Origin of the sequence: Clostridium coskatii (genome assembly GCF_001675205.1) — a bacterium.
In the GTDB taxonomy this organism is placed as follows: Bacteria; Bacillota; Clostridia; order Clostridiales; family Clostridiaceae; genus Clostridium_B; species Clostridium_B ljungdahlii.
In genome coordinates this window covers 1-57,671 of record NZ_LROR01000034.1, presented here as the reverse complement: position 1 = coordinate 57,671, position 57,671 = coordinate 1, and the positions used below count along the sequence as shown (strand labels likewise).

55 protein-coding genes and 1 pseudogene (1 of these 56 running past the window's edge) are annotated in these 57,671 nt (G+C 32.1%); 10 read left to right on the top strand and 46 right to left on the bottom strand.

Annotation, left to right across the window (positions count from 1 at the left end):
* Window positions 1–1,425: the 3' portion of a carbon starvation CstA family protein gene (locus CLCOS_RS04850; protein WP_013240339.1), read on the top strand. The gene continues 366 nt to the left of window position 1, outside the view; 1,425 of the gene's 1,791 nt are visible here — the last part of the coding sequence; its start codon lies beyond the left edge, outside the window; the stop codon is at window positions 1,423–1,425.
* 82 nt (window positions 1,426–1,507) lie between these two features.
* On the opposite strand, the gene CLCOS_RS04845 is transcribed toward CLCOS_RS04850, so the two are convergent.
* The 5 genes from CLCOS_RS04845 to tsaD all read right to left on the bottom strand — a co-directional run bounded on the left by CLCOS_RS04845 (window position 1,508) and on the right by tsaD (window position 11,276).
* Entirely contained in the window at window positions 1,508–4,429 is a 2,922-nt protein-coding gene (locus CLCOS_RS04845; RefSeq protein WP_063600861.1) for an insulinase family protein, read from the bottom strand.
* A 22-nt stretch (window positions 4,430–4,451) separates the two neighbouring features.
* The gene (locus tag CLCOS_RS04840) at window positions 4,452–5,306 is read right to left on the bottom strand and encodes a patatin-like phospholipase family protein (protein ID WP_013240341.1); all 855 of its coding nucleotides are present in this window, start codon (window positions 5,304–5,306) and stop codon (window positions 4,452–4,454) included.
* 27 nt (window positions 5,307–5,333) lie between these two features.
* Entirely contained in the window at window positions 5,334–6,146 is an 813-nt protein-coding gene (proC, locus tag CLCOS_RS04835; RefSeq protein ID WP_063600860.1) for a pyrroline-5-carboxylate reductase, read from the bottom strand.
* 150 nt (window positions 6,147–6,296) lie between these two features.
* Window positions 6,297–9,743, bottom strand: coding sequence for a pyruvate carboxylase (locus CLCOS_RS04830; protein ID WP_192847893.1), 3,447 nt, complete (start codon window positions 9,741–9,743; stop codon window positions 6,297–6,299).
* Window positions 9,744–10,250: 507 nt separating this feature from the next.
* Complete coding sequence (tsaD, locus tag CLCOS_RS04825; RefSeq protein WP_063600859.1) at window positions 10,251–11,276, bottom strand: tRNA (adenosine(37)-N6)-threonylcarbamoyltransferase complex transferase subunit TsaD; 1,026 nt, start codon at window positions 11,274–11,276, stop codon at window positions 10,251–10,253.
* A gap of 184 nt (window positions 11,277–11,460) precedes the next feature.
* Here tsaD and CLCOS_RS04820 point away from each other — a divergent pair, with 184 nt between their 5' ends.
* The 4 genes from CLCOS_RS04820 to CLCOS_RS04805 all read left to right on the top strand — a co-directional run bounded on the left by CLCOS_RS04820 (window position 11,461) and on the right by CLCOS_RS04805 (window position 14,561).
* Window positions 11,461–12,168, top strand: a complete 708-nt coding sequence (locus tag CLCOS_RS04820) for a lantibiotic protection ABC transporter ATP-binding protein (protein ID WP_063600858.1) — start codon at window positions 11,461–11,463, stop codon at window positions 12,166–12,168.
* Window positions 12,137–12,925 (top strand): lantibiotic immunity ABC transporter MutE/EpiE family permease subunit, encoded by a 789-nt coding sequence (locus CLCOS_RS04815; protein WP_242866905.1) that lies wholly within the window; start codon window positions 12,137–12,139, stop codon window positions 12,923–12,925. The genes CLCOS_RS04820 and CLCOS_RS04815 overlap by 32 nt, the downstream gene beginning before the upstream one ends.
* Window positions 12,926–13,687 carry a lantibiotic immunity ABC transporter MutG family permease subunit gene (locus CLCOS_RS04810; protein WP_013240347.1) on the top strand — a complete coding sequence of 254 codons (762 nt, stop codon included), beginning with the start codon at window positions 12,926–12,928 and terminating at the stop codon, window positions 13,685–13,687.
* 244 nt (window positions 13,688–13,931) lie between these two features.
* Window positions 13,932–14,561, top strand: a complete 630-nt coding sequence (locus tag CLCOS_RS04805; RefSeq protein ID WP_192847895.1) for a RusA family crossover junction endodeoxyribonuclease — start codon at window positions 13,932–13,934, stop codon at window positions 14,559–14,561.
* Window positions 14,562–14,752: 191 nt separating this feature from the next.
* Here the strand turns inward: CLCOS_RS04805 and CLCOS_RS04800 are convergent, their stop codons facing one another.
* The 31 genes and pseudogenes from CLCOS_RS04800 to CLCOS_RS04650 form a co-directional block, all read right to left on the bottom strand.
* A complete protein-coding gene (locus CLCOS_RS04800) occupies window positions 14,753–15,337 on the bottom strand; it encodes a DUF1836 domain-containing protein (protein ID WP_063600856.1) in 585 nt (194 codons plus the stop codon).
* Window positions 15,338–15,658: 321 nt separating this feature from the next.
* A complete protein-coding gene (locus CLCOS_RS04795) occupies window positions 15,659–16,033 on the bottom strand; it encodes a DUF1667 domain-containing protein (RefSeq protein WP_013240350.1) in 375 nt (124 codons plus the stop codon).
* 1 nt (window position 16,034) lies between these two features.
* On the bottom strand, window positions 16,035–17,300 hold the full coding sequence (locus tag CLCOS_RS04790) for an NAD(P)/FAD-dependent oxidoreductase (protein WP_063600855.1): 1,266 nt from the start codon (window positions 17,298–17,300) through the stop codon (window positions 16,035–16,037).
* 274 nt (window positions 17,301–17,574) lie between these two features.
* Window positions 17,575–18,999 (bottom strand): annotated as a pseudogene (locus CLCOS_RS04785) (NAD(P)/FAD-dependent oxidoreductase); the annotation flags it as partial.
* A 200-nt stretch (window positions 19,000–19,199) separates the two neighbouring features.
* A complete protein-coding gene (locus tag CLCOS_RS04780; RefSeq protein WP_013240353.1) occupies window positions 19,200–20,042 on the bottom strand; it encodes a formate/nitrite transporter family protein in 843 nt (280 codons plus the stop codon).
* A gap of 23 nt (window positions 20,043–20,065) precedes the next feature.
* Window positions 20,066–20,701: a DUF3786 domain-containing protein gene (locus CLCOS_RS04775; protein ID WP_013240354.1), complete on the bottom strand. Its 636-nt coding sequence runs from the start codon at window positions 20,699–20,701 to the stop codon at window positions 20,066–20,068.
* A 149-nt stretch (window positions 20,702–20,850) separates the two neighbouring features.
* A complete protein-coding gene (locus tag CLCOS_RS04770; protein ID WP_063600854.1) occupies window positions 20,851–21,195 on the bottom strand; it encodes a hypothetical protein in 345 nt (114 codons plus the stop codon).
* A gap of 23 nt (window positions 21,196–21,218) precedes the next feature.
* Window positions 21,219–21,413, bottom strand: coding sequence for a CooT family nickel-binding protein (locus tag CLCOS_RS04765; protein WP_013240356.1), 195 nt, complete (start codon window positions 21,411–21,413; stop codon window positions 21,219–21,221).
* A 168-nt stretch (window positions 21,414–21,581) separates the two neighbouring features.
* Window positions 21,582–23,516: a corrinoid activation/regeneration protein AcsV gene (gene acsV / locus CLCOS_RS04760; protein ID WP_063600853.1), complete on the bottom strand. Its 1,935-nt coding sequence runs from the start codon at window positions 23,514–23,516 to the stop codon at window positions 21,582–21,584.
* A 37-nt stretch (window positions 23,517–23,553) separates the two neighbouring features.
* The gene (gcvH, locus tag CLCOS_RS04755) at window positions 23,554–23,928 is read right to left on the bottom strand and encodes a glycine cleavage system protein GcvH (RefSeq protein WP_063554284.1); all 375 of its coding nucleotides are present in this window, start codon (window positions 23,926–23,928) and stop codon (window positions 23,554–23,556) included.
* Window positions 23,929–24,083: 155 nt separating this feature from the next.
* On the bottom strand, window positions 24,084–26,210 hold the full coding sequence (acsB, locus tag CLCOS_RS04750) for an acetyl-CoA decarbonylase/synthase complex subunit alpha/beta (RefSeq protein ID WP_063600852.1): 2,127 nt from the start codon (window positions 26,208–26,210) through the stop codon (window positions 24,084–24,086).
* A gap of 32 nt (window positions 26,211–26,242) precedes the next feature.
* Window positions 26,243–27,028, bottom strand: a complete 786-nt coding sequence (gene acsE / locus CLCOS_RS04745) for a carbon monoxide dehydrogenase/acetyl-CoA synthase methytransferase subunit (protein WP_013240360.1) — start codon at window positions 27,026–27,028, stop codon at window positions 26,243–26,245.
* 110 nt (window positions 27,029–27,138) lie between these two features.
* The gene (gene acsC, locus CLCOS_RS04740; protein ID WP_063600851.1) at window positions 27,139–28,491 is read right to left on the bottom strand and encodes an acetyl-CoA decarbonylase/synthase complex subunit gamma; all 1,353 of its coding nucleotides are present in this window, start codon (window positions 28,489–28,491) and stop codon (window positions 27,139–27,141) included.
* Between the two features lie 38 nt (window positions 28,492–28,529).
* Window positions 28,530–29,474, bottom strand: coding sequence for an acetyl-CoA decarbonylase/synthase complex subunit delta (gene acsD / locus CLCOS_RS04735; RefSeq protein WP_013240362.1), 945 nt, complete (start codon window positions 29,472–29,474; stop codon window positions 28,530–28,532).
* A gap of 18 nt (window positions 29,475–29,492) precedes the next feature.
* Window positions 29,493–30,266, bottom strand: coding sequence for an AAA family ATPase (locus tag CLCOS_RS04730; RefSeq protein ID WP_023162341.1), 774 nt, complete (start codon window positions 30,264–30,266; stop codon window positions 29,493–29,495).
* 139 nt (window positions 30,267–30,405) lie between these two features.
* Window positions 30,406–31,788: a dihydrolipoyl dehydrogenase gene (gene lpdA, locus CLCOS_RS04725; protein ID WP_063600850.1), complete on the bottom strand. Its 1,383-nt coding sequence runs from the start codon at window positions 31,786–31,788 to the stop codon at window positions 30,406–30,408.
* Window positions 31,789–31,822: 34 nt separating this feature from the next.
* Window positions 31,823–32,704, bottom strand: coding sequence for a methylenetetrahydrofolate reductase (locus CLCOS_RS04720; protein ID WP_023162343.1), 882 nt, complete (start codon window positions 32,702–32,704; stop codon window positions 31,823–31,825).
* 23 nt (window positions 32,705–32,727) lie between these two features.
* A complete protein-coding gene (locus CLCOS_RS04715) occupies window positions 32,728–33,378 on the bottom strand; it encodes a methylenetetrahydrofolate reductase C-terminal domain-containing protein (protein WP_063600849.1) in 651 nt (216 codons plus the stop codon).
* Between the two features lie 27 nt (window positions 33,379–33,405).
* Window positions 33,406–34,260: a bifunctional 5,10-methylenetetrahydrofolate dehydrogenase/5,10-methenyltetrahydrofolate cyclohydrolase gene (locus CLCOS_RS04710; RefSeq protein WP_063600848.1), complete on the bottom strand. Its 855-nt coding sequence runs from the start codon at window positions 34,258–34,260 to the stop codon at window positions 33,406–33,408.
* A gap of 102 nt (window positions 34,261–34,362) precedes the next feature.
* Complete coding sequence (locus CLCOS_RS04705; RefSeq protein WP_063600847.1) at window positions 34,363–34,995, bottom strand: cyclodeaminase/cyclohydrolase family protein; 633 nt, start codon at window positions 34,993–34,995, stop codon at window positions 34,363–34,365.
* A 21-nt stretch (window positions 34,996–35,016) separates the two neighbouring features.
* Window positions 35,017–36,693 carry a formate--tetrahydrofolate ligase gene (locus CLCOS_RS04700; protein WP_063600846.1) on the bottom strand — a complete coding sequence of 559 codons (1,677 nt, stop codon included), beginning with the start codon at window positions 36,691–36,693 and terminating at the stop codon, window positions 35,017–35,019.
* Entirely contained in the window at window positions 36,694–37,470 is a 777-nt protein-coding gene (locus tag CLCOS_RS04695) for an AAA family ATPase (RefSeq protein ID WP_175413145.1), read from the bottom strand.
* Between the two features lie 298 nt (window positions 37,471–37,768).
* Complete coding sequence (gene cooS, locus CLCOS_RS04690; RefSeq protein ID WP_065080044.1) at window positions 37,769–39,664, bottom strand: anaerobic carbon-monoxide dehydrogenase catalytic subunit; 1,896 nt, start codon at window positions 39,662–39,664, stop codon at window positions 37,769–37,771.
* A 544-nt stretch (window positions 39,665–40,208) separates the two neighbouring features.
* On the bottom strand, window positions 40,209–40,619 hold the full coding sequence (locus CLCOS_RS04685) for a universal stress protein (RefSeq protein ID WP_063600843.1): 411 nt from the start codon (window positions 40,617–40,619) through the stop codon (window positions 40,209–40,211).
* A 167-nt stretch (window positions 40,620–40,786) separates the two neighbouring features.
* Window positions 40,787–41,116, bottom strand: a complete 330-nt coding sequence (locus CLCOS_RS04680; protein ID WP_063600842.1) for a FlxA-like family protein — start codon at window positions 41,114–41,116, stop codon at window positions 40,787–40,789.
* A gap of 163 nt (window positions 41,117–41,279) precedes the next feature.
* Window positions 41,280–41,627, bottom strand: coding sequence for a NifB/NifX family molybdenum-iron cluster-binding protein (locus CLCOS_RS04675; RefSeq protein WP_063600841.1), 348 nt, complete (start codon window positions 41,625–41,627; stop codon window positions 41,280–41,282).
* An 87-nt stretch (window positions 41,628–41,714) separates the two neighbouring features.
* A complete protein-coding gene (locus CLCOS_RS04670) occupies window positions 41,715–42,170 on the bottom strand; it encodes a DUF134 domain-containing protein (RefSeq protein ID WP_063600840.1) in 456 nt (151 codons plus the stop codon).
* A 31-nt stretch (window positions 42,171–42,201) separates the two neighbouring features.
* Complete coding sequence (locus CLCOS_RS04665; protein ID WP_242866903.1) at window positions 42,202–42,369, bottom strand: hypothetical protein; 168 nt, start codon at window positions 42,367–42,369, stop codon at window positions 42,202–42,204.
* A 119-nt stretch (window positions 42,370–42,488) separates the two neighbouring features.
* Complete coding sequence (locus tag CLCOS_RS04660) at window positions 42,489–43,319, bottom strand: Mrp/NBP35 family ATP-binding protein (protein WP_063600839.1); 831 nt, start codon at window positions 43,317–43,319, stop codon at window positions 42,489–42,491.
* Between the two features lie 111 nt (window positions 43,320–43,430).
* Entirely contained in the window at window positions 43,431–43,652 is a 222-nt protein-coding gene (locus CLCOS_RS04655) for a hypothetical protein (RefSeq protein WP_063600838.1), read from the bottom strand.
* A gap of 103 nt (window positions 43,653–43,755) precedes the next feature.
* Window positions 43,756–44,628, bottom strand: a complete 873-nt coding sequence (locus tag CLCOS_RS04650; protein WP_063600837.1) for a LysR family transcriptional regulator — start codon at window positions 44,626–44,628, stop codon at window positions 43,756–43,758.
* 107 nt (window positions 44,629–44,735) lie between these two features.
* On the opposite strand from CLCOS_RS04650, the gene CLCOS_RS04645 reads away from it, so the two are divergent.
* Both CLCOS_RS04645 and CLCOS_RS04640 read left to right on the top strand, forming a co-directional pair.
* The gene (locus CLCOS_RS04645) at window positions 44,736–45,731 is read left to right on the top strand and encodes a YeiH family protein (RefSeq protein ID WP_063600836.1); all 996 of its coding nucleotides are present in this window, start codon (window positions 44,736–44,738) and stop codon (window positions 45,729–45,731) included.
* Window positions 45,732–46,027: 296 nt separating this feature from the next.
* On the top strand, window positions 46,028–46,888 hold the full coding sequence (locus CLCOS_RS04640; protein WP_063600835.1) for a 4Fe-4S binding protein: 861 nt from the start codon (window positions 46,028–46,030) through the stop codon (window positions 46,886–46,888).
* A gap of 92 nt (window positions 46,889–46,980) precedes the next feature.
* Here CLCOS_RS04640 and CLCOS_RS04635 read toward each other — a convergent pair whose 3' ends face one another.
* The 7 genes from CLCOS_RS04635 to CLCOS_RS22315 all read right to left on the bottom strand — a co-directional run bounded on the left by CLCOS_RS04635 (window position 46,981) and on the right by CLCOS_RS22315 (window position 53,434).
* Window positions 46,981–47,901 carry a SufB/SufD family protein gene (locus CLCOS_RS04635; RefSeq protein WP_063600834.1) on the bottom strand — a complete coding sequence of 307 codons (921 nt, stop codon included), beginning with the start codon at window positions 47,899–47,901 and terminating at the stop codon, window positions 46,981–46,983.
* Window positions 47,902–48,633 carry an ABC transporter ATP-binding protein gene (locus tag CLCOS_RS04630; RefSeq protein WP_063600833.1) on the bottom strand — a complete coding sequence of 244 codons (732 nt, stop codon included), beginning with the start codon at window positions 48,631–48,633 and terminating at the stop codon, window positions 47,902–47,904.
* A 280-nt stretch (window positions 48,634–48,913) separates the two neighbouring features.
* Entirely contained in the window at window positions 48,914–49,330 is a 417-nt protein-coding gene (locus tag CLCOS_RS04625; protein ID WP_063600832.1) for an MOSC domain-containing protein, read from the bottom strand.
* 245 nt (window positions 49,331–49,575) lie between these two features.
* Window positions 49,576–50,394 (bottom strand): class I SAM-dependent methyltransferase, encoded by an 819-nt coding sequence (locus tag CLCOS_RS04620; RefSeq protein WP_063600831.1) that lies wholly within the window; start codon window positions 50,392–50,394, stop codon window positions 49,576–49,578.
* 5 nt (window positions 50,395–50,399) lie between these two features.
* On the bottom strand, window positions 50,400–51,263 hold the full coding sequence (modD, locus tag CLCOS_RS04615) for a ModD protein (protein WP_063600830.1): 864 nt from the start codon (window positions 51,261–51,263) through the stop codon (window positions 50,400–50,402).
* 361 nt (window positions 51,264–51,624) lie between these two features.
* A complete protein-coding gene (locus CLCOS_RS04610) occupies window positions 51,625–53,079 on the bottom strand; it encodes a hypothetical protein (protein WP_063600829.1) in 1,455 nt (484 codons plus the stop codon).
* 187 nt (window positions 53,080–53,266) lie between these two features.
* Window positions 53,267–53,434 (bottom strand): hypothetical protein, encoded by a 168-nt coding sequence (locus tag CLCOS_RS22315; RefSeq protein WP_192847892.1) that lies wholly within the window; start codon window positions 53,432–53,434, stop codon window positions 53,267–53,269.
* A 161-nt stretch (window positions 53,435–53,595) separates the two neighbouring features.
* On the opposite strand from CLCOS_RS22315, the gene CLCOS_RS22310 reads away from it, so the two are divergent.
* Window positions 53,596–53,742: a hypothetical protein gene (locus tag CLCOS_RS22310; RefSeq protein ID WP_023162362.1), complete on the top strand. Its 147-nt coding sequence runs from the start codon at window positions 53,596–53,598 to the stop codon at window positions 53,740–53,742.
* Window positions 53,739–54,344 (top strand): HDIG domain-containing metalloprotein, encoded by a 606-nt coding sequence (locus CLCOS_RS04605; RefSeq protein WP_063600828.1) that lies wholly within the window; start codon window positions 53,739–53,741, stop codon window positions 54,342–54,344. Before CLCOS_RS22310 ends, CLCOS_RS04605 begins: the two co-directional genes overlap by 4 nt.
* Before the next feature lie 196 nt (window positions 54,345–54,540).
* Here the strand turns inward: CLCOS_RS04605 and CLCOS_RS04600 are convergent, their stop codons facing one another.
* On the bottom strand, window positions 54,541–55,542 hold the full coding sequence (locus tag CLCOS_RS04600) for a hypothetical protein (protein WP_063600827.1): 1,002 nt from the start codon (window positions 55,540–55,542) through the stop codon (window positions 54,541–54,543).
* A 77-nt stretch (window positions 55,543–55,619) separates the two neighbouring features.
* Window positions 55,620–56,171, bottom strand: a complete 552-nt coding sequence (locus CLCOS_RS04595; RefSeq protein WP_063600826.1) for an AAA family ATPase — start codon at window positions 56,169–56,171, stop codon at window positions 55,620–55,622.
* Window positions 56,172–56,201: 30 nt separating this feature from the next.
* Here CLCOS_RS04595 and CLCOS_RS21360 point away from each other — a divergent pair, with 30 nt between their 5' ends.
* Complete coding sequence (locus tag CLCOS_RS21360; RefSeq protein WP_082853524.1) at window positions 56,202–56,444, top strand: tyrosine-type recombinase/integrase; 243 nt, start codon at window positions 56,202–56,204, stop codon at window positions 56,442–56,444.
* Window positions 56,445–57,066: 622 nt separating this feature from the next.
* On the opposite strand, the gene CLCOS_RS04590 is transcribed toward CLCOS_RS21360, so the two are convergent.
* Complete coding sequence (locus CLCOS_RS04590; protein WP_063600825.1) at window positions 57,067–57,441, bottom strand: hypothetical protein; 375 nt, start codon at window positions 57,439–57,441, stop codon at window positions 57,067–57,069.
* Window positions 57,442–57,671: the final 230 nt, after the last annotated feature.

Below are 57,671 nucleotides of genomic sequence, written 5' to 3'. Positions count from 1 at the left end.
AATCTTGGTGAACGAATGGGTTACATTACATCAATTTCAGTTATATTCATACTCATAATAACAATGGCAGGTCTTGGACTTCCTATAGTAAACTCTCTTAACAACAGTCCATGGGGAACGTTTACAGTTGGCTTTACTATCCCAGTGGCACTTTTTATAGGTATTTATCTTAAATTCTTAAGACCAGGTAAAATAGCTGAAGGTACAATTATTGGTATGGTACTTATATTACTTGGAGTTATTTTAGGACCAACTGTTCAGCATTCAGCCTTAGCACCATATCTTACTTTCAATGTAAAACAAATGTCACTTATACTTGCAGCTTATGGTTTTTGTGCAGCTGTACTTCCTGTATGGCTTTTGTTACTGCCAAGAGATTATTTAAGTACTTATATGAAACTTGGAGTTATGCTTGTCCTTGCAATAGGCATTATATTTGTAAGACCAGAACTTCAGATGCCTGCTATCACTAAATTTGTAAATGGCGGAGGTCCTATAGTTTCAGGTAAAGTATTCCCATTTGTATTTATAACCATTGCCTGTGGTGCTCTATCAGGTTTCCATTCATTAATAGGTTCTGGTACTACACCTAAACTTATTTCAAATGAAAGGGATATACTTCCTATAGGTTTCGGTTCTATGCTTCTAGAATCCTTTATAGCTTTAATGGCATTAATTGCTGCAACTTGTCTTCCAACAGCTGATTACTTTGCTATAAATTCAGCACCAGCTGTATTTGCAAAACTAGGTATGATTCCAAAAGAACTTCCTATGCTGCAGCAGCTAGTAGGAGAAAACTTGGCAGGAAGAACTGGTGGATCTGTATCTCTCGCAGTTGGTATGTCCTACGTATTCTATCAGATTCCTGGACTTAAAGGATTGATGTCTTACTGGTATCATTTCTGTATAATGTTTGAAGCATTATTTATACTTACAACTATAGACTCAGGTACTAGAATAGGTAGATACTTACTTCAAGATTTAATCGGTAAGTTCTGCAAGCCTCTTGCAAAAAAAGATTCTTGGTTTAACATAATATTCTTTAGTTTGCTTATGTCTGTATGTTGGGGTTATCTATTGTATACAGGTAATATATCCACTATCTGGCCTCTATTTGGTGTAGCAAACCAAAGCTTAGCAGCTATAGCCTTTGCAATAGGTACTTCAGTACTTATAAGAATGGGCAAAAAGAAATACATGCCAATTACAGTAATACCAATGGCATTTATAAGTGTGGCAACCTTAACAGCTTCAATTGAAAATATGACTGGCAACTACATTCCACATGGTAACACTACACTTACAGTATTATCTCTAATCGTTATGGCCATATTGATAGTCATACTTTACGAAAGTATCAGACACTGGGTTATAGATTTAAAATCAGGAAAGTACAACAATACACCTGAAAATAGCGCAGTTTAATAAAATGCTCTACATAGTTATCCACAATGTGAATAACTATGTAGAGTTTATTTTTCGTTTAGAAACTCTACAATGGATTTAACTATTCAAACAAACTAACCATATTATTAAAGATATCTTTATTTTCTTTTATTTTTTGTTCATTTCCAAGTACACATACATTATTTTTATTCATTACACTGGAAATAAGTTCTGCAAATCCTGCTATGTCCTCAGGCTTAGTGCTTAGTATTTCTTCTCTTTCCTTTTGTAGGTCATCATAACTTATGTGTCTTATATAGTTCTCAGCAGCACGTTCTCCCTTCATAGAAGGTGACAGTGGAAAATCCAAATCTGATATAGTACCTATTATATATTTGGTCATCTGTCTGCTGTCTGCCTTAAAGTTCGCAAAGAACTTACTTGCATTATCATATACCTCAACAGTATGTTTCAAATTCGGATCTCTATAGGATGTAAAAAACATGTTTCCATTTCTCTGAAAAGATGCAAAGCTTCCGTAAGCTCCTCCTTGAACTCTTACCTGATTCCATAAATATTCATAATTAGCTATGGATCTCAATACCTGAAGACTTCCACTATAAGAGTATCCAAGATCTATATAGTTATAAGCTTTAGCTACATATTGAACTTTAGATGACGTCATAAGTCCTTCATTTTTAGGCTTCAAATCAAAATTATACTCTACTTTACATATCTCATTATCTTTTAATTCATGAAATAAATCCTTAGAAGCACTTTTAAAATTACCATAATCTTTCTCACCACAAGTTATATTTACAGTCAAGTTATTTTTATTAAATATATTATTTGAAACTTCCTCTAATTTTTTGCTTATTTCCTCTGACTTACTATCAAAATTCTTTTCTAAATCTGATATAAATTTATAAAACTCTAAACCACTGAGCATATCTTCATATTTACTTATAGGTGAAAAATAAGATGAAACATGATTTGCAGCTACTACATGGCCTCTTTCAAAAATAGCCATCTCTATTCTAGATTTAGTTTCCTGAATTATTTCTCTCAATCTCTTCTTTTCTTCAAATTTTGTATGATTTATTACATCATTCAATATTGAAATTAACTTTGGTAAATTATCCACAAGAACCTTTGATCTTACTACAAACTTAGGATAAAATTTGTGGCTATTTCCATTTTCTCCAAAAGATTGAGCAGAATAACCTATTCCACCTGTATATATATTTATTTCTTTGGCCAATTCTTCATAATAACAATTTTCAGTGCTGACTTTTCCAAGTACCGCACTTAAAAGTGATATATATGGAATAAGTTCTTCCTTTACTGTATTACTATCAAAATAAAGGTTTAAATAATAAATTCCATTGGTAAATGTCGGATAAAATAGTACTTTTACTTTATCCTCTTCCTTTTCTTCAAGTTTCAATCTCTTGGCCTTTGGATCTATATCTGATATGGACAAAAGTGGTATTTTCATCAAATCTTCCTTGCTGTCTCCACTTTCCTGTCTCTTTTTCAATTTTTGAGTATCTTGTATTATCTTTTCTAATTCACTGTCTGAAAGTTTCTTTTTAAAATTACCTAGCTTTTCCTTTAGTGCTTTTTCCTTCTTTTCTTCAAGACCCTTTTCAGGTTTGACTATTACCATAGACTTATGGTTGTTTTTTAAAATATATTTATCTATAAGTTTTTCAAAATAATTGTTGTCTAATTCAGATTTTATCTTATCCAATACTTTCTCATAATTTAGGTGAATCCATGGTTTTTCACCATACAACCAGCTATCCATAGACTTCATTCCATATATTAGTCCCTTAGGATATCCCCTATAATCTGCTTCTCTAAGCTGAAATTCCTTTATATTCAAAGAGGCTTCTACAAGCTTTTTATCGATACCCTTATTAACCATATCCTTTAAAGTAGTTTCAACTACCTGCTTAAATTTATCTTTTTCACTTTCATTAGAATTTTTACATACTATTCCAAGCATAGGCTGAAGCATACTTGGTTCAAATACTCCAAATACATCCTTTCCTATATTGGCATCGATTAGTGCCTTTTTTAAAGGTGAAGATGGAGTTTCTAAAAGTAAATGCTCCAGTATGTCAAAAGCTAGGTACAACTCACTGTCCACAGCTTTTCCCACCGAATAATTCATACTTAAAAATGTTTTATCTTCTTCTCTTTCACTACTTGAAATAGGATATTTAATTGTCATCTGTCTCTCACTACTAAAAGCAGCCTGATTTAATATAGTAGAATCTACATTTTTTCTAGTAAAGTTACTTAAATACTCTTCATGTAAAAATTTCAGTTTTTCCATAATGTCCATGTTACCATACAAATATATATAACTATTTGATGGATGATAATACTTATTATGAAATTCTACAAACTGCTGTTGGGTTAGTTCCGGTATCACATCCGGATCTCCTCCAGATTCTACTCCATATTGAGTATCTGGATAGAGAGATTCCATCATTTTTCTAAGAAGTATGGACTCTGGCGATGAAAAGGCACCTTTCATTTCATTGTATACTACACCTTTATAAGTTAAGTCTTGGTCTTTGCTGTCAAGTTCATAATGCCACCCTTCCTGCATCATGATTTCTGAATACTTGTATATATTAGGATAAAAAACTGCATCCAAATATACGTCCATAAGATTTACAAAATCCTTGTCATTAACACTCGCTACAGGATACATTGTTTTATCTGGAAATGTCATCGCATTTAAAAAAGTATTGAGAGAACCCTTTACTAGTTCTACAAAAGGTTCTTTTACAGGAAATTTTCTTGAACCACACAATACAGAATGTTCAAGTATATGTGGAACACCTCTGCTGTCATCCGGTGGCGTCCTAAAGCTTATTGAGAATACTTTATTGTCATCTTCATTTTTTAGGAAAAATAATCTAGCACCACTTTTTTCATGTTCAAAAAGCATTCCCTCAGAATTTATCTCATCTAATCTTTCCTTCCCTAGTAATTTAAAGCCATTGTATGTTTTTCCTAAATCCATATCAATTCTCCCTTCCTATTATTTACCCCACAATCCATTTCTCTAATTTATCATAACACTGTGAAGCTTCTTTATACCCTTGATTATATAGTTCAGTGAGTTTATTTTTATCTTTTTCTATTCTCCTAACTTTAAGCTGCTCTTTAGGCCTTATCACAAATACCTTTCCTTCTCTTTCAAGTTGTTCTATATAGCTTAAAGTATTGTTGTATTTTTTATGTCTGTCTACCATTGCATTCACTAACCCTTTATAATTATAGTATATTTTGTTCGCTAAAAATTTCATCCTAAAAGGCTTTTTTACATAATCTTTATTTCTAGTTAAGATAATTACATTTTTATTATTCCCATCTTTTATAGATTTTTTTATAGGTATGGGATCTGAGATTCCTCCATCTAATAAATTCATCCCCCTAAATTTTACTATAGAAGCCATAAAGGGTAAGCTGCTAGAAGCTCTTATCACATTAAATATTTCTTCATCTAAACATTGATTTTTATCAAAATATACAGGTTCACCTTTATCGCAGTCTGTAGTTGTTATTATAAATTTTTCATTTGCATTATAGAAAGATTTTTTATCAAATATCTCTAGTTTATTTGGTATTTCATCAAATATAAAATCTACTCCAAAAAGTCCCTTTTTAAATATCAAATTTCTGCAGCTCAAATATCTGGAATCATTCACATAGTTTATGTTTATCTTTTTGTTTCTTCCCTTTTGTCTTGAAATGTATGAACATGCATTACAAGCTCCCATGGATACTCCTATAACATAAGGGAAATACAAATTTTTCTCCATAAAAAAGTCTAATACTCCAGCAGTGTATAATCCTCTCATACCTCCGCCTTCTAAAACTAATCCTATACCTTCCATATGTTCTGCACCTTTCTTACTATAAGATCAAACACGCTTTGACATTTCAATTGATTTTTCTGTACATTTTTTCACAGCTTCAATAACCATTCCCCTAAAGTTATTTTTTTCAAGTGAATAAACTGCATCTATAGTTGTACCTGCTGGAGAACATACATTATCCTTGAGTATTCCCGGATGCTGTCCTGTCTCAAGTACCATCTTTGCTGCACCTAAAACTGACTGTGCTGCAAATTCATAGGCCATTTTTCTTGTCATTCCACTTAAAACTGCACCATCTGCCAGTGCTTCTATAAACATATATACATAGGCACCTGAAGATCCACTTACACCTACAACTGCATCCATAAGTTTTTCATCTACTATTTCCGCTTTTCCTAAGCTTTTAAAAATATCCAGCGTAAAACTTAAATCTTCTTCTTTAACTACATCATTAACACATACTGCAGTCATACTCTCACCTACTTGAGCAGAGGTATTTGGCATGGTTCTTATTATAGGTAATTTCTTTTCGAACCATCCTTCTACAGATTTAATATCTACACCTGCAGCCATAGTAACAATAACTACATCTTTTTTTATTTCATCTTTTATTTCTTCTATAACTTTCTTATATACGTTTGGTTTTACACTCAAAAAAAGCAAATCTGAAAATCTAGCCACTTCATCATTGCTTTTAGCTGTCAAAATTCCGTATTTCTCTTCAGTAGATTTAAGTTTTTCATAAGATCTATTACTTGCCATTATATTTTTACTGTTAATTAATCCTGACTTTACTATTCCGCCAATTATAGCTTGAGCCATGTTTCCACATCCGATAAATCCAATATTTTTGTTCATCTTCATACCTCTTTCCTATAAATTTACACCGCTAAATTGTCATTATTAATATATTCTAACATAACTGGTTAAGTTAGTGAAGTTAAGCTATAGAGTATTAAAAAACAAGGTACTATTAGAAACCCTAATAGTACCTTTAATAATATTTATCTATTTTAATCTAATTAAAAGTTCTCCAGTTTTAACTCTCTGGCCTTCTTTTACAAATACTCCATCAATTACCCCTGCTTCAGCAGCTGAAACATTTGTTTCCATTTTCATAGCCTCTATTACAATTAAGCTCTGGCCCTCTTCTACTTTATCTCCTGGTTTTACAAGTACTTTAACAATGTTTCCAGGTATACTTGATCCTATTTCTTTTTCATCATCTTCATCTGCCATAACACATGAATTTTCTTTTATTCCTGATCCGGAGAAAGCCAAGTTATCTTTTATCCTTATGTCTCTCTTAATACCATTTACCTCAAATACTAAGAATCTATATCCTTCATCATCAACTTTTGTAATCTCTAATAACTGTACAAATAAACTCTTTCCTTCTCCTATTTCAACTTCACAAAGTTCTCCTTCCGCAAGTCCATAGAAAAATGTTTCACTTTCCATTCTGCTAAGATCACCATATTCACTTAAGAATTTGAGATAACCTTCATATACATCAGGATACATAGCATAGCTTATAAGCTCTTTATTATTAAATTCTCTCTTATATTTTTTAGTTAAATACTCTTTTATTTTGGCAAAATCTTCTGGTGGTAAAAGTTCTCCTGGTCTTACCTTAAAAGGTTCTTCTCCCTTTAAAACTACTTTTTGAAGTTCTTCTGGAAATCCTCCCATAGGCTGACCCATCATTCCTTTGAAGAAAGAAATTGTAGAGTCTGGGAAAGCTAAATTTTTTCCTTTTTCATAAATGTTCTTTTCATCTAAATCATTTTGTATCATAAATATAGCCAGGTCTCCTACCATTTTTGAAGAAGGAGTTACTTTAATTATGTTGCCAAGCATTTTATTAACTCGCTTATACATTTCTTTTACATCTTCAAAACGATCTCCCAACCCAAAACTTTCAACCTGAGGTTTTAAGTTTGAATATTGGCCTCCTGGTATCTCATACTTGTATATTTCTGCAGTACTTGACTTAAGTCCCGACTCAAACTGACTATATATAGGTCTTACATCTTCCCAGTAGTTAGATATTTTTTGAAGATTATCTGCATCTAACTTAGTATCTCTATTTGTATTTTTAAGTGCTGCTGCTATTGAATTCAAAGCTGGCTGGCTAGTAAGCCCAGACATACTGTTGAATGCAGTATCAGCTATATCAAGTCCTGCATCGGCAGCCATAAGTACTGTTGCCACACCATTACCTGTAGTGTCATGAGTATGAAGATGTATTGGAATAGAGATTTCATTCTTAAGTGCTTTTACAAGTTTATAAGCAGAATATGGCTTTAATAGGGCAGACATATCCTTTATTCCAAGAATCTGTGCTCCAGTTTTCTCTATTTCTTTAGCTAAGTTTATATAGTACTGAAGGGTATATTTATCCTCTTTGTCATCTAATACATCTCCTGTATAGCACATACATGCTTCAGCTATTTTTCCTTCTTTTAATGTCTGATCTATAGCAACTTCCATTCCTTTGAGCCAGTTTAGAGAGTCAAATATTCTAAATACATCAATACCTGAAGTTGAAGATTGTTTTATAAATTCTCTAATAACGTTATCTGGATAGTTCTTATATCCTACTGCATTAGCTCCTCTTATGAGCATCTGGAATAGTATATTAGGAACCTTTTCTCTAAGTTTTTCAAGTCTTTCCCAAGGAGATTCATTTAAAAATCTATAGGCTACATCAAAAGTTGCTCCTCCCCACATTTCCATGGAGAAAAGATCGTTTGCTAATACCGATTGTGCTTTTGCTATCTTAAGCAAATCTCTAGTTCTCACCCTAGTTGCCATAAGTGACTGATGGGCATCTCTCATAGTAGTATCTGTAATAAGAAGCTTATCTTGTGACTTTATCCAGTCAACTAATCCATCTGCTCCTTTGGTATCAAGTATTTGCTTCGTCCCACTTAATTTAATATCTTCCTCTACTTTTGGTACAATAGGTATATTGAATTTCTTCTTCTTTCCACGAGTCTCATTTACTACTTTATTTCCTATAAATTTAAGTACACTCATCTCTTTATCTAGTTTTGGTTTTATATCAAATAAATCTGGATTATCTTCAATAAAATTAGTATCACATTCACCTTTTATAAACTTTTCATGACTTAATACTTTTATTATAAAGTCTGCATTTGTCTTTACTCCTGATATAACAGTCTCATTTATAGACCTTATTGCCTTTCTTATGGCATCTTCAAAAGTTCTTGACCAAGATACAGTTTTTACTAGCAAACTATCATAATGAGGACTTATTACTGCGCCTGTAAATCCATTTCCTCCATCAAGTCTTATGCCAAATCCAGAACCAGTTCTATACATATCTATTCTTCCTGTATCTGGTGCAAAATTATTTAAAGGATCTTCTGTAGTAATTCTGCATTGTATTGCATATCCTTTTAACTCTATATCATCTTGAGACTTTATTCCTATTTCCTTAGAATCAAGTGAATGTCCTTCTGCAATAAGTATTTGATCTTGAACTATATCTATTCCTGTAACCATTTCAGTTACGGTATGTTCTACCTGAATTCTAGTATTCATCTCTATGAAATAGTGATTTCCGTTTTTATCAACCAAAAACTCCAAGGTACCTGCACTTGTATATCCTACAGTTCTTGCAATTTTTAAAGCATCTTCGCATATTTGTTGTCTTTTCTCTTCTGAAAGGGCTAAAGATGGTGTAAATTCTATAACCTTTTGATGTCTCCTCTGTATTGAACAATCTCTTTCATACAGATGGACAATATTGCCGTACTTATCTCCAAGTACCTGCACCTCTATGTGTTTTGGACTTTCAATATATTTTTCAATATATATTTTTTCTGAACCAAAAGCTTTTCTGGATTCATTTTTAGCACTGTTGTAGGATTCTACGAGATCTTTTTCTTCCCTTACTATTCTCATTCCTCTGCCGCCACCGCCATCAGCTGCTTTAATCATAACAGGATATCCACAGAACTTAGCAAATTTTAAAGCTTCTTCTTCTGTCTTTATAGCCTCTTGAACTCCTGGTATTGTTGGAACTCCAGCCTTTTGTGCAACAATTTTAGACTTTATCTTATCGCCAAGCATCTCCATCATATCTGATGTAGGCCCTATAAATTCAATACCTGCTTCTTTACACTTTTTTGCCAATTCAGGATTTTCTGATAAAAATCCATAACCCGGATGTATTGCATCTACATTTTTCTTCAAAGCTATGTCTATTATTTCATCAATATCTAAATATGCTTCTACAGGTCCCTTATTTTTCCCTATCATATAGGATTCATCAGCTTTAGTTCTGAAAAGAGATCTCTTATCCTCATTTGAATATATTGCTACAGTAGTTATTCCCAATTCTTTACATGCTCTGAATATTCTTATGGCTATTTCTCCTCTATTCGCTACAAGAACCCTCTTAAACCTCTTTAACAAGTAATCCATCCCCTTTTATAAAAATTATATATTTTGTATAAATATTAATATTCATTAATATTTATTAATATTTACTATTAAATATCTGAGTCACATTACTATTATATATAAGTATCAAAATTATTTCAATTGAATTTTTATTTTTTTTGCCTTGCATAACAGTTTATTTTGAAAACCTTCTTGTATAGTGTGTGAATACTGTATGTATACGTTACAATGGAATTTGTTGTCTACAGTTTATAGTTTGGCAATATATATATTAATATGTTATTTGCAATTTTTCTTTATACAGAAAATCAATATCGATACCATTTATTATATATCGTGTAATGCATTTTGTAAATAGTATATTCTATATATTATTTATGCTACTCAATATATTGTGGTAAATTATTCAACATGATAGAGTTTCTAAACGAAAATAAACTTATACTCCGAATATTTTGGTAAGCCGCAAATACGGTTAAATATTCTTACGTATAAGTTTATTTTTAAGTTAGAAACTCTATAACTTATCTATCTTTCTCCTAGTTTTAAGTTTGGAATTGCATTTAAACTTAGAGGACTTCTAGTCCCTTTCATATACTCAAAATATGCAGCACTTCCTATCATAGCTCCGTTGTCCGTGCATAATATAATTTCTGGGAACAAGACTTCTATATTTTTTTCACAGCCTGCATTTTTTAAAGTTTCTCTAAGACAACTATTTGCAGCTACTCCTCCTGCTACAGCTATTTTATCTACATTTTTCAACTTGCATGCCTTCATGGCGTTATCTACTAAAAAGCTTACTACAGCCTTTTGAAACGATGCTGCTACATCAGCTCTATTTATGTCTTCATTTTTCATTTCCTTTTGATTTAAATAGTTTAACACAGCAGATTTTAAACCACTAAATGAAAAATCAAGGGAACTTTCATCGTGAAAATTTGCCCTAGGAAATTTAATTGCATCTGGATTTCCTTCTTTAGCTAACTTATCAATTTTAGGTCCTCCTGGATATCCAAGTCCAATAGCTCTTGCAACTTTATCATAGGCTTCTCCAGCTGCATCATCTCTAGTTTGACCCATAACCTCAAATTTTCCATAGTCCTTCATATAAACCAGATAAGTATGTCCTCCAGATACAACCATACATACAAAAGGCGGTTTTAAATCTTTATATTGTATAAAATTAGCACTTATATGACCTTCTATGTGATTTACTCCTACTAAAGGCTTATTAAGTGCATAAGCCAAGCCCTTTGCATATTGAAGACCTACAAGAAGTGCCCCTACAAGCCCTGGTCCATAAGTAACTCCTACGGCATCTATATCATCAAATGTAATACCAGCCTTTTCAATAGCCTGCTGTGCTACAAGACTTACAACCTCTATATGTTTCCTAGAAGCCACTTCTGGCACTACACCTCCAAATTTTGTATGTATATCTATCTGTGAAGATATTATATTAGACAAAACATTTCTTCCATTCACCACTACAGCTGCAGAAGTTTCATCACAGCTGCTCTCTATAGCAAGTATTTTTATATCTCTTTCCATAATTTCTTACCTTCCTACATTCCATATAAAGTTATTAAACGCATTCGTTTATCTACCATTGAATTATACTACTTATTCTTTTTATAGTATAGTAACATTGGAAAAAATTGCACCCTAGTGGTACATCTTTATAAAATCTTTATAATTATAAATTACTATGTAATCAAACAGGAGGATGATTACAATGAATGATTTAATTTTAGAGACTAAAGATCTCTGTAAAAATTTCAAGGGACAAATGGCAGTGAACAATATATCACTTAAAGTCAAAAAAAATTCTATTTATGGGCTTCTTGGACCAAATGGAGCAGGAAAATCTACAGCACTAAAAATGATCACTGGAATGCTGCGTAAAAGTAGTGGAGAAATCTTTTTTGAAGGCCATAATTGGAGCAGAAATGATTTGAAAAATGTGGGAGCGTTAATTGAAGGTGCACCCCTTTATGGAAATCTTACTGCAAAGGAAAATTTAAAAGTACGTACTACAGTTTTGGGACTACCTGATAAGAGAATTGATGAAGTTCTTGAAATAGTTGATTTGAAAAATACAGGTAAAAAAAGAGCACAGCAATTTTCTATGGGAATGAAGCAAAGGCTTGGAATTGCAATTGCTCTTTTAAACAATCCAAAGCTTTTAATTCTAGACGAACCCACTAATGGATTGGATCCTTTTGGTATACAGGAACTTCGTGAATTGATTCGATCTTTTCCGAAGCAGGGAATTACAGTGATATTGTCGAGTCACATACTAAGTGAAGTTGAACAGGTAGTTCAAGAAATTGGAATTATTTCAGGTGGAATTTTAGGATATCAGGGAGATATGAAAAAGGGAGAAGATCTTGAAAAATTGTTTATAGAAGTTGCTGGAAAATATAGAAGGAACGGTGAATAGTATGGAAGCTTATTTTAAATCAGAATATTTGAAGATAAAGCATACATTTATAGGAAAGCTCATTTTTCTGGCACCAATTTTTACAATACTTTGTACATTGGCACTAGAACCTACATATTTTCAAATAAACATGTATAACTGGTGGTACTCAATGCTGCTTCCAGGAATGGTATCTTTATTATGTACATTAGTTGCTGTCAAAGACAAGAAAATGAAAAACATGGCAGTCCTCTCACTTCCTGTAGATCTTAAAAAAGTATGGATATCCAAGATACTTGTGTGTATGCTTATGATTGTTATTGCTTCTATAATTCATTTATTTGGAGTTGTAGTAATTGGTAATGTTCTTCCTTTTCAAAATCCAGAAGGAAGAATTCCAATAACAAGCTCAGCATTAGGTAGTTTAGTTTTAATCATTACTTTTTTATGGCAGGTACCTCTTTGCTTGTTTCTCGGAAGTAAAGTTGGAATGTTTCCAACAATATTAATTAATATTGTTGCATATGAATTAGGGGCGGTAATATTTTCTCTAAAAAAAGTATTATGGTTAATACCATATGCAATTCCAGCTAGATTAATGTGTCCAATTGTGAAAATACTTCCAAATGGACTTCCAGCTGTTCCTGGAAGTAAAAGATTTGAACCTGAGTTATTATCACACAGTGTTATTTTACCTGGAATTATAATTACATTAGTTTTATTTGTAATACTTACAATTTTAACTGCAAAATGGTATGAAGGACAGGAGGCAAAATAAATGGGTAAGCTTTTTAAACTTATAAGATCAGATTTTCAGAAAATACATCATACTCCAATAATATGGATACACATTATAGTTCCAATACTAATTTCAACGCTATGTGTGGCATATTACACATCATCGCCTGCAACTGTAGACAATGTTTCAAAGGTAGGATTTTATATACAAGTCTTATCAGCAGGATTTCCGCTTATAATTGGAATTGTCTGTGCCATGGTTGTAGAACAGGAAGCTGATGCAGGAAATTTTCAGGAACTTTTGATGGCAAGGCATAAACTGCTTAAGTTTTTCAGCAAATTGTGTATGCTACTTCTTATGGGATTAGGTTCTTTAATTGTGGCTATTGGTATTTTAGGTTTGGGATTAGAATTTTTGGCTCATAAAAATGTATTTAGTGCAGTGTTTTATGGAAAGATGACTTTAATTTTATTGTTTTGTGAAATCTTTTTATACTTATTACATTTGTTGTGTAGTTTTAGGTTTGGAAGTGGAGCGTCTATAGGGCTTGGAATATCAGAAAGTTTAATTACTGCCCTTATGCTTACAGGACTTGGAGATGGAATTTGGAAATGGACTCCTTGCAGCTGGGGAGGTAGAATACCCGATTATTATATTAGTCTAAAAATTGATAATGGTAAGCATTTGTTTTTAATAAATGAATTTCATAATGGGATATATATTTGTTTAATTGCGACTATTTTGTTATTTTTAATAAGCTTTTTATGGTATAACTATTTTGAGGGAAGAAGTGAAAATTAAAAGGACGTAATAGTATTACAAATTTATTTATAAAGCTGCACGGAGGTTCAACGAAACTATCCCATTCTGAAGAACTTGGTGGTGCAAAGGTATTAATAAAAATACCTATAAATCATATTATTTAAAACTTAAGCACTTCATTGTACTTCATAATTATTTCCCGGGACTTAAAACTCATGCGTGTGATATAATATATGTATAATATTCACTGATATAAACTTAAATTACTGGAGAAATAAATATGATCAAACCTTATGCAAAAATTATAGTAAAAGGTTCTCCTATATCTAAGTCAAATTTTAAGCTGTTTAACGTAAATGGAAGAGCCATATTGCCCTATAATTCCGGGAAATATCACGACAGATATGCTCTGTACGAAGAAGAAATAGCTTATGAATGCAGGAGTCAAAATCCTGGACTAGTTATAGAAGAATCCCTTATAGCCCTTTTAAAAGTATACTATAAGAGTAAAAAAAGACACCCTGATACCAACAACATAACTAAAAGTATATTTGATGGTATTGAAAAAAGTGGACTCATAATAAATGATGCCCAGATTAGAAGATTAATCATAGAAGAACATTACGATCAGGATTATCCTAGATTTGAACTGGAGTTATTTGGTGAGAGTACCTATGACATGGACTACAATGTTTTTAAAAAGACTACCATGGATGAACCTATAAACTATTCACCTCCTCCAAATAGGAAAAGAAGTTTTAAAAACACTAAAAAAACATCAAGTTTCCATGAAGATCATGAACATCGCGTATGTGAAATTTGCCAAAAATCAGTAAGTAGTAGTGAACTAATATCTGCAAACAAAGGTACAGTCATGATTTGCAAAGATTGTTTTAATAAGCTATTTAAATAATTTTTTAAGATCTTATTGTACTTGTACATAAACAGAGTTCTTGGCATCAGATGGAGTTTTGACTCCACCTAATGCTTAGAAATCGTTATCCAGGGACATAACTGCTCTTTAACTCCCACTTAGAGAAGTGGAAGTATTAGAGCAGGTAGTCATCGGATAAATTTGCAAGTTTGCAAGTTTATGTACACAATTTATTTTCCAAAGAAATTATCTATTATACTTTCTGCCATTTTCTTTTCTATATTCGCCCTTACAATCAACATAACTACAACTGTTATAAGTTTATTTTCATCCTGTTCTAATTCTTCCCCATTACAATTAAAGGTATCATTCTCAGTAATTTTAGATTTAAAATCTTTTATAAAACTCTCCACTTGAATTTTTTCTATTTTTAAAAAATCCTGATATATCTTATCTAAATCTTTTGTATGATCTTCTCCTTCTTTTATGGATTTAGCTAGAGAGGAAAATAAGCTCTGTATATCACCTATGGATAAAATTTGTTTTAAGTAATATGTCAATATAATAAGTATCATATGCTGCTTAGAATATTTTTTCTTTTTAGGCGGCATTAGTATACCTGCTTTAGTATAATTGTTTATCATAGTTTTAGTAATAGCCGTATCTTCTTTATTTCTCTTTAAATATCCTAACTTTTCTTCAATAAAAGTAGTTACCTGATCCATATATAAATCTATATCTGGTATGCTTTCAAGTTTTAACTGTGTAAAGTTTCCAAGCTGATTTGTCAATTCATCTAATGTAGTTTTATCCATATTATACCTCCTAGCTTTATCCGATGGCTACCATCCGTAATACCCCCATCTTATTTGTATGAAACTCCTTCTCCTATTGTCGAAGGAGTAAGTGATTTGCACAAAATCATAGATTTTGGCTCTCTACTTAACTGGGGAATAACCGCTGCTACGCCCCTGGATAACGATTTCTAAGTTTCAGATGGAGAAAAAACTCCACCTGAAACCAAGAACTCTGTTTATCTCCGGTAAATTCTCAATATTATTATAACATATTCTTCTAAAATAATATTTATTTACTGTTATACTACTGTTTACTTGCTGTAGCAAAAAATAAGAAGGTTAGCTTCTCTTACTTCTTTTTACATTTTTCGTAGCTATAATATTTATTCCTGAATTTACTACATTTTCTACTATTATATCTCCTATTTTAATAGGTGCCTTAACTATTTTCCCCTTGAGCAGCTTTATACAATCAAATACCCTATCTTTAGGGATGTCCCTTTCTGTTTTAACTGGAAGTACATCTATTTCTCCGCCTTCTACATATACAGAAGAAGTAACTATCCTAGTAGGATTAGTACATTCCTTTTCTCCATACTCTTTTCCATTTTTACAGGTGTTTCCAGTAACTTCTACAACTTTATCCTTATTAATCTTAACTAAAAGCTGACATCCTATAGGACATCCTATACAAGTTAATTCTCTTGTACTCATACTACTGCTCCCTTTCCAGCTTTATTGTTATCTCCTTACAATTCGTATATTTATTCAGCAGCTCTTTACTAATCTTAACTGTTTCCATTTTTCCTGGAGTAAGTATCCTCTTTTTTATATACATTTCTCTTGTCTTATCAAAATAAACTGATATAAAACTATCTTCAAATACATCCCCTACTCTAAATCTAACATCTACTGATTTTTCTACATTTTTAGGATTTATATACTTTGGTACTGTATACCTGACACCACTAGCAGCTATAACTTCTATTTTATATCCACTAAATCTTTTCTCACCATTTACATATCTAGCTGCATTCTTACCTGCATTTATACTTTCTAATGCTACATTATCTACTAAATCATGAACATGCAATACATTTCCACAGGCAAATATTCCATCTACATTAGTCTCTAAACTTTCATCGACTATAGGTCCTCCTGTTACATCAGATAAATTTATTTCAGCTTTTCTCGAAAGTTCATTTTCTGGCAAAAGTCCAACAGATAAAAGCAAAGTATCACAAGGTATATATTCTTCAGTACCCTTGACAGGCTTTCTATCTTTACCTACTGCAGCAATAGTCACGCCTTCTACTCTTTCCTTTCCCTTTATGTCTATTACGGTATAGCTTAATTTCAGTGGAATTTCAAAATCATCAAGGCACTGCACTATATTTCTCTTAAGCCCGCTAGAATAAGGTAAAAGTTCCACAACTGCTTTTACCTTTGCCCCCTCAAGCGTCATTCTTCTTGCCATTATGAGACCTATATCACCAGAACCAAGTATTACAACTTCCTTTCCCGGCATATATCCTTCTACATTTACAAATTTTTGAGCTGCTCCTGCTGTATATATCCCAGCACATCTGCTTCCCGGTATATTTATGGCTCCTCTTGGTCTTTCCCTACATCCCATAGATAAAATTATAGATTTAGCCTTTATTTCAATTATACCTTCTTCTTCATTCACAGCCGTTATACACTTATCTTTATTTAAATCAAGCACCATAGTATTTAACTTATATTGTATTTTTAAATCTTCTACCTTATCTATAAATCTCTGAGCATATTCAGGTCCTGTCAATTCTTCTTTAAAAGTATGGAGACCAAATCCATTATGAATACACTGATTTAATATTCCCCCTAGCTCATTTTCTCTCTCTAGTATAAGTATATTATTTATCCCTGCTTCTTTAACTGATATAGCAGCTGCAAGCCCTGCAGGTCCGCCTCCTATTATTACTACATCATATTCTTGCATATTTTAAACCTCCAAATCATCCTAATTTATCCGATGACTACTTGCTCTAATACTCCCACTTCTTCAAGTGGGAATAAAGAGCAACTACGTCTCTGGATAACAATTTCCCCTAAAGGATAACGCCTTCTAAGTGCTGAAGCACTAAGAATCCTGTTAATAATCATCAGGTGGAGTTAAAACTCCATCTGATGCCAAGAACTCTGTTTATCTGATGGCTACCCGCTGCCCATCCATAACTCTCCCATCGCACACAGTGAAAGCGATTCTCTCCTTCTTTATCTTTCCCTACTAATATATTTGAATGATTTCCAAACTTAGTTACTTCTTGTGGTGAGATTTTCAATTCTCTTGCCAAAATCTCAACTACTCTCGGTGAGCAAAATCCTGACTGACATCTTCCCATACCTGACCTAGTTCTCTTTTTCACAGCATCCATTGTTCTTGCACCAAGAGGTCTCCTTATGGCATCTAATATTTCTCCTTCTGTAACAGTTTCGCATCTACATATAATTTTACCATACTTTGGGTTACTGGCAATCATACGTTTTCTCTCTTCATTCGTCATTTCTCTAAATTTAGGTATTCCTTTTCTTATAGGGTTAAACTTATCGTTCTTTTCCGGTTTTAACTTACTAACTACAATATCTCTAACCATTTCTGCTATAGCAGGAGAACTGGTTAAACCAGGTGATTCAATACCTGCTGCATTTATAAAATTCTCCGCATCCTCTGCTTCTCCAATTATAAAGTCTCCTTCTACATTATGTGCCCTAAGCCCAGAAAAAGAAGTTATAATCTGTTTCATTTGTAGCTTATTTACACTTAAAGCTGCCTTAGAAATTACAAAATCTATCCCTCTACTTGTAGTAGTTAAGTCTGTTTTATCTTCTATATCTTCTGCATCAGGCCCTATAAGCAAATTTCCATCTACTGTAGGAGTAACTAAAACTCCTTTTCCCTTCTTAGTAGGTAATTGAAATATAGTCATTGAAACTGTATGTTCTGCTGTCTTATCAAATAAACAATATTCCCCTTTTCTTGGAACTATTTTAATTTTCCTAGCACTTATCATATTATTAATTTCATCTGAAAACAATCCTGCTGCGTTTATTATAAGTTTCGTTTCTATATTTTCTCTATTTGTTTCTATTATATAAAATCCCTTACTCTCTTTTAAAGATATTACTCTTGTATTTAATTTAAATTTCACTCCATTTACAGCTGCATTTTCAGCCAGTGCTATGGTCATTTCATAAGGACAAACTATTCCTCCCGTTGGAGCATATAGTGCAGCAACTACATTTTTTGATATGTTGGGTTCTACTTCTCTTACTTTATCCCCACCTATTATTTCAAGATCAGTAACTCCATTTTCAATTCCCTGCTGTTTTAATTTCTCCAGATTTTTCACCTCAGACTTATTAAAGCAAAGCACTAATGAACCAACCTTTTTAAATGTGAAATCTAATTCTTTAGAGAGGTTATCAAACATACTATTCCCAATCACATTTAGTTTACTTTTTAACGTATTTGGATCTGCATCAAACCCTGCATGAACTATACCACTATTTGCTTTGCTAGTACCATTTCCCACGTCAGAATCTTTTTCTACAACACATATATTAAGTTTATATCTACATAACTCTCTTGCTATAGCATTTCCAACAACTCCAGCTCCTATAATAGTAACATCAAACACCGAATATTCCTCCTTATGTAATAGTAAAAAATAAAAAGAGCCAAACTTAAGGCACCAATTAAATGTCTTAAAATTTTGGCTCTCTTTATTATTCTGTCATAACCATATTTCTTAATATTAGCTTAAGTTTAACATATGATATCACACTATTCAAGAATAAAGAATGATAATTAAATAACAATTGAGGGTATAAAAATGCCTTATTTACATACGCTTTCCTTTGGTTTAGAAGATTTATATTTATAAACAACAAAATATGCTAATCCAACAAATATTGATCCTCCAACTATATTACCTAAAGTTACAGGTATTAAATTATGAACTATTCCAGCTGCAGATACTATTTTATCCTGTGAAATTCCTGATGCTGCTACAAATGAAGGATTGGATTTTGCAAAAAGCCCAGCTGTTAAAAAATACATATTGGCAACACTATGCTCAAATCCACAAGTCACAAAAGTCATTATAGGAAACCATATTATTACAATTTTACTTATTATATCTTTAGCTGCAAAAGCACCCCACACTGCAAGACATACTAAAAAATTACACATTATTCCACTGCAGAAAGCAGTGCCAAAAGAAAGTGATGCTTTAGTTGAAGCTACCTTTATAACCGTTCCACCAAGCTTTCCACTACTCATTCCAAAAGTCCCCGATTCAAATACCAAAAAAGCTACAATAACTGATCCTATAAAATTAAATATGTAAACTACTATCCAATTTTTAATCATAGGCTTAAGGGTTACTTCCTTGCCAACTAATGGTACAACCATAAGACAATTCCCTGTAAAAAGCTCTGCTCCACATATAACCACTAATATAAGTCCTACCGGGAAAACAGCTCCCCCTACAAACTTTGAAACTCCAACATTTGTTATACCATGAGATGCAACGGCAGAAACAACACCACCACATGCAATAAACGCCCCCGCGAGTATTCCAAGTACTGCTTGTTGGTAAGTCTTTAATGCTGCCTTAGAACAACCCGCTCCTACAGCAGCATTACATATTTCATTTGGCTTTAACATATTATTTTCCATTTCGAGACCCCCATCTCTTATTTCTATTTCTTATATGCTAAATTTGTTATAATTCCTATAGATGTGTCTCCTACCACAGCTAAATCTTCAGCCGTAAAATAAAATGGCACATTACTATTGAATAATATCTGGGACGAAGGTGCAAATTCTTCATCACCTTCCCATAATGCAAAAATAACATATATGTTGTTTAAAAATCTAAATTTATAAGCAGCATCCCCCATGCTTACTTCTTGAGCTCCTAGACTTTCAAACACTTCTTTAAATTTGTTTATATTGTTCCCAAAGGTTTTAGATAATCTTAATAGACATCTCCCATAAAAATTATTATAATACACATTTCCGCCATCCACTTCTCTATAGGTTATATATTTATCAGAAGGTGCTAATCCTTTGCCCTGCATCAGATATCTCAAAATTAAAGTTCTAGGAGGATATTTTTCCATTTCAGAACCATCCTCATTAAGAACCTCACCGGAAGGATATTTTACTATTACATTTTTCCCCATCAATTTTACTTCTATTTCTCCTCTGGATTCATTGTATACGCACCCTGTATTTTTTGCCATTTCTTCAGGTTTAAAATTCTTAAATACACTTTTATAGTGATCATAGGGTATTTCATCCTTTGGTTTTTTGTCTATACCATTCTTGTACATCTATTACATCCCTCCAAAACAAATAGCATTATTATTTTTTTAATTTTCTAATAATTATATAATCTCCTCATAGATGGTATATATGGCTAAACAACTTCAATCCTATATCTTTCTATAAAATTGAAGTTGTTTAACAAACTTAATCTAAGCTATTCCATATGCTTTTCCGCTTCTTCCAACATATTGTCAGCTTGCTTCATAAAGTCGATTGCCTTTTCAATAAATTGTGAAGTTTCTACTTTTCCCATATTTTTTGCTTTCTCTACCCATTCTGCAAATCCTTCTTCATGGGACTTATTATGCTCCACCCAATGACTTAAAAGTATCTTTAATGTTTTTTCTTCCTTACTTTCATCTCCATCTAACATTTCATGTGTATGATGGCGATCATCATCGTGAACATGTGTATGAGTATGAGCTATACCATCATGATAATGTTCATGAGTATGAGGTGTATTGTCATGATGATGGTGGCATTCATGTTCGTTGTTCATTATAGTACCTCCTTATACAATAGCTACATTGCTTTTTCTATTACAATCTTATGCTCCAAAAGTCTTACTTCCTTTAACATTCCTTCTATTATCTCTTCTTCTCCTAAAATGTCTGTCAATGACAACTTACCATTTTCTTTCGGAACTATATCCACTACATAATCCATAATTTTACGTTCACCTTCAGGTGTTACCAAATAAGCTGTTGATTCACACATTTTCAATTACCTCCTCTTAAATTTTACACATAAACAGGGTACCAATTCTGATATCAGAATAAATGTTTACCCTAAGTTAAAAATTAACTTTCAATTTAAGTATACTCCTTTTACTATGTTATTAAAATAACATAACGATAAAATGGCAACATACCAATTTCAATATGACTAAAGAGATTTTTCTAAAAGCTTCTTAACAGTAGGAAATTTTTCTATATCCGTGTGTGGTAAAAAACAAGCTGATACAAACTGATCCATATATAATGGATCTACACTAAGTTCTACATAGGTCATATGATTTGCTATTTCCTCCAACTTGTGCCTTGCATCCTCACTCATCAGTGTCAAATAGCATCCCATAAGAGAACTATTACCTATATAATTTATTTTATCTTGGTCTATATCAGGCAGCATTCCTATCTTTACAGCATTACCTATATTTAAACTATTTCCTATACCTCCTGCTATATAGATTTTATCTATCATGGTAAAATCCATCCCCAGGTTATTTAAAAGTGTAGTAATTCCAGAATAAATTGCTGCTTTTGCCCTGATAAAATTGTCTATATCCACATCTGTTATACTTACATCTCTATCCAAATCATATTGTTCTTTAAAAACTAAAATATATTCCCCAATTCCATTTTCATCAAATCTAATCCTATTAGTTTTTAAATTTTTTACTATTTTGCCCTTCCTATCAATAATTCCTGCAAACATCATTGAACATATTAAATCTATAATACCTGAGCCACATATTCCAAGAGGCTTTTCATTGCCAATAACGCTAATTATAGGTTCATAGTCGCTGCCTATTTTAACCTTTTCTATGGCGCCTCCTGATGCCCTCATTCCGCAACTTATTTCACCACCTTCAAAGGCAGGTCCTGCAGAACAAGCACAGGTCATCAGATATTCTTTATTTCCAAATACAATCTCACCATTTGTTCCTAAATCTATAAATAGTATATTATCTTCAGTATTCCACATTCCCGAAGACAATACACCTGCAGTTATATCTCCCCCTACATAACTTGCTACACAAGGGATTAAATATATAAATGTTTCAGGGTTAACTTCTATATTTAGCTCGGAAGCTTTTATAAAAGGAGTCTTAACAAAAGCAGGTATATATGGCTCCATTCTTAAAAAATTTGAATACAACCCCAAAAAAAGATGAGACATAGTTGTATTACCAGCCGTAACAAAGGATACCACTTGTTCCTTTCTTATTCCTGAATCCATATACATCTTATTTAAGAGGGGATTTATAGTTTCCTGTATCACTGCGTGATTCAATTCCTGTAGTCCGTTACCTTTAGTAGAATACATTATTCTGTTTATAACATCTGCTCCATACTTTATTTGAGCATTTCCAGATGAGGCTTTTGCAATTAATTCACCATTGTATAAATCCACCAAACACGCTGCCACAGATGTAGTGCCAATATCCACTGCCACTCCATAAATCTTATCTGTCGTATCCCCTTTTTCTATATCAATAATTGTAGTTTTACCTACTCCTCTAGGTATATGAGTTATAGTTACTTTAAAATCTGCCTCTCTCAAAAGCTGAGGTATCTTCCTCAATATGGGTAATCTACAAAATACATTATTACAATTTAAATGATTTTTAATATGTCTTTTTAATCTTTCAAAATCAGATATATTATCATTTAAATTAGGAAGATCTAACTCTAAATAGTCCTTCCTTACATAAGTTTTAAATTCCATACCACATTTTAGTATTTGATTTTTAGCTCTTTCAAATATTTCATACTCTCTCTTGCTTGAGAAATCTTCTATTTTCATTCCATGCATTGAAGAGGAGGCAGTCCCTGGTATTTCTACTGATATATCTTCTTTAACCTCACACTGACAGGCAAGCACATATCCTTCCTTTTTTTCTTTTTCCGTAATATGTCTGCTATCTTCTGATATAACATTTCCAGCTGTTATCTTAACTTTACATTTTCCACAGGACCCACTTCCATTACATGGAGTGTCTATAAATACACCTGCTTTTCTTATAGCCTCCAGCAGATTTTCTCCTTCTAAAACATCTATTTCTTTGTTGTATGAAGTAAATTTAACTTTTACCATATTTTGTGAATGCCTCCTTGTGAAAAGTAACCTTTGTTTATTTCAAACCTGCTTCGTATTCAGAAGCATCTACTAAGTTTTTAACTTCTCCACTGTCTTTTACTTTTATTTTTACTATCCATGCATCATAAGCATTCTCATTTATATATTCTGGTTCATCATCTAGTTTTTCATTAATTTCCAATACTTCTCCAGATAATGGAGATATTACATCTGAAGCCTTTTTAGATGATTCAACAACTCCAAGAGAAACTCCTTGAGTAATTTCATCTCCTACATCTGGCATTTCTACAAATAATATCTCTCCAAGTTGATCCTGTGCAAAATCACTTATGCCTATAAGTGCTGTGTCTCCTTCAATCTTTGCCCATGTGTGTTCTTTGCTATACTTTAATTCTTTTGGAAAATCCATAAATAACACTCCTTTATAAATTAAATTTTTATAATTGGATGAGTAAAGGGTTTATACAAAATTTCAGACTTATACTCTCAACTTAATGATTCATTAATTAAAACAATAGTGACAGCTGCTCCTGTCACTATCATTTAAGTACTTAAAAAATTTTACTACATTATTGGATCCATCTTTAATGCAGGATGGCCTTTTTCTTCCAAGAATTTTACTACGTCTTCAGATTCTGTAGCTATAGTTTCATCACAGATCATATCTGCAAAATTATCTATATTATATAATTCCTTTGCTGTCTTATTTAATTTTTCTGCAACAAAGTCTTTTAATTCTTTTGGCATCCAAACTATTCTACCAAGTCCGCCTTCACCTTTCATAAACTTCTTTGAAGCTATGAATTGTCTTCCATGTCCCATAAATCCTGGAGTCTGAACTCCACCACCTGTCATAGATGCAAGTTCACCAAATGTCATTCCAAGAGGAGTTGTTGCACCAAATTCTCTGTTTACCATTACAACACCATTTGCTTCTGGCATTATACCTGTAATACACTCAAAACATCCACAGGAAGTCATTGGATCTTGTAATATACTGTATAATGTAACACTAGTTACAGCACCTTGAGAAATTTTTGAAACAGTTTCATTTACTTTTTCCCAAATACCTAAATTTTCATCAACCACACCTTCTTTTGGAACTGCCTGGCATGGTCCTGTTGGATTTAATTCAAGTGTAGCTTTAGCATCAAGCCATGAAACTGCACCGCAAAGTCCAAGTCTTTCAGGAGTTACTATACATACATGTGCAGGTGCAAATGATTGACACAAATTACATGAATAGAAAGTATCAACTTTTTCATCAACTAATGATTCAAGTCTTGCATCTCTTTCTTTATATCTTGGTACAGCATATTTGCCTTCCAATTCTTCAGTCTTATCTGGATCAGTTATTATAGTTACTTCACATTTATCTACAACTGAACCAAATTCATCTAACATTTTAGCGTATATTACTTCACCAAAATGTTTCAATCTAAATCCTTTTTCAAAAGCTTCCTTACCTATTCTTACCCAAGTAAGATTTCTCTGACCAACATGCATTACTCCTTCTATATAGTTTAAGAAGTAGTGAAGTCTTCTTTCAAGCACTGGCTCAAAATCCTTCTGCATATTTGTTCCACTTACTTTAATAAGCATTCCAAGAGGCATTCTTCCAGGAGCTTTATCTATAGTATCTATATCTGGTCCTATAACCTCTATCTTGTGATCTTCAACTTCTCCCTGATCTGCACACATAACTAATTCCCAAGCTTTAGTCTTATTTCCACCAAACTCTGCAAGCATATCATTCTTTCTTATTCTTTCACCTTCAAATGCTGCTGCAAAGGAAACTGGAATTGGAATCTCAGTTATCTTTATCTTTATATTTCTAGCTTCTAATGAAGTTTTAACCATTTTATCATAATCTTTTTGAGTTAACAACAATGTAGGAACTTCTGGTACGTCCTGATCAGTTAATACAGGGAATCCAAGTGCTATAGCTCCTGCACCAGCTGAAACTACAAGTTCGCTTAATGGTCCGAATGCATTTACAAAAGCAGGTACTCTTTCTGCTGTATATTTCAATATGTCATTTAACTGACCACCCTTAATTCCTCCGAATATAAGTGCAGCTCTTATAGCTACAGTTACAACATGAATTACAGATGTAACATCATATCCAAGTGGAATAACTCTGAGGTCAAGTCCCATCTTAACTTTTCCTTCTATTGCCTGGTCAATTACTTTTCCAACTAAGCATGTTAAAAGACCTTTTGATTGATAATCCTTTATAATTTTAGCTGCAGTCTCTGCATCTGGACATTCTCCTAATATAACTGCTACACCTGGTATATCTCCAGTAACAAGTGGTACACCAAGAGAACGAATTATTGGGTCAGATATAAATCCTACACATGGTTCTGCATAAGGAGCATCGGAAAGAACATACTTTGCAGCTTCTATAATTTCTGCTGCAACAGCTGTTGCAAGTCCTGAATTTAAAAGTTTATCAAGCATTTCCTCCTCAACTATCAAACTTCTTACTATATCTAATGCACCTTCTAATTCTCCTACATTAGTTATCTTTTTTCCTGTAGCTGCAAAAATTACTGGTAATGAATATGCAGTATCAGGAAATGCTACTTTATAATCTCTACCCTTCTCGTCAACAGCTTGCTTAACTATGCCTTCAGCAGCTGCTAAAGCCTGCTTTGAACCAGTGAATACAGTTTGAAATAAATTCATTTTTAGCCCCTCCTAATTTAAAATATTATATATTATAACTCTAAGTAAGAATCTGCATATAAAACAGCACCATTTACAACATCACAAGTCTTTATTGTCTCCATTAATCTCTTATCACATGGATTCATTATTGCAGAAGTAAGACCACATTGTATTGCCATAGCTGCAAAAGTTGCATCCATTATTGGTCTTATTTCCTTAGGTGCTCCATTTGAAACATTGCTTAATCCACAGCAAGTTCTAAGACCCATATCACTTATTAATTTAATAGCCTCTAATACTTCTTTTTGTTTATCCTGCATACCTTTTATTACTAAGAATAATGGATCAAACAGTAAATCTGTAGGCTCCATTCCAAGACCCATACCTTTTTCAAGCATTTCTGTACAATATGCTATTCTTTCATCATTGTCTTTTGTTATTCCTTCTTTTGCACAAAGTGCTATGCTCATAGCATCATATTCTGCAGCTAAATCTATATTTCCAATTCTTTCTCCTGCATCTGCAGAATTTATGATAGGTTTTCCTTTTTCTCTATTGTAAACTTTAAGTCCTGCCTCTATAGCCTTCTTGTTTGTTGTATCAAGTGCTAGTGGAACATTGTCAAATTCACTTTGAAGAGCTTTAACGCCCCACTGCATTATTTCTTCTCCATCTTTTCTTGCTGGTCCTATATTAAAATCTAGATAATTAGCTCCTGCATCCAATTGTTCTTTTGCTCTTTTGAATATTGGTTCAGGATTTCTCTCCTCAATAGCCTTCCTTATAGATGGAGATATGCAGTGAATTCTTTCGCCTATGATCATAAATTTATCCATGTTCAGATGACCTCCTATTTACCTTAATCTTTATAAACTAGTATTAATTTATATTGTCAGGCAATAATTAAAAATTTTTAATCATTGCCTATTTTTTACTTAAATAATTCTTACTTAGCAGTTAACTCTTTTAATAACTTAGGAATAAACATAGCTTCTGTACTACTAATTACTATATTCCAGTCTGGAAGAAGTTCCTCTAATTCGCCTTTCAAAACTGCAACCTTTCCTGGGATTAAAAGAGTTCTGTTCTTAGTCTTCTCTGCTATTCCACATTTCTTTATTTCATCAGCTATTGCAGCGCCAGTAAATTTACCTGCAGCCCAAGATGTAAGAACAGAATATCCGCCTGCATCTGGTATAACCATCCATACTGGAACTTTAGATCTTTCAACTTCTCCTGAAACTAGGAAGTAAGTAAGAGCAAAGTCAACAGTACATAATACTGGTGAGTTTTCATCTGGGTTGTTAATTCCATGTATACCCAAATCAACTGTCATTGGTTTTTGTGGATCTGTAAATACATTCTGTCTTATACTATAAAGAGGAAGTGCTCTTGAATAATCCATATCACTTAAAACAAGTAATGAACCATATTTCAAAGTAAATAATGTAGATAAAGCTACTTCCATAAATTTGTCAGCTTTAGTAAGTTCATCTAGGAATATTATAGAAGGATATCCAAAAGTTCTATCCTGACCTTCAATATTTATTCTTCTAATTTGAACTGTATTTTCAAAAGCTTCTTTAATGGATTTTCCACCTGGATCAAGTACTAAGTTCTTATATCCTAATTTTTGTATTTCTTCTACTAAACCATAAAGAGCTTCCAATCCGTCTGCCTTTACACCTAAAGCTAATTTATCTCCTTTTACAAGTTCAACCATTTCTTTAAAATTATCTTTATTAGCTCCATAAACTAATGGATTTTCATCTTTAACTAGTGGAAGAGCTTCTTTCATTACTGCTACATCTTCACAAACTAGGGCATAAGCTACTTTTACTCCACTTGTTTTTATTTTGTTTATTAAAGCAAGATATTTGTCCTTATTTCCTGCATATTTTATTGCAGCAAATTCGGTTTTCATTTGTTCACCGATTCTAACATAATCTACATCTTTTATATGTTGGATCTTAGCATCTACTTCTGCATCATCCATACTATCGGAAAATGCAACTGCAAATCTATTTCTATTTACAAAAGTTTTTTCATGACGGAATAAAACAGTTTCTCCTCCTAATTTATATTCATTATCTCCCTTACCAATAGTTATTGTCTTCATAATTGGTGCAGTAGCTTCAGCTAATTTTTCCATTGCCTCGTCACTCATATGAGGACATTTTCCTATTTCCACAGCTCCTGCTGCTACTTTCATTGAAAAAGCTAGACAAGTAGGAAAACCACAATCCTTACAATTCTTTTTTGGTGTTAATTTAAATATATTTAATCCTGTTAAAGCCATTTTTAATCCTCCTTATTTAATCCCAGTATAAATTTTAATTAACCTAATAATTCCTTAATAAAGTTTCTAATTACTTCTACAGATTTTGGATGACGTAATATTACAGCATCTGTTCCTGATGCTAATACTCCAGATGCTGTTGCAACTTCCATGGAAACTGTTCTGTCTTCCTGGCTTCCCCATTGTGGTGAATCTTCTTCTGAATCCATTGCTTCCTTTACTTTGCAAGCTTCGAAAGAAACAGGGCTTATTATAGGAACTTGAAGAGTTTTATCATCTTGACCAAGTGCTGCAAGTTTTACTCTGTCTAAAGTTGATATAACATATTCATAACCATATCCACCTGCTGCACATCCTACGTTGTCAACAAACTTTGTATTGTCTATTCCAAGTTGATTCATTAAAATATTTATTTGTTTTGCAAGGTTTATATCAACTGAAGATTCAGCTACAACTTTGTCATTATAAGCCATTACACCTGCAGCTCCTACTGACTTATAGTTATCTTCTACTGCAGACATTAAAAGTATATTGTGTCCTTCAGTTTCCTGAGCAACTTTTTCAAATAATTTTGCATCTTTTTCATGATTTCCTGTACCTGCAACTACTAATGGAGTTTTTATAGCTTCAACTACTGCTTTAGCTGTTTTAGCACAATCTTCTGGTGCAGCATCTGTACCGTTTGGATCAGCACTTATAAGTCTTAGGCATATAAAATCTGGACTATATTTTTCTTCTACAAATTGTGCCCATTTAACAGGGTCTTTTGCAACATCCTTGTATATATCTTTTAAAGGATCTATCCAATCTTCTGGATATACATCTAAAATTTCCATACCTACTTTTGGGGTATTTCCTGTATCTCCATCAAAAGTATAAAATGGTAATACTGACTCTCCTCCTAATTTTAATGCTTTTTCTCCTGTTCCAATTTCAACTTCACCAATTTTGCCTGAAAATTTTTGTGTTGGTTTTTTGAACATAATGTATGCCTCCTTAATTTAATTTTCAAATTGAATTTTTGATAGTATTTCATTCAATGCTTTTCTGCATGAAGAATCCTCTGGCAGCTCTACTAATGCTTTTCCATCTGAATCAAATTGATAGACCATTTGGTCCATCGGCACAACTCCTACTAAATCCAGTTCTTGCTTTTTTATTTCTTCTTTTATTCCTGAATTCAATTTACCTTCTGGAGCTCTATTTACGATAAGAAAGATTTGGCCAACTGTTAACTTTAATTCAGCAACCAACTGTTTTATTCTTCCAACAGCCTGTATACCTCTTCTGGAGCAATCACTTATCAAAAATAGAGTATCAATAGGATCTATAAGTTTTCTACTTAAGTGTTCCATTCCCGCTTCATTATCAACTACTATGTAATCATAATTACCAGAAAGTGAATCCACTTGTGCTTTAAGTATTCCATTAACATAACAATAACATCCTGGCCCCTGGGATCTTCCCATAACAATAAGGTCATAACCGTCTCCTTCAGTTACTGATGCATTTAATTTATACTTTAAATAATCTGCTTTCATCATACCTCCAGGAAAATTATCCCCTGCAAGTGATTTTTTATTTACATCTTCTTTTATTTGTCCAATAGTCTCTTCAATTTCTGTTCCAAGTACTTCATTTAAATTAGCATTTGCATCAGCATCTACTGCTAAAATAGGTCCTGAACCTTTTTTTATTAAATAATCTATTAAAAGACCTGTCAAAGTAGTTTTACCGGTACCACCCTTACCTGCTACAGCTATTTTATATCCCATAGTACAACCTCCTTTATATTGCTGTGTTTCAGATTACTTATAAAAAGCCTATTATAAATTTTATGCCTCTTATGTAGAAAACATCTTTAATTATATATTATATGTATAGGGCACGATAGCCCTATACACATTAAACAATTTAATCAACAGAATGAACACATTGTTTGTGTACATCATGAAGAGCTTCCATCATTGCCTCAGATAAAGTTGGATGTGGATGAATAACTTCACCAACTCGTTCTGCTGTTAAACCAAGCTCACAAGCAACACCTAGTTCAGAAATCATATCTGTTGCTCTATCACCTACAATAGCAGCTCCAATTATTACGTCCTTTTCGTCTGTAATAATCTTTACAAATCCTTGTAATTTACCCATAGCTTGAGCTTTTCCAAGCCCCCTAAAGTCAAATTTTCCAACCTTGTACTGGATTCCTGCTTTTTCAGCATCTTTCTCTTTCATACCTACAGAAGCTATTTCTGGTTCTACAAACGTACAACCAGGTACTGCTTTGTAACTCATCTTCTTCTTTTTATCTAAAACTGCATTTTGAACAGCTACAATACCTTCTCTTTCAGCTACATGTGCAAGAGCAGCAGTAGGAATTAAATCACCTATTGCATAAACTCCCTCTACATTAGTTTCTAAATATTCATTTACAATTATTCTTCCTTTTTGATCTTTTTCAATACCTATATCATCCAAACCTAAACCTTCAGCATAAGCTCTTCTTCCAACTGCTATGAGAAGTGTTTCAGCTTCCAAAACTTTTCCGCTTCCCAATGTAGCAGTTACCGTATCACCTTTAACTTCTACACTAGTTATACCATCACCAACAAAGTATTTAATCTTATTTTGTTTGAAAATTCTCTGAAGTTGTTTTGCAACATCTTCATCTTCAAGTGGTGCAAGATGCGGAAGAGCTTCAACTACCTTAACTTCTACTCCCATACTATTTAAGAAGAATCCTATTTCACATCCTATAGGACCTCCACCAACTAGTATCATTGACTTTGGAAGTTTCTCTAAATTCAAAACTTCATCTGAAGTTATAACCTTTTTACCATCATACTTGAATACTCCAGGTGTAACAGGTACAGAACCAGTAGCAAGTATAATTTTATCTGCCGTTATGGATTCTTTAGATCCATCCTGCTTTGTAACCTCTACCTCTTTATTGCTTATAAGTTTTCCTGTTCCCCTTATAAGCTTTACCCCTCTATGTTCAAACATATATTCTATACCTTTTACAAGTTGATCTACTACTTTATCTTTTCTCTTCATAATTGCATCAAAATCAGGTTTTGCTTCACCTTCAACATTAATTCCAAATTTTGATGCTCCTTTTATTACACTTAAAACATCTGTGGAAGCAAGCAGTGCTTTTGTAGGTATACATCCTACATTTAAGCAAGTTCCTCCTACAGCTTTCTTCTCAACTACAGTAACATCTGCTCCTAAAATTGCAGCTTGCAATGCAGCTACATATCCTCCTGGTCCTCCACCAATTACAACTAATTTCATTCCTAATCGCCCCTTATTTTTTAATCCTATATTTTTATAATCCTGCTTCGTCCAATATTAATGGCACATTTTCTTCCGCACCAATTGCCATTATATGAACTCCATCGCAAAGCCCTGATTCTTTTACGGCCTTTATAAATTCTCCTGCTATCTTTATGCCTTCTTGAACTTTATCCTCAGCATTCTTCATTCTATCTATAAGTTCATCAGGTACGAATATACCAGGTACGTTTTTATTCATGTATTTAGCCATACCAGCTGACTTTAAAGGTATTATGCCTACCATAACTTTAGCATCTACACCTTGGGCTTTAGTCTCTTCTTTGAATTTCTTTAAAGTTTCCATATCATAAACAGCTTGAGTTTGAAAGAATTTAGCTCCAGCTTTAATTTTCTTCTTCATCTTTATAACTTGAAGCTCTAACGGATCATATCTAGGTGTAACACAAGCCCCTAAAAAGAAATCTGGTTTCCCTTTTAAATCAGTTCCACCCATGTCTTTTCCACCATTTAAAATGCTTGCCACCTGTAATATTCCAACACTATCTAGATCATAAACTGGTTTTGCACCAGGGTGATCTCCTGTAGCAGTATAATCTCCAGTAAGAGCTAAAACATTTTCAATTCCAAAAACACCTGCAGATAACAATTCTCCTTGAATTGCTATTCTGTTTCTATCTCTTCCTGTTATTTGAAATACAGGTTCTAATCCTGCATCTTTTAACACTTTACAAGTAGCTAAAGATGTAGCTTTTAACGTAGCAGACTGAAAATCCGTTACATTAACTCCCTGAACTCTTCCTTTTATCTTTTTGGCACATTCAATTAAATGAGAAAGATCCGTTCCCTTTGGAGGTGCCATTTCAGCTGTAATTGCAAACTCTCCCTTTTCAAAAGCTTCCTTCAATAAGCTCATTTTTTTAATCCCCCTTCTGATTATTACTTAGCATTTAAATTTATTTTTCTAGGATGAGCACTTATTTGATAATCTCTTGGCTTTCTTAATTCTGTCAAATTATCGAGCTGTCCTAGTTCTTTTAATTTATTGTATATTAATATCCAAGCACAATCATTTTCAGGATCAACTTCACATTTACCATCTCTTGCACCACCACAAGGTCCATTCAAAAGTCCCTTTGCACACATTGTAATTGGACATATTCCCCCTGTCCATCCAAGCTGGCAATTTCCACAAGCTTTACAAGCTTCTGCATATTGTCCAACTCTTTCTACTTCACCTATAAACATAGTGTTATTACCTGGATAAACGGGAACCTTTACTAACTTGGCCACAGTTTGAGTTCCATCACCACAAGCTAGGGATACTACTGCATCTGCTTCTTTTAATTCAGCTTTTAAGGACTTTAAATCTTTTCTTGTTTTTAAAAGATTGCAGGAAGGATCAAGTATTTTATATCCTAAAACTTTTTTGCCTTGTTCTTCTAACTTGGCTTTCATTGCTAATACTTCTTCTTCTCCGCCTACTTTACAAGTAGTTGCGCATAAAGAACATCCTGTGATTATTACTTTTTCACTGTCTTTAAGGTAATCCAATAATTCATCAAAAGATTTTTTTTCTGAAATAATCATATTTATTCCTCCATTTATTTCACAGGTTTATAGGTTATTTTGTAACTTACATGCTTTTACAATATGCTGTGCAAGTATAGATGACGTAACTGAGCCTACTCCTTTAGGAACTGGCGTTATCATTGAAGCTTTTGATTCACAGTCTTCTGTATCTACATCTCCACATAACTTTCCACTTTCATCTACATTTATGCCTACATCTATAACTACGGCACCATCTTTTACATATTTTGAATCTATCATTTTAGCTTTTCCTATGCCTACTACCAGTATGTCTGCCTGGGAACAAACCTTTGGCATATCAGTAGTTTTTGAATGGCATACGGTAACTGTAGCATTTTCATTTAAGAGCAGCATGCACGCTGGTTTTCCAACTACCATAGATCTTCCTACTATAACTGCATTTTTTCCCTTCATAGGAACTTTATAATGCTTAAGGATTTCTATAACCGCAGATGGTGTACAAGGTGCAAATCCTGTTGTATCTTTTTCCATCAATTTAGCAACATTTACAGGACTAAAGCAATCTACATCTTTCTCAGGGGCAATTATATACTTTATAACACTTTCATCTAATTGCTTAGGAAATGGTCTGAATACCATTATTGCATTTACAGTCTTGTCCGCATTTATTTTTTTCAATTCTTCAATAAACTTGTCTTGTGATATATCTGCTGGTAGCTCTTTAACAACTGCCTCTATTCCAATTTTTTCGCACTTTTTTAGAGCTCCTTTTTCATAAGCAAGGTCACTTCCGTTTGCTCCAACTCTTACTAATGTAAGCTTTGGAGTAATACCCTTTACCTTTAAATCATTAACTTCTTTAGTTAAAGCTTCACTTATAGCATCTGCCACTGGTTTACCTTTAATTATTTGACCCATACTTATATCTCCTTCATATTAAAATTAGCTATCTATACCATACTAAACTAATTTACAAGTGCCTCCGGAAGAAACCCAAGTTTCCTCCGGAGAATAATAATTTTATTTGGAAAGTGCACTAACTACTTTTTCATATACCTTATCTGCAATCTTAATGCCTTCTTCAACTAAAGGTTCCGTCTCTGCTTTTACCTTTTTAACATATTCCTGATCTTTAATGGAATTAATGTTGATTATGACATTAAGCTGTGCTCCAATAATAGCAGCTCTTAGACACTGAACTCCTACACCAACATCACTTATTGCAAGTTTGGAGCAGTTATCTACAAGTGCCTCGTGGAGTTTTATTGCTTCATAAGCTTGTTTAACAATACTTACTGGAACACTGCATGCTTGTTTTAGACACTTTTCTAGAGTCTCTTCTTTTATTTTTTTCTGCTCTTCAGTGTCTTTTGGCATTCCATAAGCCTTTGAAAGAGGCAGAAAGCATTCTGCATCTGCATCCATCATCTTTAAAAGCTCTGCTTGAAGCTCATTAGATCTTTTAAGTATGCCTTTTACCTTTTCATCATACTGTGCATACTTTTTCTTTCCTATTGTAAGGTTACATACCATGCCTCCAAGTGCCATTCCTATAGCACCTGTAATAGCTGATCCTCCGCCTCCACCAGGAGTTGCAGCTTTAGATGCAAGAACTTCTATAAAATCTGTGCAACTTTTATCTGCTAATTTCATATTGTTTCCTCCTAAATGTTTTTAGAATAATCCGCTTATTACTCCATTTTCATCTACATCTATTTTTTCAGCAGATGGAACTTTTCCAAGACCTGGCATCTTCATTATTGAACCAGTTACTGCAACTACAAAACCTGCTCCAGCAGAAATTGTAACCTGTCTTACTGTAATATTAAATCCTGTTGGTCTTCCAAGTTTAGTTTGGTCATCAGTTAAGGAGTATTGGGTCTTTGCTATACATACTGGTGTTTTACCAAATCCTAATTTTTCAAGCTCATCAATTTCTTTATCTGCCTGATTTGTGAAAGTAACATCATCAGCACCATATATCTTCTGAGCTACTGCTCTTATTTTATCTCTGATTGGTAACTTTTCATCATAAGCAAACTGGAAGTCATTTTTCTCTTCTTTTATAAGTCTAAGCACTTCTTTGGCAACTTCTAATCCACCTTCGCCGCCTTTAGCCCAAACTTCTGATAATCTTACATTTACACCTAATTCTTTACATTTATCTTCTACTAATTTTAATTCTGCCTGTGTATCTGTAGGGAATGCATTTAATGCAACTACTGCTGGTAATTTATATACCTTAGTTATATTCTCTACATGCTTTAATAAATTTGGAAGTCCTTTTTCAAGAGCTCCTAAGTTTTCATTATTTAAATCAGCCTTTGGAACTCCGCCATTATATTTCAATGCTCTAACTGTAGCAACTATTATTACTGCATCTGGTTTTAATCCTGCCATTCTGCACTTGATATCTAAGAATTTTTCAGCACCTAGGTCAGCACCGAAACCTGCCTCCGTAACTACATAATCACCAAAGTGAAGAGCCATTCTAGTAGCCATTATTGAGTTACAACCATGAGCTATATTTGCAAATGGTCCGCCGTGTACAAATGCTGGTGTTCCTTCAAGAGTTTGGACTAGATTTGGTTTTAATGCATCTTTAAGAAGTGCTGCCATAGCTCCTTCAGCTTTTAAATCATGAGCTGTTACAGGCTTGCCATCTCTAGTGTATCCTACAACTATTTTAGCAATTCTGTTCTTTAAATCAATTATGTCACTTGATAAACAGAATATAGCCATTATTTCTGAAGCAACTGTTATATCAAATCCATCTTCTCTAGGTGTACCATTGGCTTTTCCACCTAATCCATCAACTACAAACCTGAGCTGTCTGTCGTTCATGTCTACACATCTTCTCCAAGCAATTCTTCTTGGGTCTATGTTAAGTTTATTGCCTTGATATATATGATTATCTATCATTGCTGCAAGTAAATTGTTAGCAGCAGTGAGTGCATGTATATCACCTGTAAAGTGTAGGTTTATGTCTTCCATAGGTACTACTTGAGCATATCCACCTCCGGCAGCTCCACCTTTTATACCAAATACAGGTCCCATAGATGGTTCTCTAAGTGCAACAACAACAGATTTTCCCATTCTATTTAATGCATCTGCTACACCTATTGCTGTAGTAGTTTTTCCTTCTCCAGCAGGTGTTGGGTTTATAGCTGTACATAATATAAGTTTTCCATTCTTACCAGGTGTAGTCTTTAACAAGTTGTAATTTACCTTTGCTTTGTATTTACCATACAATTCAATATCATCTTCGGAAATATTTAATTTCTTTGCAATTTCCTTAATGTCCTTCATTGTGCATTCTTGAGCTATTTCGATGTCTGATTTATAAGTCATTTAAAAAACCCCCATTTCTAATTTTTGTTTTATATTTTTTACCTCCTTAACAGTTTCCTCATTGGAATCGTAAGGAGATTGATTGACTCTATCAGAACTTCCAACTGTGTCACTATAATGTATAAATCCAAGACATTCTTTTTCATCTACATTTTCCAATACAAATTCTTCGTCTGCTTTATTTCTAATTTTATTTGCTACCACAAATATCTTTTCTATTCCTATATCCTTCGCTAATTTTTTCACATGCTTGAACGTCTGTATACTTCTTATTCCAGGTTCTACAACAACAATAAATACATCTACACCTTGTGCTGTTCCCCTTCCTAAATGTTCAATACCTGCTTCCATATCCATTATGACGATATCTTTGTTTTGGAGCATTAAATGTGACGTGAGTTTTTTTAGCAAAACATTTTCTGGGCAGAAACAACCTGTTCCACCTGTATCAACTGTTCCCATAGTTAAAAGTCTTACACCTTTGTATTCCTTACAATATCTTTCTGGTATATCATCAACTTTAGGATTTATTTTAAACATTTTTCCAAAGGATCCTGGAGTAGAATTTGTTCTTTCTGCTACTAACTTTTTCATTTCTGAAATTGGAACAATCTCATCTGCTATCTCTTTTGGAAATCCTAATGCTAATGCCAAATTGGGATCAGGATCTGCATCCACAGCTAAAACATTATATCCTTCTTCTGCATATATTTTACTCATTATCGCTGAAAATGTAGTTTTACCTACACCACCTTTACCTGTTATAGCCATTTTCATTTTCATATGTAGTCCCTCCCATTTTGAACAACCATTTTATCTAATTTATTTAAAATACAAATTTAATATATACTTTTATCTACAAATATATTCCCTTATAATTTATGTATTTGTAGATAAATTATAAATTTTATTCTACATTATACCATCTATAAATTAAAATTCTTCTCAAAATGATATGTAATCTTGGCTTCATATCATTTTGAGAATATATTTTTATATCATATTGAGCCATGCAAAATTAAACTTAGCTTTTAAGCCATTTTAATTTTGGCATGGCAATTGCTTGTCTTTATTATTAGATACCTAATTTTTTACGTTTTTCATTCATTCTATTTACAATTTGTTCAACTGCTTTTTTAGGATCTGTTTCTATAAAGAATTTTGCTCCTACCCAATCTTCCATCTTATTAGTAAGAATGTCAACAACTTCTGGACCACCTGTTACTGGAGGTGCTACTCCAAGCCAAGTATCTATACCTGAAGTTACTACATAAGTACCTATTGCTACAGCTTTTTCTGACATCCATTCTGGTGCTACACCTGCAACTGGAAGGTCACTCATATCGGTTCCAAGAAGATTAGCTACTCTTCCAACTAAGTCTAATATACGGCTTATATCAACACATGAGCCCATATGAAGTACTGGTGGTATGTCTACAAGCTTACATACAGTAGCTAGTCCTGGTCCTGCATATTTTTCTGCTGCTTCTTTTTGCAATAAGCCATATTTTGCTGCTGCCTGAGCTGCACAGCCTGTAACAACAACAATTACATCATTTTTTATTAATCCCTTTATAGTTTCAATGTGTGCAGAATCTTGTACAACTTTAGGATTGTTACAACCAACTACAGCTGCAGCACCTCTTAATACTCCTGATGTTAAAACATCTGCTAAAGGTTTTACAGTTTGCATTGGTCCTATTTGTGTATTTACAACCTTGTCTAACTTATTTATAATTTCTTCAACACTATATCCTACAATTCCCTTTGATTTCAATTGAGGAATCATTACTTTGCTTTGATCTCTATTTTTAAAGTTTAATATTGCTTCTTTTAAAATCTGTTTAGCAGAATCAAGTGGGTGTTCTTCATCAAATTCCATATAAATTGAATCTGTGATGTGTGACTTTGGTGAAGTTGTTATAAACTTAGTATGATATGACTTGGACAATTTTGCTAGTGCTGGCATAATACATTGTACATCAACTATAAGTCCATCTACTGCTCCTGTAACTACAGCCAATTCCTGCTGCATAAAGTTTCCTGCTATTTTGATGCCATGTCTCATGGTAGCTTCATTTCCAGTACAGCACATTCCACATAAGTTTATTCCATCAGCACCTTGTGCTTTAGCAAGTTCAATTAGTTCTGGATCTGATGCTGCTTCTACTATCATTTCTGAAAGAAGTGGTTCATGTCCATGTAAAACTACATTTACAGAATTCTTTTCAAGTACTCCAAGATTTGCTTCTGTATCAACGGAATGAGGTGTTCCAAACATTATATCACTGAATTCTGTTCCCATGAATGAACCCATCCATCCATCAGTTAGTGAACATCTCATAGACATTTTAATCATAGCTTCTGCATCTGCATTACATCCTATGTGTGTTGAATGCATAATTGCAGCTATTTCTCTATCAACTGCTCTAGGATATATTCCTAATTTTCTCCATATTTCTTTTCTCTTTTCTGGTAAAGAAAGTGGTAAATAAACTTCTCCAAGCTGTCTACCATAATTACTTAATCCTTCTTTTGCTACATCATGAGCTACATCATATATGTCTCTTCCCTCAGTTTCAACATTAAAGCTCTTTGCAACTTCTTTCAATTTATCTTCATCTTTAACTTTTATATCTCCATCTTTACTAGTATGATACAAACTAAGTGCTATACTTCTACCATGATCTGAGTGTGCTGCAGTACCACCTGCAACCATTCTTGCAAAATTTCTAGATACAATTACATCTGCTGTCGCACCACATATACCTCTTTCTACACCTTTTCCTGGCACTGGACTTACTCTACATGGGCCCATACTACAATTTCTACAGCAAACTCCTGCTGATCCAAATCCACACTGTACCTTCATGTCTGCTTTTCTATCCCAAACTGTTTCGACCCCATCTTGTTTTGCCTTGTCCAATAATTGTAAAGTAGCCTGATCAATTGACTTTGCTTTTTCTTCCATTTTAATAATTCCCTCCTTAAAGAAATAACTTCAATTTTTGTTGTAATTACTTCTTAAAATAACTTAATTTTACCTAAAACCCTATTTTTTTATTTTAATTAATTGTAATAAATACAATTATAATTATAACCTTTTTACTACATAAAATAAATATATTTACTATAAAAAATGTTAAAAAATAAACATCCATTTAAGTATAATCTTGGTTATTGATATTATTAATAAATTATTTGTGAATTTAACGAGAAAATAAATATTATTATTTGAAATATGCAATTGCGTGTGACATATTTTGGTTTTTTTAGCGCTACATGGATGCAAATAAATTAAGAAACGTTTACAATATTACTATACAACTTCTTCAATTACATATTACCATAATAATGTACAACTTGAAAAGGATTTTTTTAAAAAAATTGAAAAAATTTTTTAACTTTTTTCAGGCAAATTGCCACCATTTAAGTCCAGTATTTAAAAAATATCTATACTAGTTTGGTATATATTTAACAAACATCTGTCAATTTACTCCAACTACTAAATTAAACTATTCTGGAACTATTATGACTATCTTTGGTGAATTTTTAACAACCTTACTAGTAACAGAACCAACCATCCTAGCTAATCCCTTTTTAGTAGATTTAGTCATTATTATAATGTCGAAATTATCCTGCGAGGCTTTTTTTAATATTTCATCTCCAGCATAGCCAAAATCAAAAAACTTGTTTACCGTATATCCTTGAAGTTCTTTTTCTGCCCTTTCTAAAACAACCTCTCCTGTTTCACGTGCTCTATCAACCTTATCCGTAATCACCATATCATTTACTATAACTATTTCTGAAATATTCATGAGTGTAACTTCCACTTCATCTTTCTTAAACATTTTTTTCAATAGATCAAGAGAATGCATACTCCTGTCAGTCCCATCTAAAGGTATTAATATTTTAGTTTTTGCCATATCATACACCTCTTTCTATACCTTAGTAAATATTTATATTTATCTTATTCTATATTAGAACTCATCTTTCCTGCTTTTATAAAACTTTATTTAAATTTATTAATTATGAACATTAAAGTTCTGGTAAGCTCCAGAACTTTAATAAATGTAAAATATAACTTTTTAAATTAGGCAAACGTATCAAGTATATTATCACTGAAAGTATTTTTAACACCAGTGTCATTTTTCACTGATTTTACTTGCTGGTTATCGGTTTGTGCCGTTTTTTGTGATTGGCTTTGTTGAATCTGTGACTGAATTTGTTCCAGTTGTGCTTCAAGTTCTTTAATCTTTGCCTGTTTTGTCTTTTCATCATCCTTACTTGAATTTTCCTGCTGTATCTGCTGCTGGATAGATTGTTCCCCTTTTTCAAGCTCGCTTACATCACTGCTGCTTGAAACCGAACTTGAAACTGAAATTGAAGCTTTTGATATAGAAGAAATTGATGAAATACTCATTTTAACACCTTCTAAGAATTTTGTTATTTATATCTCTTCCTTAGATAAGTTTAATATGGTAACATTAATTTTTTCTTAAAAAGTCTCTAAACAAAAAAATCAACTTATACTTCGGATATTTTTACGTATAAGTTGATTTTTCGTTTAAAAACTCTATTTTTGTTTAGTGCTCGCAGTGATGATTGCAAAGCTCATTTTTATCTTCTAATTTTCCATCAATATAACTTTGAACAACATCCCTGTATTCTCCAGATGCCCCTTTTATTACTTTAAGGCCGCACTGCTGCAATCCCATCAAAGCTCCTCCGCCAATACCCCCAGTTATTACTAAGTCAACATTATGTTTTACTAGTAAATTTGCAAGTCCCTCATGTTGATGAGCTAACTGAACTGTAGATACTTCTTCAACATTTCCAATTTTATTGTTCTCAACATCCACAATTACAAAACTCTGACTCATACCAAAATGTTGGTTAACCATATTTCCGTTATTAGGTAATGCTATTTTCATAAACTTTCCCTCCATTTTTGTCATATGCTATTTTCATTATAACATTTTTAATCTTATTTGCAACACTTTCAAATAGTTTTTCCATAATTAGACGTTATTATCATTTTTCATATTTCTACACCATTTTTTACAAAATTTCGCCTTTTTATTACATATAACTTCTTCTGATCCGCAATTAGGACACGTATACCTATCCTGCTCATATTTTATTTCATATACATTTCCGCAATTTAAGCATTTAAATTTGCAGTAGTTTGTTGTATAGTTTCCCCCATTTATTCTTATAGCGTTCCCTTCCGTTAAAGCAACGGCCACTTTTTTTCTGGCACTATCTATGATATTTTGGAAGGTTTGCCTGGATACCTGCATTTTTTTCGCACACTCTTCTTGATTCAATTCTTCAATATCCTTTAACCTCATAGCTTCTAATTCTTCTACTTTTAAAACTGTTTCATCAATTTCACACTTACGTTTTCCCAAAGGTACAAAATAAGTATTTTCCGGGAAAAACTCTACTCTTCTAAATTTTGTTGGTCTTGGCATTTTAACTCCTCCCTGCATTTACTACATAATCCTATAAACAGAGTTCTAAGTCATTTTCTGCTTCTATTTTTTTATTTAGTCCCAGATAATCAAAGTTTGAACTTTGACTATCTATATCAATTATACTATTACAATTAAAACATTTAAAATGCATATACAGGGGCTTTCTACTAAACACTTCCATTTCATAGTAACTCATTCCATATCCTTTTTAAACTATTTTATTTAAATCAATTCCATCAGGATATGCCTAAAAATCTACCCATAGTTACGAAAGCGTTTACGGGTAATTTATAATTCATTTATAAGTATTTGTCTTTATTTTTCTAAACTCTTCATTACGTTATCAACGATAGGATAAAAAACTTTTTCAAGGTCTTCATCTTCATCTTTATATGTAGGGTCTGATAAATTACCTACGCTATTTAAGACAGGAATTTCTCCCAAAAAATTCAAATTCATTTCTTCTAAAAACTTAGTTGTACTTTCTCCATTAAATAGTTTTATTTTTTTACCGCAATCCGGGCAAGTTATGTAACTCATATTTTCAATAACACCTAATACATCAATATCAATTGCCCTTGCCATATTTACAGCTTTTGAAACTATCATTGAAACTAAATCCTGAGGAACAGATACCATAACTATTCCATTTATAGGAATAGACTGCATAACTGTCAGTGCGACATCACTTGTTCCTGGAGGCATATCAATAACTAAATAATCAAGTTCTCCCCATAGTACATCTGTCCAAAATTGTTTAACTACACCCCCAATCATCGGTCCTCTCCAAATGACAGGATCATTTTCATTGTCCACTAATAAATTTAGAGACATAACCTTTATACCATCATCTGTATCTACAGGATGCATTAGTTCTCCATCTGAAATAACTTTTTTATCTTTTAGTCCAACAAGCCTTGGTACACTTGGGCCTGTTATATCTGCATCTAAGATTCCTGTACTATATCCCAGTTCCTTTAAACGTTTTGCAATAAGAACTGAAATTGAAGATTTTCCTACTCCACCTTTTCCACTCATAACACCAATAATTTTTTTTACTTTGTTTAAAGGATTATTTTCAATCATGCATTTCTGCTTATCCTTATCACATCCCCCATTAGATGGGCATGAATTACATTCTGACATGAAATCATCTCCTAAATTTATAATTAGCATTTGCTACTTATATAATAACTCCATTTATAATTATTATCAAATGCCAATTATAATAATCATTTTTCCATTTAAAACAAAATATCAATCACAGCGCTTTTTTCGCAATAATTCTTCTAACTCATTAATGCGTTTATTTATTTGTTCTATTTCTGCTTCATATTTTCCTACTGTAGCACTAGATAAATGAATGCCTCTCTGTCCTAGTACAAGTGATCTTTCTTCTTCTATATCTTCAAGAGAGTCTTTAAATTCTGCAAGTTTTTTTTCTAATTCAGGAATACTCATTTTTTCAAAATCATACATTATAATCTACACTCCTTTTTATTATTAGTATCCTGCACAATATCACAATCATTAATTCACGATTACTGCTTTCCCAACTAAATGAAATTCATTGTTATCTTTACTACTTTATTGTACATAAATCTATAAAACGTTTCATTGTCTCTGTTAAATATTTGTTTTTGTGATATATGATTTTAAACTTTCTCTTAAATTTAATACCTTTAACAGGTATTTCGCAAAGGGTACCAGAGGATAATTCATTTATCACTGAATTTCTAGAAATAACTGACACTCCTAATCCTTCTGCAACTGCAATTTTTATAGTATCAGTATTGTTACATATCCAGGAAGCCTTCCATGTTAATTCATTTTCTATCATTTTATCTTCAAATGTCTTACGAGTTCCACTTCCTTTTTCACGAATAATAAATTTTTCTTTTTGAAGTTCGCAAGGTTCCACATAAGGAAGTTTTGCAAATCTGTGGCAAGCTCCACAAATAAGTATCAATTCATCATCCATAAATGGTTTGTTTAAAATATCCAAATTTGTCGTTTCTCCTTCTACAAGACCTATGTCAATTTCATCGTGAAGAAGCATTTTTTCAATTTTTGTAGTATTTTCTTCATACACTTGTATATCAGTTTCTGGATATACTTTTTGAAAATGTGAAACAAATTTAGGTAAAACATAAGCTCCAACAGTAACACTTGCGCCAATGCGGATAGAACCATTTTCATGCAAAGTTTTTATATCATTTTCTAATTCTGTATTTAATTTGATAATATACCTAGCATAACTCATCAGTTTTTCTCCTGCCTGAGTCAGATAAAGTTTTCTTGAAAGCCGTTCAAAAAGTCGTATACCATAGTGACTTTCAAGTTCAGAAATTGCCTGACTAACTGCTGACTGAGACATAAAAAGTGTTTCAGAAGCCTTAGTCATATTCATTTTGTCACATACAGCAACAAATATTTTAAAATGTCTTAAAGTCATAATATTCTCCTTACACATTAGTATATACTTATTACATTAATTAAATAATAATATTTTACTTATATAATGTCAAGGTGTATTATGAATTGCAGATAGGGGGAGATCTTATGAAAACAATAACTAATAAAGTATCAGGAATTATACTTGCACTAATTATAGCTATTCCAGCATGGCTACTTGGAAATGCTTTTCCTATTATAGGAAGCCCTGTGCTTGGAATTTTATTTGGAATGGTTTTAGCATTTTGGAAAAGGCCAAACTGTTTTAACGAAGGTATAACCTATACTGCAAAAAAATTACTACAATACTCCATTATCCTTATGGGTTTTGGCATGAATCTTTTTAATGTTTTTAAAGTAGGAAAACAAACAATTTTTTTAATGACTTTCACACTAACAGCAACATTTATTACTGCTTATATTATAGGTAAATTATTAAAGATAAATGGGAAAACGGCAACCTTAATTGGCGTTGGTTCTTCCATATGTGGTGGTTCAGCTATTGCAGCAACAGCTCCTGTTATTAACGCAAATGAGCAAGAAGTTGCCCATTCTATATCAACCATATTTCTTTTTAATGCCATTGCAGCCTTTTTATTTCCATTTCTCGGACATTTATTTGGCATGAGTAATCAATGCTTTGGTCTTTGGGCTGGAACAGCTGTTAACGATACTTCATCTGTAGTAGCCACTGGTTATTCCTACAGCAATGCAGCAGGCAATCTTGCAGTCATAGTAAAACTTACAAGAACCCTGGCTATTGTTCCAATTACATTGGTGCTAGCTTTTTACACTTCTAAGAAGGAAGCTAAAAATAAAGAAGGATCTTACAGTCTAGGTAAGATATTTCCTTGGTTCGTACTTGGTTTTGTAACTGCATCAGTAATTACCACATTTATTCCACTACCAGCTGTACTTACTACATTTTTATCACAAGCAGGAAAATTTATTATTGTAATGGCAATGGTATCTGTAGGATTAAATACCAATATTGTAAAACTTGTAAAAAATGGTTTGAGTCCAATTTTATTAGGCTTTATATGCTGGATAGTTTTAGCACTTACTTCACTTGGCGTTCAACATTTCATAATGGGAATTTTTTAAGTATATGTCAGTAAATATTTATAACTCAACTTTCGCACATATAAAACTTTGATTTAATATAAAAACTTTGTGACGCAAAGTTTTTGAGAGGACAGAGGACAGTGAAGGATGATCTTTGTCCTTATATTCTTCCAAATATATATTTCCTTATTTAGTCACAAGTGATATTATGAAAACAAGTAATATTGATAAATAAAACACAAATATAAAGCATTTCTTGTTGAGAATATGGATTTTCTTATTATAGCAAACTTATTAAAAATTAATGATAACTTTAAAGGAGATGTATAATTAATATGGTTAGTGCAAAAAGACAAAAAGAAATGAAATCATTAGGATTTTTATTACAAAATGACAAAGAACATTATTCTGTCAGATTTTTAAGTAAAGCCGGCAATTTTACAGTAGAAGAATTAAACAACATTAATAAAATTGCGGAAAAATATGGACGAGGGTATTCAGGACTTACAACAAGACTTCAAATTGAAGTTCCATGGATCAAGGATGAAGATGCAGAAAAAGTAATTCAAGAAGCTAAAGCTTTAGGTCTACGCCATGGTGGTACAGGCCAAAAAGTAAGACCTTTAGTTTCCTGTAAGGGAACTGTATGCCTACATGGTAATATTGACACCCAAGCAATTTGCAGAGAATTAGACCGCAAATATTTTGGAACTGATACTCCACATAAATGTAAAATAGGAATAGTTGGGTGTGCTAATAACTGTGGAAAAGCTAATATAAATGATATCGGAGTTATGGGAAGATGTGTACCTAAATTTAATTCGGATAATTGTGTTGGCTGTGGAGTTTGTGTAACAAATTGCCGACAAAAAGCATTACAGTTAGTAGACAAAAAAATAGTTCATAATAAAAATTTATGTGTAGAATGTGGTGAATGTGTACGAGTATGCAACAGTAATGCTGTTACTGCTAAAGAAAAAGGTGCAGAAATATTTGTTGGTGGAAGATTCGGAAGAGGAATGAGAATTGGAGACTCACTTGGGAAAATATTCAAAGAAGAAGAAATAGTATCAGTTGTAGATACCATTATGGAGTATTATAGACAAATTGGCAATAAAGGTGAAAGAATTTCAGGAGTTATGGATAGGATTGGAAAAGAGAAATTTATAGCTGATGTGTTAAACAAAATTGATTAATTATTCTACATAATAATTAGTGAAATCATAAAGCATGTTAAGAATATCTTTAAAAAAGGATATTCTTAACATGCTATTTTTACATCTTTCGGCTATTTAAGAAATCCTTTTAATATAGTATCTTCAGCTTCTTTTTCTGAAAGTCCTAATGACATAAGTTTTATAAGCTGATCACTGGCAATTTTTCCTATAGCAGCTTCATGTATAAGTTGTGAGTCTGAATGAAATGCTGATATTCTAGGTATAGATTGTACCGTTGCTTCATCCATTATTATGGAATCACATTGAATATGACCCCTGCATCTCTCATATCCAGACATATTTAAATGAAATAGTTGTTTTGACTTGTCTCGTGCTACAGAACGAGAAATTATTCGTGCAGAAGAATCTCTTCCTACCATTTCCACATTTATCTTAGACTCTGCATCTTGATTTTTATATGTAAGAAGTCTCTCTGATACTACAGCTCTAGCATTTTTGTGAAGTTTTATTTCTGTATCCCTTTTAGTACTGCTTACTCCTTTTATTTGGACTAGCTCTAATTCAGCAAATCCTCCTTCTTCAACTTCTATTATCGTTTTAGGATTCAATATTCTCTCACCATTCCCACTGCCTTCTCCAAAATGTCTCTCTACATATTTTATGCGAGCACCTTTCCTGACAAAGAATTCATGGACTCCATCATGCTGGGACTTTTTCTCACCTGGATTATGTATACCACAACCTGCCACTATAAGTACATCTGACCCTTCACCAATTTCAAAAGTGTTATACACAATATCATTTAACCCTTCTTGTGTTAAAATTACAGGTATATGTACACTTTCACCTTTAGTACCAGGTTTTACTATTATGTCTATACCCGGCTTATCTTTTTTTGTAACTATATCTATATTGGCTGTAGTATTTCTTGCAACCTTTTCTCCATTTCTTCTTATATTATAAGCACCAATTGGCAATTCATGAAGTCCTGACATTTGACTTAACATACTTTTATCCAATTCATCCAACATCTAAAAAGTACCTCCTTTTTGACAAACCTCGCCGCATTTACAATTATCATTCTTTTTTATTTTATCAAGTATATTCTCTTTTGAAGTTATTTCTTTAATTTGACCATCTGCAAGTATGATAACCTCATCTGCTAAATTTAAAATTCTCTCTTGGTGAGATATTATAATTATAGCTGTTTCTTTCTTTTTATTCATATCTTCAAAAGTCTCAACTAACTTTTTAAAACTCCATAAATCTATTCCTGCTTCAGGCTCATCAAACAATGCAACTTTGAGGTTTCTAGCAAGTATAGTTGCTATTTCTATTCTCTTAAGTTCACCACCAGAAAGGCTTGAATCAACATCCCTATTTATATAATCTTGAGCACAAAGTCCTACGTCCTGAAGTAATTTACATGTATTTACCTTATTATCCCCTGCAGCTAGGTTTAGCAATTGATTTACTTTTATACCTTTAAATCTTGCAGGCTGTTGGAATGCAAATCCTATACCCTTTTTAGCTCTCTCGGTAATATCTAAATCTGCGATATTTTCTCCATCTAATAATATATCTCCCGAAGAAGCTTTATATATTCCCATTATTGTTTTGGCTAAAGATGATTTACCACCACCATTTGGGCCAGTAATTACATATATTTTATTCTTTTCAAACTTTAAGTTTATATCTTTTAAAATATTGATTTTTCCATTATCATTTTTTATTTCAAGACATAAATTTTTTAATTCTAACATCTATCTAATCCTCCTTATTATATTAAAATTATTTTCGTGCTCTATGTATAATTATAGCATATGCTAATTATATATCAATTTCAACTTAAAAATATTACGAAGCAATTAATTCATAATGCACAATTAAGGGTAATTTTCTTCCATTAAAACTTTAGAAAATCTAAAATTAATCTTAATACGTAAAAATGCATATAAAAAAAAATGATATTGTTCTTATTATAATCAATATCATTTTAGTAAAATATATGTTTTATTTTGAGAATGCCTTATCATTATAAAACTAAATAACTTCTACAGGATCACCAACATTTATTCTTCCACCTTTAACTACTATACCAAATCTACCTTCCCTACTAACTATATAAGGTCTGCCATATTCTTTGTATTTATCTTTTCCTATATAAAGTATTTTAATTACAACTTCTCCAATTCGAATTGAACTATCAACGCCAAGATTGTTAAGAGGAATACCTGATATAGTGATATTTTCAGTAAATCCACCTTTTTTTACTTCCTCAATTTTATCAGAAGGAACCTTTTCCAAAGCCTCTACAGGTAATATACTTATCTGCCTATCCCAATTTCCTACATGTGCATCCCCCTCAATACCAAATTTTTCAATGACATTAACTGAGGGAACTTGAACTTTTTCAGTTCCTCTTTTTTCACTAATATTTAAAGACACTACTTTTCCCATTAAACTCTGCCCCCATATTTAAATTTTTATTTAATATGTTTTACATAGTATTTAATTTGATACTTCTTATCTAAATTATCTTAAACAGTATATGTTTTGTTTACCTATATATAACAATATCAAAAAAATTCTAACAAATCAATTAATTTCAGCTAAAAATAAGCTTATATTGTGATTATAGGAACATCTATAATCACAATATAAGCTTATTTTTTGTTTATACATGAATTATTTATACATCACTGCTACTTTTTCCAACAAAACCATGCCACTTTAGAAGTTATCTTTTCTTCTACAATCCCATTTATTGCTTTGCTTTCTATGTAATCTCTAATTAAAACTTTATGTTTTTCTGTTAGAGACTTTTTTCTTCCAAAATTAAGTAAACATTTTTTGTAAAATTGATCTACAGTCTGACTTTTACTCCAATCTGAATCTACATAAGTTATCTTTGGATAATAGCCCATATTCCATAGTATATTAAGGGCACTGTACATTTTATTCCCATAGGGCTTATCATTATGGCATCCTAAAATTATCTCAGAAATCTCATTTTTTAAGCTATCTTTTCTCTCTACAAATCCACTTAAAAAATACAAGTTTGTGCCACAATCAATCATTTTTATAAGATCCTCACAGCTATCTACAGCTGGTGTCATAGATGCAAAAACCAAATCAAATTTTTCTTTCCATCTAAATTCTTCTAAGTTTAAGTCTGGCCATGCCTTTTTTACAAATTTTACATTATTTCTGCACTTTGCTTTTAAATTTTTTTGGGCATATTCCAACATATTTTCAGAAATATCTACTGCAGTAACACATTCAGATATTTCCGAAAACTTTCTAGAATAAAATCCTGTACCGCATCCTATATCCAATACGTTCTTAAATTTATTATTTTTACTTGCTTCAATAAATTCTAGTATAGAGATAAAATCTCTACTCTCTTTTTCCTCTATATCTTTGCTATTAAACTCTTCAGCCTTTTGATCCCAAAATTTTTCTTCCATATCATATGATTTCTTTGAAATACTCCATAAATTAGAAAAAAAGCTTATGTCCATTCTTTTTACCACCTTTGTGTATATTCTTCAATAGGTTCTATTTTGCATCCTATATCAATAGGTTTTGCATAATAAACACAGGTTGTTACAACAGCATCAATTCCTGTTTCAACATAATCTTCAATATTGCTTTCATTAATTCCACCAGCAGCTAATATAACCATAGATGGACTAATATTTCTTAGAATACTTATATTTTCCTTTAACTTATTGCATGGAACCTTATCAAATTGAATTCCATCAATTCCATTTTTACAAAGTTCAACTGCATCTTTTAGTGAATCAACTTCAGCTATTACTTTTTTTTCACAAACCTTACCTTTAATTTTCTTAATCATCTTAGCTAATTCATGGATACCACCTAAAAAATTTAAATGCTGTTTAAAAATCAGTATAGTCTCCGATAATCCTAATCTATGAGGAAATCCTCCCCCTGAAACAACTGCTTTTATAGCTAATTCTTTAGTACCAGGTATATTTTTTCTTGTAGTTATAACAGAAATATCTGAATTTATATTAGCTGCCTTATCAACTAATTTCTTTGTTTTAGTAGCAATGCCAGAACTGTAGTCAATAATATTTTGACAGATTTTCCATGCCATATGTAAGTCACTAGCACTGCCCTTTCCTTCAAGAAAAACCTCATTTTTATTTACTAAACTGCCAGAAGATTTTATTTTTGTCAATTCTATATTTAATTTATGAAATATTCTCGCAGCTTCTTCCGTTCCGCATATCACTGCCTCTTCCCTTGAAAAAAATTGTATCTTGCCTTTTTTATTACCAATTTCTAAAACTAAAGTAGTTAAGTCAATATAAGGAACATCTTCTTTAATGAATTTGTCAATGAGTTCATCTGAAATATACATTTGTAACGTCTCCCCTCTGTTAAAACATTTTAATCATAGACCATGACCTATAAAATCTTCCATATACTTTGATTTAGGATGATTAAATATTTCACCAGCAGTGCCTATTGGTAAAATTACAACAGATCTTTCAAAACAATTTCATTATAAAAATAAATAAAACTAATTAATACTAAATTTAATTAATTACTATTATTGATTTTTATCCACTTATGTTAATTGTATCAAAAACATAATACTAAATCAATTATGTTCAATATCTGTGTTAATAGAAAATAGTCCATACTTTAACTTAAAATATGAACCATTTTATGTGTACTTTAAATGAAATTTGATCTATATATAAAATTTTTTTAAAGCTTCATTTCTGTGTATAATCTTTGTAATCCGGTTTAAACCACTTTATAGATATACTTACTTTACCTGTTTCATCCTTAGGATTTACTTTTAAATCATAATTATCTATCTTAGATTTATTTATTAATAACACTGTATTTTTAGGATTATCACAATAAAAAGTAATTCCTCTTATAGCATCAATTGTAGGAATGCATCTTCCAAATATAGGATCATTTATGGAAGTTATGTTAATATAAGTTTTGCCATTTTGAGTTAATTTCTGATAGGTTAAGTACTTATGTATATCAGCATAGTTTAAAACTCTGGAAGTCTTCGCAACAAGTATTTTATTGTTGTCCTGGTATTCTTTTAATAGTCTCAGTGAGCTTATATTATCTTGTGTAAATAAATCTTCTGTGTCAATACCCAAGTGTTGTGCCACTATACTGTACTGTTTATTATTTACTATACTGTCAAGATTGGCTTTCGTGAGCTGTTTGTGAATATATTTTGGAGTCCAGATCCAATCTATTTTATTATTTACTAAATCATTTGTATACCTATGAAATCCCCACACTTTTTTCCCATCTCTCAATGAAATTTCATAGAGTGGATAATTGTGTCCAAATTTGTGATCTGACCATGAATTCCAAACATATTTAATACCACTTTTTAAAGTTATATCTGTATGATAGTAAGGTGATTTAGGGTTGTCCCCTTGTTGATAACTCATAAAATTTCCAGTACCATATGCACCAAAATTTTGTTTATTAGCTTTATTACCATGGTTTATCCATACCGTTTGTTTTAAGTTTGCAGAATTCAAAACGTTCCATGCATTTTCAGCCAAATTTCTATTAAAAAGAGTACCTCTTTGATTTTCAGTTGAAAAATCTCCAAAAGTATGGATACAGTCTATCCATCCTGACTTAATATAGTGAGTTATCTCATCAGCATTATGTTTTTCAGTTTGACTCGTCCCATTGAAAAATGTCATTATGCTTTTCACATTATGCCTTCCATGAACATCAACTACAGAGTTGCTGTTATCACCCATATACATCCAAAATGAATCTCCAATATCTAATCCTAGTCCTTGCCCATATGATGTCTCAGATTTGGTATTTAAAAACTTGTGATACGTTTTAAATTCCTCCAATGTTCCATCATCAATATCAGAACATATTGCAAGCATAGAACTGTAAGGGTATGGAAACTTCCTCAAATCTTTATTCTGGGAATCAGTAGTTTCAGGAATTGAATTTAATGCATTTTTAGGTATAGCATCCTGAGTTTTTTTAGTTTTATGGGAATTTGCAGAAGCTGATACTTCTACAGAATTAGTCAATTTTTTTTGAAGGTGAAATTTATAGCTGCAAAAAGAAGTCACTATAATTACTAGTGTAAAACAAATTAAAGTTGTAGTCTTAAATTTTTTATTTTTCTTAATTCTTTTTGTTCTTCTTGATCTTGGCATAAGTCACATCCTCATATAAATTATTTGTTAATAAAAAGAGTACTATGTCTCTTTTCATTTTTCATAATTATCAAATTTAGTCTACATTATGTTAAAAATCCTATATAAGTATAAACTTTGCCAATCTGTATGTCAAACATTTAATACTTTCCTATATTGTGGAATATACTGAAGATAGTCAACTAATTTATTTAGAAGAATTGTTCCAACACCTTCCACATCTTAAACAAGCTTTAGTAGAATAATCATTACAATATCCAGACTTACTCTGCTTAAATTCTTTTTCCACTTTTATTATTCTTTTTAACCAACTTTCTTTATTTGTGTCTTTAAGTTTTAATTTCATAAGGTCCATAATTTAACCCTCCCTAAACATCACTAATTATCATATTGAATATAAGCATTATATTATAAAACACCTATATAATCTGTGATAAATGTTACCCTCTTTTCTAAAGGTTTGATATTAGAATAAATATTTTTCATATTGGAATACTGATTAGAGAGGTGAAAGATATGTCTAAAAGTAAAAAAAATGAAAACATAAAATCCAAAAACGTACAAGAAAAACTAAGCAATGCCGTTAATTCTACTCATAGTGATAACCAAAATGAAAATCATAACACAAAAAAAGAAGCATTAGGCTCAAACACTAAGAGATGATGAACTTGAATAGATTGTACCTCAATATTGAGTATCACTTGCTGAATGATTCGAAACCATCAGATTATTTAAAAGGACTCTATAATGATCCATTATTTCAGCAGTATCCCTTTGATATGCTCTACAAATTGAATATTACGAAGCAATCTCCAAAATACCACCCAGAAGGTACTGTTTGGAATCATACTCTACTTGTAGTAGACGAAGCAGCAAATGTAAAATCAAAAAGTAAAAATCAAAAAGTATTTATGTGGGCATCACTGCTTCATGATATTGGGAAACCTTCTACCACCAGGGACAGAAAGGGTAAAATAACTTCCTATGACCATGATAAGGTTGGAGCAGCTCTATCAAAAGAATTTTTGCTATTTTTTACACAAGATAAAGACTTCATTGAAGAAGTTTGTGAGCTTATCAGATACCATATGCAAATACTCTTTGTAGTAAATAATTTGCCCTTTGCAGACATACAGGGTATGAAAGAGCACACAGATATCCATGAAGTGGCTTTACTTGGCTTATGCGATAGAATTGGAAGATTAAATAGCGATAGAAAAAAAGAGAATCATACCCTTCATCAGTTTCTCCAAAAATGCAAATAAATTTACTTTTTTAATGTGTTATTTCAAATAAAAAAGCCGTAAAGTTTTTATTTGCTCCCCTTAAAGTAGACAGATTAAAAAATAAAAGTCTGTTTATGGATAAGGGAGCATATTAATATCTCCAATACGGTCTTTTATAAAATTATTTGCTGCAAATCAATAAATCTTTTATGTATTCCTAAATTTAAACTGTTTATTAGTGTGATCCTTTACTATTATTATTACTACCAGAACCAGCATTAGCGGTATTAATATCTGTTGAATCTGGCTGAATATATGGCAATGTATAACTTACATTCACATCTTCACCATTAAATGTTACTGTATAGAGTAAATTTTGATCACTATATCCTGTACCATTTGTAAAGTTGGTGCTTAAAGATTTAGAGAAGAATTGACCATTAATTTTATAAGTTAAAATATAATTTTCCTGAACATTTCCTCCGTTAGCATCATTTCCAATCCATCTAGAACTAATACTGATAGGTTCTACTAAAACATCACTTACAACCGGAATTGGTGCTGCTGGTGCAGTAAATGTAAAGTCTTGTGAATAGTCTGGTGACCTACCATCCTTTGCAGTATAAGTATAGGTTGTTGAAGGATCTATTGATATAGATTCTTGATTTTCTTCAATTTGACCATTACTTAGGTTCTTAATAAGAGTGAAACTCAAATTATATTTATTATCTGACCAATTCCAATCAGAATCAACTACCGGTTTTATCTCAAAACTTTTAATATTTACAGGTGGTATTTGGTTACCTACATTAGCAGGTCCACCATCATACGTTGGATCTTCCCCTAGAATTGAAACCGAGCCTTCGCCAGAAACAGTTCCTGTTACTCCTTTAGAAGTTTTTGTTCCATCATCCCAAACTTTTATTAAGTCATAAGAATAGGGATATTGATTTTGATTTCTGTCATAAGCTCCAAAAGTAAAATTGCTATACTCAAAACTATTAACATAAGCTACATGAATATTTTGTTTTTGATCACTGGCAGATGTATGAGTTTGTCCAGCTGTTTTTCCATTTTTATAAATTGTTTTTGCACTAAGTGTATAATTTACATTGCCTTTAAATGCAGATGGATCTACTTTAACAGAATAAGTATAAGTTTTGTCGGCAACATTTGTAACTGTGATATTACTATCAGAAATAGGACTTCCACCAGGATCTATAACGGTAAATACCAAGTGAGGTCCATCAATAATATGTAGATAATATTTTTTACGTCACATAATATAAATAATCTGTACTACAAATTACTAATTCATAAAGAATCCTGCTTCAAATATTCATGGACTATTATTTCAGCATTCTTATTTAAATCTTCATCTCCATTTAGTTGAAGTACTTTACATGGTAACGAATTAGCCCATTGTACATGTGTGCGCATACATGGAGAACCATCTGTATCATATCTTGCTGAATTATCAAGAAAACGGCAATGTTCTTCATACATATCGCCACCTTTCATAATTCTCTCCCCATATACTTCATATTCTCTCTTATTAATTCGGGAAATTCTAGTATCGATGGATGCGGTAATATGTATCGCTAAATCAAATAATGGAACAAATGGTGGATTAAAGCTATCCATTGATCCTGCCATCACGAAATGAGTTCCTTTTGATATATCCGTCATTAATCTGTTGATTTTTTCCTCATGAGTATACATAACAGTAAAAGGTTTATCTGTATCTTTTCTCCAAATATAATCGTCTATATCAAAATACGGAAAATCAAACTTTTTTGCAACCAATTTTCCCAATGTTGTTTTTCCAGAACCAGATGAACCAAAAATAATAATTCCTCTTGCCATTTCTTTTAACCTCCTTAACCAAATTATAATTTGTATGAACATTCTTATATACTAAATCATAGAGATAGAGCATTATTTATATTAGTACTTGAAACAGGTTTGAGGATAGTCGAAGTAGTAGCCCTTAAGTGGTCTGACATAGATTTTGAAAATAATGAGCTTAAAGTTCAAAGAACTTTTAAAAGAGTATCTAAAATTAATATAGAAAATCCAGCGGAAAATAAAACTGCAATACTAGCAGTTGATAGAATTAATCATTTATTTGCCCTATAGTTTTAGGGCACTTTTTTTATTTGTGTTTATATATTTTTTCTGGGTTGTGTTATTTCATATAAAAAATGCTTTCACGAAATCGTGAAAGCATTGATATCTGGCAGGGGTAGTAGGTCTCGAACCTACAACCTACGGTGTAATAGAATGGACATTATATTAAAATTACACAAGGTTATAAACCTTTATATATCAATGCTCTTCAGACATAGCTTGTCCTTCTAATAAAACCTAAATGCATTACTTTTCTCCCCCGGTTGTGTTACGGTTGTGTTACAGATTTGAGTGCAAATCTCTATAATTTTCTGGAATATAGTTACATAATTTACTCCACTATATGGGCTTACATATAAGATAATTGGATAAGTTTTTCTGCTTCATCTCTGAAATATTTTTTTAACTTACCTATATTTTTTATAATGTGATCATTTCTCACACCTTAGAGAATAACTCCATACTCAGATAAAAAACTGACCATATCTTCATAAATTATTTGAATTGTGACGTAAAAATACCATAAAATTCAGTTTTGAATAATACGGTATTTTAGTGAATCATTCTGATAATTAATTATTAGAATTTATCTATATTATAAATTTAACTACTTAAAACCCTTATTTCAAGGCTATATTATTAATTTTATAACAATTTCATTGTATTCATTTAGCAATATATCATTATTATTGCTAATTGCAGAATGTATTTCATCAAGATTTGAAAATAGTTCTATAAGATAGTTTCTAACCTCACCAATTTCATCAGTATAAATTCTACTCTTACAACTTATATCTAACTTTGACTTAATGTTTTTGATTATACTACTTGTTACCTTAATTCTCTTACCACAATTAGATTGATGCCTTAAATAGCTACTAGCACATTCTTGCAAATTAAGTGCATTTTTTATTTCCTTACATATATCTGTTATATTGTTTATATGATCTTGTAAAATATTTGAATAATATTCCCCCAAAACGGGTAAAACTATTGACCTATCCATGATGATCCCCCTATTCTATTTTATAGCATAATTATAATATATTTTTATTATTTCTGTCTAATGTAGAAAACAACTCAATTTTTAGTACTGTATTATTTAGTTATCAACGAATCATGACTTACTTCACAGCCGCCAATGAAAATAGAAACATCCTACAATTCAAATGTTTGCAATGTACATATGTGGACATAATTTCATATTGGCAGGGCTAAGTCTGAATGTTCTTTGGA

Coding starts and splice junctions, on each gene's coding strand:
- CLCOS_RS04620 (WP_063600831.1), bottom strand. CDS start 50,394: ATGGACATAAGCTTTTTTTCTAATTTATGGAGTATTTCAAAGAAATCA.
- CLCOS_RS04840 (WP_013240341.1), bottom strand. CDS start 5,306: ATGGAAGGTATAGGATTAGTTTTAGAAGGCGGAGGTATGAGAGGATTA.
- CLCOS_RS04695 (WP_175413145.1), bottom strand. CDS start 37,470: ATGAAAATGGCTATAACAGGTAAAGGTGGTGTAGGTAAAACTACATTT.
- CLCOS_RS04710 (WP_063600848.1), bottom strand. CDS start 34,260: ATGGGTCAAATAATTAAAGGTAAACCAGTGGCAGATGCTATAAGTGAA.
- CLCOS_RS04595 (WP_063600826.1), bottom strand. CDS start 56,171: ATGGCAAGAGGAATTATTATTTTTGGTTCATCTGGTTCTGGAAAAACA.
- CLCOS_RS04645 (WP_063600836.1), top strand. CDS start 44,736: ATGAAAACAATAACTAATAAAGTATCAGGAATTATACTTGCACTAATT.
- CLCOS_RS04730 (WP_023162341.1), bottom strand. CDS start 30,266: ATGGGATATAAAATAGCTGTAGCAGGTAAGGGTGGTACCGGTAAAACT.
- CLCOS_RS04820 (WP_063600858.1), top strand. CDS start 11,461: ATGAATGATTTAATTTTAGAGACTAAAGATCTCTGTAAAAATTTCAAG.
- lpdA (WP_063600850.1), bottom strand. CDS start 31,788: ATGAAATTAGTTGTAATTGGTGGAGGACCAGGAGGATATGTAGCTGCA.
- CLCOS_RS04775 (WP_013240354.1), bottom strand. CDS start 20,701: ATGTACAAGAATGGTATAGACAAAAAACCAAAGGATGAAATACCCTAT.
- CLCOS_RS04705 (WP_063600847.1), bottom strand. CDS start 34,995: ATGAAATTAGCAGATAAAAGTTGCACAGATTTTATAGAAGTTCTTGCA.
- CLCOS_RS04800 (WP_063600856.1), bottom strand. CDS start 15,337: ATGGATAAAACTACATTAGATGAATTGACAAATCAGCTTGGAAACTTT.
- CLCOS_RS22315 (WP_192847892.1), bottom strand. CDS start 53,434: ATGGACCTTATGAAATTAAAACTTAAAGACACAAATAAAGAAAGTTGG.
- CLCOS_RS04635 (WP_063600834.1), bottom strand. CDS start 47,901: ATGTTGGATGAATTGGATAAAAGTATGTTAAGTCAAATGTCAGGACTT.
- acsV (WP_063600853.1), bottom strand. CDS start 23,516: ATGGTAAAAGTTAAATTTACTTCATACAACAAAGAAATAGATGTTTTA.
- CLCOS_RS04795 (WP_013240350.1), bottom strand. CDS start 16,033: ATGAGTACAAGAGAATTAACTTGTATAGGATGTCCTATAGGATGTCAG.
- CLCOS_RS04655 (WP_063600838.1), bottom strand. CDS start 43,652: ATGTATGATTTTGAAAAAATGAGTATTCCTGAATTAGAAAAAAAACTT.
- CLCOS_RS04610 (WP_063600829.1), bottom strand. CDS start 53,079: ATGCCAAGATCAAGAAGAACAAAAAGAATTAAGAAAAATAAAAAATTT.
- gcvH (WP_063554284.1), bottom strand. CDS start 23,928: ATGGATTTTCCAAAAGAATTAAAGTATAGCAAAGAACACACATGGGCA.
- CLCOS_RS04770 (WP_063600854.1), bottom strand. CDS start 21,195: ATGAACAACGAACATGAATGCCACCATCATCATGACAATACACCTCAT.
- modD (WP_063600830.1), bottom strand. CDS start 51,263: ATGTATATTTCAGATGAACTCATTGACAAATTCATTAAAGAAGATGTT.
- CLCOS_RS04660 (WP_063600839.1), bottom strand. CDS start 43,319: ATGTCAGAATGTAATTCATGCCCATCTAATGGGGGATGTGATAAGGAT.
- acsD (WP_013240362.1), bottom strand. CDS start 29,474: ATGTTCAAAAAACCAACACAAAAATTTTCAGGCAAAATTGGTGAAGTT.
- CLCOS_RS04720 (WP_023162343.1), bottom strand. CDS start 32,704: ATGAGCTTATTGAAGGAAGCTTTTGAAAAGGGAGAGTTTGCAATTACA.
- acsC (WP_063600851.1), bottom strand. CDS start 28,491: ATGGCTTTAACAGGATTAAATATATTTAAATTAACACCAAAAAAGAAT.
- CLCOS_RS04605 (WP_063600828.1), top strand. CDS start 53,739: ATGATGAACTTGAATAGATTGTACCTCAATATTGAGTATCACTTGCTG.
- CLCOS_RS22310 (WP_023162362.1), top strand. CDS start 53,596: ATGTCTAAAAGTAAAAAAAATGAAAACATAAAATCCAAAAACGTACAA.
- CLCOS_RS04685 (WP_063600843.1), bottom strand. CDS start 40,619: ATGGCAAAAACTAAAATATTAATACCTTTAGATGGGACTGACAGGAGT.
- CLCOS_RS04830 (WP_192847893.1), bottom strand. CDS start 9,743: ATGGATTACTTGTTAAAGAGGTTTAAGAGGGTTCTTGTAGCGAATAGA.
- CLCOS_RS04700 (WP_063600846.1), bottom strand. CDS start 36,693: ATGACTTATAAATCAGACATCGAAATAGCTCAAGAATGCACAATGAAG.
- CLCOS_RS04845 (WP_063600861.1), bottom strand. CDS start 4,429: ATGGATTTAGGAAAAACATACAATGGCTTTAAATTACTAGGGAAGGAA.
- CLCOS_RS04765 (WP_013240356.1), bottom strand. CDS start 21,413: ATGTGTGAATCAACAGCTTATTTGGTAACACCTGAAGGTGAACGTAAA.
- CLCOS_RS04715 (WP_063600849.1), bottom strand. CDS start 33,378: ATGATTATTTCAGAAAAAAAATCTTTTGATGAATTATTGGATTACCTT.
- CLCOS_RS04625 (WP_063600832.1), bottom strand. CDS start 49,330: ATGGGAAAAGTAGTGTCTTTAAATATTAGTGAAAAAAGAGGAACTGAA.
- cooS (WP_065080044.1), bottom strand. CDS start 39,664: ATGGAAGAAAAAGCAAAGTCAATTGATCAGGCTACTTTACAATTATTG.
- CLCOS_RS04590 (WP_063600825.1), bottom strand. CDS start 57,441: ATGGATAGGTCAATAGTTTTACCCGTTTTGGGGGAATATTATTCAAAT.
- CLCOS_RS04790 (WP_063600855.1), bottom strand. CDS start 17,300: ATGCAAGAATATGATGTAGTAATAATAGGAGGCGGACCTGCAGGGCTT.
- CLCOS_RS04640 (WP_063600835.1), top strand. CDS start 46,028: ATGGTTAGTGCAAAAAGACAAAAAGAAATGAAATCATTAGGATTTTTA.
- CLCOS_RS04675 (WP_063600841.1), bottom strand. CDS start 41,627: ATGAAAATAGCATTACCTAATAACGGAAATATGGTTAACCAACATTTT.
- CLCOS_RS04630 (WP_063600833.1), bottom strand. CDS start 48,633: ATGTTAGAATTAAAAAATTTATGTCTTGAAATAAAAAATGATAATGGA.
- acsE (WP_013240360.1), bottom strand. CDS start 27,028: ATGGATAAATTTATGATCATAGGCGAAAGAATTCACTGCATATCTCCA.
- CLCOS_RS04670 (WP_063600840.1), bottom strand. CDS start 42,170: ATGCCAAGACCAACAAAATTTAGAAGAGTAGAGTTTTTCCCGGAAAAT.
- CLCOS_RS04665 (WP_242866903.1), bottom strand. CDS start 42,369: ATGAGTTACTATGAAATGGAAGTGTTTAGTAGAAAGCCCCTGTATATG.
- CLCOS_RS04780 (WP_013240353.1), bottom strand. CDS start 20,042: ATGGAAAATAATATGTTAAAGCCAAATGAAATATGTAATGCTGCTGTA.
- acsB (WP_063600852.1), bottom strand. CDS start 26,210: ATGAATTTATTTCAAACTGTATTCACTGGTTCAAAGCAGGCTTTAGCA.
- CLCOS_RS04650 (WP_063600837.1), bottom strand. CDS start 44,628: ATGACTTTAAGACATTTTAAAATATTTGTTGCTGTATGTGACAAAATG.
- CLCOS_RS04810 (WP_013240347.1), top strand. CDS start 12,926: ATGGGTAAGCTTTTTAAACTTATAAGATCAGATTTTCAGAAAATACAT.
- proC (WP_063600860.1), bottom strand. CDS start 6,146: ATGAACAAAAATATTGGATTTATCGGATGTGGAAACATGGCTCAAGCT.
- tsaD (WP_063600859.1), bottom strand. CDS start 11,276: ATGGAAAGAGATATAAAAATACTTGCTATAGAGAGCAGCTGTGATGAA.
- CLCOS_RS04680 (WP_063600842.1), bottom strand. CDS start 41,116: ATGAGTATTTCATCAATTTCTTCTATATCAAAAGCTTCAATTTCAGTT.